This is a genomic window from Pseudomonas sp. H2_A10 (assembly GCF_054680085.1).
The window spans coordinates 1-57,671 of record NZ_CP162821.1; the positions used below are offsets into that span (position 1 = coordinate 1).

Here is a 57,671-nt window from a genome sequence, read left to right on the forward strand (position 1 = left end):
AAACGTTGTTGCTGGTTACTCAAGCCGATCAAACGACGCCCGATCAGGTGCGTCAGCCAACTGCCGACAGCGGCGTAGAGCAACGCGCACCAAAACATATAGCCGGGAATGGTGATGCCGAACACATCAATGCTGCCCGACACGCCCCACAAAATCACCGAAAACGACACCAGGCTGACGACATTGCGCAACAGCCCAAGGCCCAGGCTCAGGGTGTTGGAGGTAAAGCTGTTGAGGTCTTCGGAGATCCGCTGGTCCGGGTTATCGGTGTAGCCGCCCTGCTCCAACTGGTAGTAATTTTTGTCGCCCAGCCAACGTGCAAAGTGCTTGTCGGTAAGCCACGCACGCCAGCGAATAGTCAGCATCTGGGTCAGGTAGAGGCGGTACACCGCGCCCAGAATCGCCACCGTGGCGATACCGCAGAAATAGACGATCTGCTGCCAGAACGCAGCGGTGTCCTTTTTCTCCAGGGCGTTGTAGAAGTCCTTGTACCAATGGTTGAGCCACACCGAAATGGCCACGCTGAACAGCGACAAACCAATCACCACGGCCAGCAGCAGCCAGGCCTTGCCCTTCTCTTCACTGCGCCAGTAAGGCGTGATCATCGCCCAGGTTCGGCGCAAGAATTGCCCACGCACTGCGTCATTGACCGCGGAGTACTCAGCGTTCTGATTCATCGTTCAGGCTCGGTAGGAAAGAAGTGACAGGCGTTTGAACCGATCATAATTGATCGGTTCAGGGCTCCGTGCGGCCTGAAGCGGGTCGTTCAGCCTAGGTTCAGCGTCGTACCGGACGTTTTTGCAACTTGCGTTGCAGGGTGCGGCGGTGCATGCCCAGGGCACGCGCGGTGGCGGAGATATTGCCTTCGTGTTCGGTCAGCACGCGCTGGATGTGTTCCCACTGCAAGCGGTCTACCGACATTGGGTTTTCCGGCACCAGGGTGTCGAGATCGGCGTGCTCGGAAAGCAAGGCGGCCAGTACATCATCGGCATCCGCCGGTTTGCACAGGTAGTTGCAGGCGCCACGCTTGATCGCCTCGACAGCGGTGGCAATGCTGGAGTAACCGGTGAGGATCACCACGCGCATTTCCGGGTCCAGTTCCAACAACTTGGGCAGCAGCACCAGGCCGGAATCGCCGTCCATTTTCAGGTCGAGCGCGGCGTAGTCCGGCAGGTCGGCCTGGGCGATGGTCAGGCCTTCTTCGGCGGAACCGGCGGTGCTTACACGGAAACCGCGACGGCTCATGGCGCGCGCCATCACGCGGGTAAAAGTGGCGTCGTCATCTACCAGCAACAGGTGCGGCAGTTCTTCGCCTTCGACTTGGATCTCGTCACTCATCGATATCTCCTCGTGCGACACGGGGCAGGCGCAGCTCGGTGAGCGTGCCACCTTCCTCATGACTATAGAGCTTCACTGAGCCGCCCGCGCGGGTCACGCTGGCCTTGCTCAAAAACAGGCCGAGGCCGAAGCCTTTGCCTTTGGTGGTAAAGAACGGTTTGCCGATCTGCTCGGCAATGGCCAGCGGCACGCCGGCACCGTGGTCGCGAATGCTGATGGTCACGTTTTCCATATCCCAGTCCAACTGCACGCCCAGGCCTTCGGGGCAAGCGTCGGCGGCATTGTTGAGCAGGTTGAGCAGCGCCTGGGTCAGGTCCGGCGGCGGTGCCATGCGCGGCACGGTACCCTGCCCCAGCAGATGGAAGCGGTAGCTGGCCTCGGGACGCATCAGGTGCCAGCGGTTCAGGGCCTCATCGAGCCAGTGGGTGACGTCCTGCATCTCCACCGCCAGGCGGCGATTGGCTTCGGCGGCACGCACCAGTTGCTGCAAGGTTTGCTTGCATTGCTTGACCTGCTCGCGCAATACGCCGAGATCTTCTTGCAGGACGGGGTCGTGGTGATCCTGCGTCATTTCGTTGAGCAAAACGCTCATGGTGGCCAGCGGCGTGCCCAACTCGTGAGCGGCACCCGCGGCCTGGGTGGCGACGGCCAGCAGTTGCTGGTCACGCAGCCCCTCTTCACGGCGGATAGCGCGCAGTTCTTCCTGGCGGCGCAGCTCTTCGGCCATGCGCGCCGCAAAAAAAGTGATCACGGCGGCGGACAACGCAAAACTCAACCACATCCCATAGATCTGCAGGTTTTCTCGGGCGATGGGAAACGTCTGCAACGGATAGAACTGGGCCAACAACAAGGTATACAAGGTCAGCGCGATGCCCGACAGCACCACCGAATAGCGCCACGGCAACGTCACCGCAGCGATGGTCAGCGGCACCAGGTAATACGAAACGAACGGGTTGGTGGAACCACCGGAGAAATACAGCAACACACTGTGGATAAATAAGTCGCAAGCCAATTGCAGGGCATATTCCAACTCGGTCACCGGCCAGGTGGTGCGCAACCGGATCGCGGTAAACACGCAAAGCACGGTGGAGAACCCGAGGGTCACGCCCAGTGGCAGCCAGGGCAGCGGCAGCAGGTCGAACCAATAGGCAAGCCCAACCGAACCGGCCTGTGCGGCCAGTACCAGGGTACGAATGAACGTCAGGCGCCAGAGGTTCTGGCGGGTGGCGGAAGTCAGTTTTACGGCGGCGAGCATGAGCTCTCCCGGTGGGCGCTGCTAGCAGATCGGCAGGAGTATAAACGAAGCAGGCCTGCCGGCACGGCGTGTGTGGCTCTTTGCCGCAGGCCACCCAAATGACCGCTCGTCGCCGCCCAGACAATTTGTAGCTGATGTGTAAACCCGAAGAACCCGACGTTACCGTCTACAGTCATACCGATACGAACCGCCCAAGGAGCTTCCATGTCACGTTTCACTCGCAATGCAGCCATCATCACCCTCAGCGTCGGCACCCTGGCCAGCGTTCCGGCACAGGCTGGCGATGACCTTCATTACAACCAGATCTCCCTGCGCGCCGAAGCCAGCCAGGAAGTGGCCCGCGACAAGATGATCGTCACCCTCTACACCGAGTCCCAGAACGCCGACCCGGCCAAGCTCGCCGCCGAAATCACCACCACTCTCAACAAGGCCCTGGGCCAGGCCCGCGAAGTCAAGGCCGTGACCCTGCGCCAGGGCAGCCGTAACAGCTACCCGATCTACGACAACAAGAACCAAAAGATCACCGGCTGGCGTGAGCGCGCCGAACTGCGCCTCGAAAGCGCGGATTTCCCGGCGTTGTCCAAACTCACCGGCGAACTGCTTAACACCCTGAAAATGCAAAACATGGATTTCGCCATCGCCGACGCCACGCGCAAAGCCAGCGAAGATGCCCTGCTCAAGGACGCAGTCACTGCATTCAAAGCCCGTGCGCAACTGGCCACCGACGCGCTGGGCGGCAAGGGCTACAAGATCGTCAACTTGAACTTCAATACCAATGGCTACCCACAACCTTACGCCCGTGGCGCGATGATGATGAAAGCGGCGGCCATGGAGGACTCGGCGATCCCTGAGGTCGAGGCCGGTACCAGCCAGGTCACGATGTCTGCCGATGGTGTGATCGAAGTTATTCAGTAGTTTTTTCACGGATAAAAAACGGCGCGACCTCAGGTCTGCGCCGTTTTTTTTCGGCTGTGCAATCGCAACGTTTGGTCATTAATTGCGACGTTTATGCGGGAATCGTGGCGGCGGTTTTCAACACCTACATACAGTCCCGCCTGACAAGGAGCGTGCAGCGGGTATGTATTCAGATCACCGCCGAGGAGCACCCACATGACTATCCGCCCCACACACCGCTTGCGACCCGCCGACTCAAAAAACCATCGTGTTTCAAACGCTCCGACAATAAGGAACCGAGGATGAATATAAATCCGAGTCCTTATGTGGTCGGCGCCCATTCACCCGCGCATAGCCGCCCTCCTCGATCGATTGATGAATCAGCCTCTGCCGATAACCAGCTGCCGGGCCAGGTAAATAGTGCAGAGGACAAAACGATCGGGCTTGGGCAAAAGCCGCCTCCAACGCCTCGGCACACAGCTGAATCGGCCCCCTACAACGCCACGATTTACGGTTCGAACACCGCGATGGCGCTGGATGCGAGCGTGTCCATTCATCAGCGGGAGCAGCGTATCGGTGCTTATGCCGATCGCGTAAAAACGCAGATCCGGAATATAGAAAGCGGCAGCGAAGGCGAAAGAAACGTTAAGTTCCAACGCGCACGCCAGTTCATGGAACCCGCAGGGTACTTCAGCGGGGGGTTATTGGCTGCGGGGGTCGACCCGCACGAAAAGATCACAGTGACATTTACTTCCTATACGGGCGTGGGCAAACCAGAACATCTTACCGACACCGAAAAGCGTACTTATTTTGCTTGGGAAATCGCAGCGGGTGCGTTTGCTCACGACAAAGTAGAACGCGGCGGCCCGCTCAATTTTCATTTTATGGAAATCGACGAAATAGACCGGGGCAAGGTCAACGATCTGGAAACCATCGGTAAGAAACTTCAAGATCATTGGGAAAAAGAGATAGCGACACCAATGCGGAACGCCTCGGGCGTCATTGCGCGACGCTCAGGAAAATCGGATGCCTATGTATTAAAGGGCAGTTTACAAAGCCTCGCTAACAACAAGGACAGCTTTGAAAAGCTCAGTGCGCAAGCCCAAGCGGCAGTCAAGCGAACGCTGGAGCAGAACGGCCAAGTTATCATTCCCAATATTTATGGCTACCCATTGGCGGATTATGCATTTGTTCCTTATACGCCCTATGACGGCAATTACAGGAATAGGCCTAATCAAGGCCTGATGATCGACTTACGACATGGCGCCGCCCATGAAATACATGGCGATAAGGGTTTTGTCGATTGGGCTAAAAACAATCGCAACCACCTGCAACTCAGCTTCAATGCCAGTGACCGGCAAGGAGGCCATGACGCCCATTGGCCAAAGGCTGGCGAGGTTCTTGATAATTTAATCGCCGACAATCACGCCACTTATCCTGGGTATCAAAACTTCCTCAAGGACCAGGCCATACCGATCCGGGAAACCTTTAATTACACCCGCGGGCGACACGCCGACTATCGGTTGAAATACGCCAACGTGGATAAAGTTGCCTCCCAATACCAGGCTCAGAACGCCAAAAACGCGGTATGGAACGACCAGACCGAGGTCTTTGGTTCTTCACAACAAAGCTGGAAGGCCGCAAAGGAATTTTGGGGCAATACCTTCGGCTACCTGCCCGTGGTTGGCAACGCCGGCAACATCGTCTTCGGCGTGCACGATGGCATCTATGGCATGACGGCCGAGGATCGCGTTGGCGGCAATGCCGCAGCCGTCATCTGCAGCCTGCAGCTGGTGCACGAGGTCGCAACCGCAGGTGCAGAGCGTGGCCTGGGCAGTGTCCCGGTGGCCCCCGACAACAGCGACTTCAGATGGCGGCTAAATCCGCAGACGAGCGATTTTGAACTGGTGCGCGTCCCCGAAACGTTGAACAACCGCGATCTGGCCTCAACCACACCCAAGGCAGCGCCTGATGTAGAACCCACCAACGAGCCCGCGCAATCCTTCCCGGGTATGCGGGAAATCGAGTTCAAGGATAAAAAATATTTCGTCGCTGATAAGCCTGATGCCAGCGACGGCGAGCATTACTTATTGCGCGTCAGGGACCCGGCTGACCCGTCGAAACTGGCGCACAGCGCAATTGTCGCCAAGCCTGACGAAGCCGGGGTCTGGCAACGACGAGGAATAGAGGGCGGCGGCATATGGCCTTGGAGTCGCGCACCTTCGAGCCCCCCACAGAGAACGTGAAGATTCAGCCACGGCTTTCCGACGGATTCGATGTACTGGGCGATCCCAAGACCAGCGGTGCCGATCGTTTTGACAAAGTCTTTAACTACAACAGCAATACCGCTTATGAGCAATCGATCAGCAACTTCAACGAAGGGGACGTTCTTAAACGCAAACTCAATGTTTCCTGGAGCGTTGCAGAGGACAACTTCGAGGTTTCTTCCAGCGAAAAAGCGCAGCGCAACGAGCACAGTGAAACGCCCTACTCACAGAACTTTCTCAAGGATTTGAACCGTGACCGTTATACCGTCCAAATAAAGCAACCCGACGGTTACACCACGGTAAAACTGGACGCCTCGGGAAAAGCCGATGGTGAAACACTGGCCCTGCGACTCAAGCAATTTGAAAGTGCCATTCCCGACCCCCTCTTGCGCTCGCGCATCTCCGAAGTCGCGCATCAGGGCAGTGTAGCGCCCACAGCGGTCGAGTTGAAAATCAACCAATTACAGGAACATGTGGGATTTCGGGGCAAGGACACTCACTACATCATTACTTATGACCCACAAACACCTACGGCCCAGGTCAAACTGGAGGCTGACATCAACTTACTCGACCTCGATAACGATGCGGCGCCCATACCCGATATGGAGGTCACCGCGCGTCGAACCTTCGATATCGCAGAAACCAATGAACTGAACGAAGACGCAAACCCTTACGCCATTAATAAAAAGGCACCGTTCACCCTGACGGCGTCGAGCATCGTCGATCTAAAACAGTAACCACGCCTTCCTGATACAACATAACGGCGGTAACCTCGGTGACCGCCGTTTTCGTTTGAGCAGCCTTTATATACCTGCCCTATCAGGAGTCTCCATGGACAGAATCGCGTTGAAACCGCTCCTCCTCGCCGCCGGGCTGCTGGCGTTCATGCCGATGGCCCACGCCGCCAGCACCCTGGTCTATTGCTCTGAAGCCAGCCCCGCCGGTTTCGACCCGAGCCAGTACACCAGCGGCACCGATTTTGATGCGTCGGCCGAAACCGTGTTCAACCGCCTGACCCAGTTCAAGCGCGGCGGCACCGAAGTCGAACCCGGCCTGGCGACACGCTGGGAGGTGTCCCAGGACGGCCTGGCATACACCTTCCACCTACGTGATGGCGTCAAGTTTCATACCACTGACTTCTTCACCCCTACCCGCGATTTCAATGCGGACGATGTGCTGTTCACTTTCAACCGCCTGCTGGATGCCGACAGCCCGTTCCGCAAGACCTACCCGTCCGAATCGCCGTATTTCACCGACATGGGCTTGAACACTACGATCAAGAATGTCGAAAAACTCGACGACCACACCGTGCGTTTCAACCTGAATAACGTCGACGCCGCCTTCGTGCAAAACCTGGCCATGAGCTTCGCCTCGGTGCAATCGGCCGAATACGCCGCGCAATTACTCAAACAGGGCACGGCCTCGGACATCAATCAGAAGCCGGTGGGTACCGGGCCATTTGTGTTCAAGCGTTACCAGAAGGATTCGCAGATTCGTTACTCGGCCAATAAACAGTACTGGAAGCCCGAGGATGTGAAACTCGACAACCTGGTGTTCGCCATCACCCCGGATGCGGCGTCGCGCCTGCAGAAACTCAAGGCCGGCGAATGCCAGGTCAGCGGCTACCCACGCCCCGCCGACATCGAGGTGATGAAACAGGACCCGAACCTGCGCGTGTTGCAGCAGGCCGGGTTCAACCTGGGCTTTTTGGCCTACAACGTCAATCGCCCGCCGCTGGACCAACTCAAGGTGCGCCAGGCACTGGACATGGCCATCGACAAGCCGGCAATCATCAAGGCCGTGTACCAAAGCGCCGGACAATTGGCGCAGAACGCCCTGCCACCGGCGCAGTGGTCTTATGACCCGACCATCAAGGACGCCCCATACGATCCGGCCAAGGCCCGGGCGCTACTAAAAGAAGCAGGGGTTGCACCGGGGACCACCATCAACCTATGGGCAATGACCGTACAACGCGCGTCCAACCCGAATGCGCGCATGTCGGCCCAGATGATCCAGCAGGATTGGGAAAAGATTGGCATCAAGGCCAATATCGTCAGTTATGAGTGGGGCGAATACATCAAGCGCGCCAAAAATGGCGAGCACGACACGATGATTTACGGCTGGACCGGCGATAACGGTGACCCGGATAACTGGCTCGGCGTGCTCTACAGTTGTGCCGCGGTCAAGGGCAGCAATTACGCCAAATGGTGTAACCCGGCGTACGACAAGCTGGTTCAGCAAGCCAAGCTGAGCAGTGACCGCGAGCAACGCATAAAGTGGTATCAACAGGCGCAAAAAATCCTTAAGGAACAGGTACCTATAACGCCTATTGCGAACTCGACGGTTTTCCAGCCCCTGCGCAAAGAAGTGAAAGATTTCAAGATCAGCCCCTTTGGGCTGACGCCGTTCTATGGCGTGAGTCTAGATAAGTAACAAACACGCACCAACCGAGTGCGCCAGACGCCTCGGTTGGGCTGTTTTAGTGCGCTGTTTGCACCTAAAAAACCCTCAAAATGTACGTAATTATGTCGAAACTTTCATAATTGCGACATTCCTGTACGTTCGTCCCACTCTTTGCGCCTTGCACCGGTTCAGCATCTTGCAATGGGTATGGCGCCTGCATAAGTATCCGCAGGCCGACTCACGAGGTCGCCCTCACCACCAAAAATGACAACAAATCATGAGGCCAACATGCTTAAACACGCAGTCCTTCCGTTATTAGTGAGCGCGGGCCTTATGGCCGCAGCCCCTTTTGCCCAAGCGGCAACTAACCTGGTGTTCTGCTCCGAAGGGAGCCCGGCCGGTTTCGATCCAGGCCAGTACACCACCGGAACAGACTTCGATGCCTCGGCCGAAACCATGTTCAACCGTCTGAGCCAGTTCGAACGTGGCGGCACCGCCGTTATTCCGGGCCTGGCCACCAGCTGGGACGTGTCCCCGGATGGCCTGACGTACACCTTCCACCTGCGCGAAGGCGTCAAGTTCCATACCACCCCGTACTTCAAGCCTACTCGTGAATTCTCGGCTGACGACGTACTGTTCACCTTCAACCGGATGATCAATAAAGACGATCCGTTCCGTAAGGCCTACCCCACCGAGTTCCCGTACTTCACGGACATGGGGATGGACACCAACATCAAGAACATCGAGAAAATCGACGAGCACACCGTCAAGTTCACCCTTGGCACCGTGGACGCAGCCTTCATCCAGAACCTGGCAATGAGCTTCGCGTCGATCCAGTCGGCTGAATATGCCGCCCAACTGTTGAAGAACGGCACGCCACAGGACATCAACCAGAAGCCGATCGGCACTGGCCCGTTCGTATTCAAGAGCTACCAGAAAGACTCGAACATTCGCTACACCGGCAACAAGGACTACTGGAACCCTGCCGATGTGAAGATCGACAACCTGATCTTCGCCATCACCACCGACCCGTCGGTGCGTATCCAGAAGCTCAAGAAAAACGAATGTCAGATCACCCTGTTCCCACGCCCGGCCGACCTGAAGGCGCTGGGCGAAGACAAGGACCTGAAACTGCCGCACCAGGCCGGTTTCAACCTCGGTTATGTGGCTTACAACGTGATGGACAAGGTCAAAGGCGACGACAAGCCCAACCCACTGGCTGACCTGCGCGTTCGCCAAGCGTTGGACATGGCGGTGAACAAGCAACAGATCATCGACTCCGTTTACCAAGGTGCGGGCCAGCTGGCGGTCAACGCCATGCCACCGACCCAGTGGTCCTACGACACCACCATCAAGGATGCCAAGTACGACCCGGAGAAAGCCAAGGCGCTGCTCAAGGAAGCCGGCATCAAGGAGGGCACCGAGATCGTGCTCTGGGCCATGCCGGTTCAGCGTCCGTACAACCCGAACGCCAAGCTGATGGCTGAGATGCTGCAGAACGACTGGTCCAAGATCGGCCTGAAGGTCAAGATCACCAGCTATGAGTGGGGCGAGTACATCAAGCGTTCCAAAGGCGGCGAGAACCAGGCCATGATCATTGGCTGGAGCGGCGACAATGGTGACCCGGACAACTGGCTGAACGTGCTGTTCGGCTGCGATTCGCTGAACGGCAACAACTTCTCCAAATGGTGCGACAAAAAATTCGATGGCATCGTGAAAGAAGCCAAGGCTACCTCGGATGTCGCCAAACGCACCGAGCTGTACAAGCAGGCGCAACATATCCTCAAAGATGCAGTCCCGATGACACCTATCGCGCACTCGACGGTGTATCAACCCATGCGCACGACCGTGCAGGACTTCAAGATCAGCCCGTTTGGCTTGAATTCCTTCTACGGCGTGAGCGTAAGCGGCAAGTAAGGACCACTGGCGGCGACGTTTCCTAACGTCGCCGTTATTGCATCCGCCAGGCCCGTATGAAACAGACCACGTTCGCAGTCGCTGCTTCCTACAGAAATGAACTGCGGTACGCGACTCCGTTGCCTACAGGGTCAATCCTATTTGGCGCATTTACTGCGAAGTCCTCGGCCCATAACGTCGTAGGACAGCAGAGGCTTCAATTTGGGAAAGGCACTTGCTGTGCGTGGGATCAGTGATGTCCTCCTGGCCGAAAGCCAGGCTGATTGCTCGCTGATGACAATTACAAACAAGGATCGGGATCGTCATGCGCCATACCACCGCTCTCTCCGCAATCTTTGCCACCAGCCTGCTGGCGGTGACCACCATGGGCCAAGCCGCCGACAAGAAGAGCCTGGTGTTCTGCTCCGAAGGCAGCCCGGCAGGCTTTGATACCGCGCAGTACACCACCGCCACCGACAACGATGCGGCCGAGCCGCTGTATAACCGCCTGGTCGAGTTTGAAAAAGGCGCGACCAACGTGATACCTGGCCTGGCGACCAAGTGGGATATTTCCGAAGACGGCCTGACCTACACCTTCCACCTGCGTGAAGGGGTGAAATTCCACAGCAACAAGGAGTTCAAGCCGACCCGGGACTTCAATGCCGACGACGTGCTGTTCACCTTCAACCGCATGCTGGACCCCGACCACCCGTTTCGTAAGGCCTACCCCACCGAGTTTCCGTACTTCAACGGGATGAGCCTGAACAAGAACATCGCCAAGGTCGAGAAGACCGACGCGCATACCGTGGTGATGACGCTGAACACGGTGGACGCCGCGTTCGTGCAGAACATCGCCATGAGCTTTGCGGCGATTCTTTCCGCCGAGTACGCCGAGCAGTTACTCAAGAGCGGCAAGCCCAGCGACATCAACCAAAAGCCGATCGGCACCGGCCCGTTCGTGTTCCAGCGCTACCAGAAAGACTCGCAGATCCGCTATGCGGGCAACAAACAGTACTGGGACCCGAGCCGGGTCCAACTCGATCAACTGATCTTCGCCATCAACACCGACGCCTCGGTGCGCGTGCAGAAACTCAAGGCCGGCGAATGCCAGGTGACCCTGCATCCGCGCCCGGCTGACGTCGATGCGCTCAAGGCCGACCCCAACCTGCAATTGCTGACCAAGCCGGGCTTTAACCTCGGTTACATCGCCTACAACGTGCGCCACAAGCCGTTCGATCAGCTCGAAGTGCGCCAGGCGCTGGACATGGCGGTGAACAAGCAGAGCATCCTGAACGCCGTGTACCAGGGCGCGGGGCAGTTGGCGGTCAACGCCATGCCGCCGACCCAGTGGTCCTACGACGACACCATCAAGGACGCCGCCTACAACCCGGAAAAAGCCAAGGAACTGCTCAAGGTCGCCGGCGTGAAGGAAGGCACCGAGATCACCCTGTGGGCGATGCCGGTACAACGTCCGTATAACCCCAACGCCAAGCTGATGGCCGAAATGCTGCAGAACGATTGGGCCAAGATCGGCCTGAAAGTGAAGATCGTCAGCTACGAGTGGGGCGAATACATCAAGCGCACCAAAAATGGTGAGCACGATGTCAGCCTGATCGGCTGGACCGGCGACAACGGTGACCCGGACAACTGGCTGGGCACCCTCTACAGCTGCGACGCCATCGGCGGGAACAACTACTCCATGTGGTGTGACCCGGCGTACGACAAGCTGATCAAGCAAGCCAAGGTCGTCACCGACCGTGAACAACGGACTGCTCTGTACAAACAGGCGCAGCAATTGCTCAAGCAGCAAGTGCCGATCACGCCTGTCGCCCACTCGACGGTCAACCAGCCGTTAAGCGCCAAAGTCGAAGGCTTCAAGGTAAGCCCCTTCGGCCGCAACGTGTTCTCGGGCGTCAGTATCACCCCATAAGAAAATAACCGGATGACAGCAGAGCCAAACGGCTCTGCGGCAAACGTGCAGCCTTTTATTGGGATTTTTCCTACAGCAAACGTTTGCAATAGCTTGAACGAGTTACACACCCAATAGCCGGTCCACCTAAAAAGACCGGCATAAAAAAGAGAACCAAAGGAGCTTCAACCCATGAAACTGAGCAGCAAAGCGCTTCTGGCCCTGGCCATCAGCAGCATCACGGCCACCGCCTATGCCGAACCCGCCAGCCAGGACTTCGTGCCTACCACGCTGGCCGGCACCAGCGCGCAAAGCGAGGCCAAGGGCTTTATCGAAGACTTCACCCTGGGCGGCACCACACGTAACTGGTACTCCCACGAAAGCAAATACCGTGGCGGCACCTTCTCGTACACAAAACACGGCAAGACTGAAACCGACCGCAACCGTACCAACTGGGTACAAGGCACGATCCTCAACGCCAGCTCGGGTTTCACCCAAGGCACCGTGGGCGTGAAGACCGAAGTGGCGCTGTACAACGCGCTGGTTCTGGATCGCAGCAAGCGTGATATCAAGGGCGGTTCCAACCGCACCCTGGCCGGCTCGGACGGCGATGCAGTCGATCAGTGGAGCAAACTGGGCCTGGCCAACATGCAGTTCCGCGTGTCCAACACCACCCTGACCGCCGGTCGCCAGAACTTCAGCAGCGGCATCGTCGACACCATCGGCAACCGTGCGCTGCCTTCCAGCTTCCAGGGTGTGAGCTTCAACAGCGAAGAGTTCAGCAACCTGTCGTTCCAGGGCGGCATTTTCGATCGCGTTTCGCCGCGTACCGAACAGAGCCTGTCGAAATTCAGCTCCGAATACGGCAATGGCCAGACAACCGACAAGGTCAAGACCCTGGGCTTCAACTACCAGCCGTTCAAGAGCCTGAAAACCAGCGTGTTCGCGGCCAACGTCGAAGACTTCTGGAACCAGTACTACTTCGGCGCCACCCACGAACTGGGTGATGCACAGACCCTGGCACTGACCACCGGCCTGAACTACTACAAGACCACCGACACCGGCAGCAAGAAGATGGGCGACATCGACAACGATACCTACTCGTTGTCCCTGGGACTGACTCACCAGGCTCACAGCCTGACCTTCGCATACCAGGAAGTGAACGGTGACGAGTACTTCGACTACCTGCACGAAACCAACGGCATCTACCTGGCCAACTCCCTGACGTCCGACTTCAACAGCCCGAACGAGAAGTCGTTCCAGGTGGCCTACGCCATCAACATGGCCGAATACGGCGTGCCTGGCCTGAAGTTCAACGTCTACTCGGCACGCGGCTGGGGCATCGACGGTACTCACTACACCGGCACCGCCTACGGCGAAGCTGGCAAGTCGCGCAGCGACTTGCGTTTGATGGATGGCGAGAAACACCAGGAATACGGTGTAGGCGCGGCGTACGCCGTGCAGAGCGGGCCACTCAAGGCCACCGCGATTCGTGCCACCTACGTCGAACACCGTGGCAGCGCTCAACAGGCTGACGGCAACATCAAAGAGTTCCGTCTGGTCACCACCATCCCATTTAAAATTCTTTAATTAGCGCCAGGTAAACGGCGGGCTCAGGACGAGCCCGCCGTCTACGTTTTACTGGTCCCATCGATTGCAGAGGGTTCCGAATGAAAATGCTCCCGCTACAAGCCGCCATGGCTGCCGCGCTGTTGAGCGTGGCGATTGGCGTTTCGGCCAAACCACTGGTGGTCTGCACCGAAGCCAGCCCGGAAGGTTTTGACCCGGTTCTTTACACCACGGCCGTGACCGCTGACGCCGCCGCCGAAACCATGTTCAACCGCCTGGTGGACTTCAAGCCCGGCACCACCGAAGTGGTCCCCGCGCTGGCCAAAGACCTGCCAGAGATCAGCGCCGATGGGCTGACCTACACCTTCCACCTGCGTGACGACATCAAGTTCCACACCACCGACTACTTCAAACCCACGCGCAACCTGAATGCCGACGACGTGCTTTGGAGCTTCCAGCGCCAGCTGGACCCGAAACATCCGTGGCACAACAAGTCCAACGTGGGCTACCCGTACTTTGAAAGCATGGGCTTCAAGGAACTGCTCAAAAGCGTGGAGAAGACCGACGATCACACCGTCGTCTTTACCCTGACCCGTCCTGAAGCACCGTTTTTGGCCGACTTGGCCATGGCGTTCTCCTCGATCCACTCCGCCGAATACGCCGACCAATTGCTCAAGTCCGGCAAGACCGATGACCTGAACGCCAAGCCGGTCGGCACCGGGCCGTTTATCTTCATCCGCTACGCCAAGGACGCCCAGGTGCGCTTCAAGGCCAACCCGGAGTACTTCCGTGGCAAGCCGCCGGCCGATCCGCTGATCCTGGCGATCACCACCGACAACAACGTGCGCCTGCAGAAGCTCAAGGCCAACGAGTGCCAGGTCGCGCTGTATCCCAAGCCGGATGACATTCCGAGCATCAAGAAAGACCCGAACCTGAAAGTCGATGAACTGGCCGCAATGACCACCGCGTACACCGCGTTGAACACCACCCACAAGTACATGAGCGACGCGCGGGTGCGCCACGCGATCAACATCGCGTTCGATAAAAAGGGCTACAACGAATCGCTGTATGGCAAAGGCAACGCCGTCGACGCCACCGGCCCGTACCCACCGACCCTGCTGGGCTTCAGCGACAAGCTGAAAAACCCCGAGCGCGACCTCGCTAAGGCCCGTGCCCTGCTCAAGGAAGCCGGCGTACCGGAAGGCACCGAGTTCACCCTGTTCACCCGTAACGGCGGTGGGCCGACCAACCCCAACCCGCTGCTCGGCGCCCAGCGCATGCAGGCGGACCTGGCGCAGATCGGCCTGAAAGTGAATATCAAGGTCATGGAATGGGGCGAAATGCTCAAGCGTGCCAAAGCCGGCGAGCACGACATGGTCTCGGCCGGTTGGGCCGGTGATAACGGCGACCCGGACAACTTCCTTACGCCGAACCTGAGTTGCGACGCCGCCAAAAACGGCGAAAACTACGCCCGTTGGTGTAACAAAGAGTTTCAGGCCTTGATCGACAAGGCCCGCGCCGACGCTGAACCCCAGGAACGCGCCGCACTCTATCAACAAGCACTGGACGTTTTCGCCAAGGACCAACCCTGGATCCCCATGGCCTACCCGAAAATGTTTACCGCCATGCGTAAAAACGTCGAGGGGTATACCCAAAGCCCTCTGACCACCAATAACTTCGCCACTACCCAGGTGAAGTAAATAAGAAAAACGCTCGGCACCGCCCACAGGGACGGTGCCGGACCTGCCTAACCGGCTGATTGAGGTACACACCAAGATGTTTAGTTTTATTGCGCGCCGATTGGGGTTATTGATCCCCACGTTTTTCGGCATCACGTTGCTCACGTTTGCGTTGATACGCATGATCCCTGGCGACCCCGTCGAAGTCATGATGGGCGAGCGGCGCGTCGACCCCGAGATGCACGCACAGGCAATGGAACGCCTTGGCCTTAACAAGCCGTTGTATGCGCAGTACCTGGATTACGTCGGCAAGCTCGCCCAGGGCGACCTTGGCGAATCGCTGCGTACCCGCACCAGCGTATGGAGCGAGTTCACCGCCCTCTTCCCCGCGACCCTGGAACTGTCCATGGCCGCCCTGTTGTTCGCCGGCATCCTGGGCCTGTTGGCCGGGGTGATCGCGGCATTGAAACGAGGATCGCTGTTCGACCATGGGGTGATGGGCATCTCCCTGGCGGGCTATTCGATGCCGATCTTCTGGTGGGGCCTGATCCTGATCATGTTCTTCTCGGTGAGCCTGGGCTGGACCCCGGTTTCCGGGCGGATCGACCTGCTCTACGACATCGAGCCGCGCACCGGCTTCATGCTCATCGACACGCTGCTGGCTGACGAGCCGGACGCGTTCTTCGACGCCCTGCATCACTTGATCCTGCCGGCCATCGTGCTCGGCACCATCCCGTTGGCGGTGATCGCGCGGATGACCCGTTCGTCGATGCTCGAAGTGCTGCGCGAAGACTACATCCGCACCGCCAAGGCCAAGGGCCTTTCGCCGGCACGCGTGGTGTTCGTACACGGCCTGCGCAACGCGCTGATCCCGGTGCTCACCGTGGTCGGCCTGCAAGTCGGCACCCTGCTGGCCGGTGCGGTACTGACCGAAACGATCTTCTCGTGGCCCGGCATCGGCAAATGGCTGATCGAAGCCATTGGCGCGCGGGACTACCCGGTGGTGCAAAACGGCATTCTGCTGATCGCCTGCCTGGTGATCCTGGTGAACTTCGTGGTGGATATCCTCTACGGCTTCGCCAACCCACGCATCCGTCATCAGCGCTGAGATCATGACCATGACCACACCTACACAAGCGTCGGCAGTCGATCAAAGCCTGCTGTACCCGTCCCCGTACAAAGAATTCTGGCAAGCCTTCTCCAAGAACAAAGGCGCGGTTGCCGGCCTGCTGTTCATGCTGCTGATCGTGTTCTGCGCGATCTTCGCGCCATGGGTGGCACCGCATAACCCGAGCGAGCAGTACCGCGACTTCCTGCTCACCCCGCCGTCGTGGCTCGAAGGCGGGCAGATCCAGTTCCTGCTCGGCACCGACGAACTGGGCCGCGACCTGCTCTCGCGCCTGATCCAGGGCTCGCGCCTGTCGCTGCTGATCGGTTTGTCATCGGTAGTGATGTCGTTGATCCCGGGCATTCTGTTAGGCCTGTTCGCCGGGTTCTTCCCGCGTCTGCTCGGCCCGACCATCATGCGTCTGATGGACATCATGCTGGCCCTGCCGTCGCTGCTGCTGGCCGTGGCCATCGTCGCGATCCTCGGCCCTGGCCTGATCAACACCGTGATCGCTATCGCGATCGTGTCGTTGCCGTCCTATGTGCGCCTGACCCGCGCGGCCGTGATGGGCGAACTGAACCGCGACTACGTGACCGCCGCGCGCCTCGCCGGTGCCGGCCTGCCGCGCCTGATGTTCATCACCGTGCTGCCCAACTGCATGGCGCCGCTGATCGTACAGGCCACCTTGAGCTTCTCCTCGGCGATCCTCGACGCCGCGGCGCTGGGCTTCCTTGGCCTGGGCGTACAACCGCCAACGCCTGAGTGGGGCACCATGCTGGCCTCGACCCGTGACTACATCGAACGCGCCTGGTGGGTGGTGAGCCTGCCTGGTTTGACTATTTTGCTCAGCGTGCTGGCAATCAACTTGATGGGTGACGGCCTGCGCGATGCGCTGGACCCGAAACTCAAGAACGCCGCCTGAGGAGATTCCCATGTCACTGTTAGAAATCAAGAATCTCAATGTGCGCTTCGGCGACAAGACCGCCGTGCCGGTGGTCGATGGCCTCGACCTGTCGGTCGACAAAGGCGAAGTCCTGGCCATCGTTGGCGAGTCGGGTTCGGGTAAGTCCGTGACCATGATGGCGCTGATGGGCCTGATCGAGCACCCCGGCATCGTCACCGCCGATGCGCTGACCTTCGACGGCAAGGACATGCTCAAGCTGAGCAACCGCCAGCGCCGCCAGATCGTCGGCAAAGACCTGGCGATGGTGTTCCAGGACCCGATGACCGCGCTGAACCCCAGCTACACCGTGGGTTTCCAGATTGAAGAAGTGTTGCGCCTGCACCTGAAGATGTCCGGCAAGCAAGCCCGCAAGCGCGCCATCGAACTGCTGGAAAAAGTCGAAATACCGGGCGCCGCCAGCCGCATGGACGCCTACCCGCACCAACTGTCCGGTGGTATGAGCCAACGCGTGGCCATTGCCATGGCGATTGCCGGCGAGCCGAAGCTATTGATCGCCGACGAACCGACCACAGCGTTGGACGTGACGATTCAAGCGCAGATCATGGACCTGCTGCTGGCCCTGCAAAAAGAGCAGAACATGGGCCTGGTGCTGATCACCCACGACCTTGCGGTCGTCGCGGAAACCGCCCAGCGCGTGTGCGTGATGTACGCCGGCCAAGCGGTGGAAGTCGGCCAGGTACCGCAACTGTTCGACATTCCGGCGCACCCGTACAGCGAAGCGTTGCTCAAGGCGATCCCCGAGCACAGCCTCGGCGCGACACGCCTGGCCACGTTGCCCGGCATCGTGCCCGGCCGTTACGACCGCCCGCAGGGCTGCCTGTTGTCGCCGCGTTGCCCGTATGTGCAGGAAAACTGCCGCACCCAGCGCCCCGGCCTTGATCCGAAAAGCAACAGCCTTGCGCGCTGCTTCTACCCCTTGAACCAGGAGGTGGCGTAATGGCCGTCGTTCTTACCGCCCGCGACCTTACCCGTCACTACGAAGTGTCCCGTGGCCTGTTCAAGGGCCATGCGTTGGTACGCGCGCTTAATGGTGTGTCATTTGAACTCGAAGCCGGCAAGACCCTTGCCGTGGTCGGCGAGTCGGGCTGCGGCAAATCCACCCTGGCCCGTGCGCTGACGCTGATCGAAGAGCCGTCTTCAGGCTCGCTGAAAATCGCCGGCCAGGAAGTCGCCGGCGCCGACAAGGCCCAGCGCAAGCAATTGCGCAAAGACGTGCAGATGGTGTTCCAGAGCCCCTACGCGTCGTTGAACCCGCGCCAGAAGGTCGGCGATCAACTCGGCGAGCCGCTGTTGATCAATACCAACCTGTCCGCCGCCGAACGCCGCGAGAAAGTGCAGGCGATGATGAAGCAGGTGGGCCTGCGCCCCGAGCATTATCAGCGCTACCCGCACATGTTCTCGGGTGGCCAGCGCCAACGCATCGCCCTCGCCCGCGCAATGATGCTGCAACCCAAAGTGCTGGTGGCGGATGAACCGACCTCGGCCCTGGACGTGTCGATCCAGGCCCAGGTGCTCAACCTGTTCATGGACCTGCAACAGGAGTTCAACACCGCCTACGTGTTCATCTCGCACAACCTGGCGGTGGTGCAACACGTGGCCGATGACGTGATGGTGATGTACCTCGGTCGCCCGGTTGAGGTGGGCCCCAAGCAAGATATCTACGCCCGCCCGCTGCACCCCTACACCCAGGCGCTGCTGTCGGCCACACCGACCATCCACCCGGACCCGAACAAGCCGAAGATCAAAATCGTCGGCGAGTTGCCCAACCCACTGAACCCGCCGTCCGGCTGTGCTTTCCACAAGCGCTGCCCGTATGCGACGGCACGCTGCAGCACCGAGGAGCCGCAACTGCGCGCCTTGGACAACCGCCAGGTGGCTTGCCACTACGCGGAGCAGTTTGTGGCCTGACCGCCACAAAAAAGGCTCTGGGTTTTCAATCCAGAGCCTCTCTTGAGTTTTACAGCCCTTCCCATCAGGTTGCGCATCAGCCTGGCGGGAGGGGCTTTCTTTTTGGCGACTTAGCTATCGGATTCCCATGGCTACTGGAGATCAAAAAAAGTGGGAGAGGATCACCCCTCCCACTTTTTTGTTCAGCCGCGCTCAGGAATCAGTGGTGCTCGCGGGTCGCGCGGAATTTCACGTCCGGCCAACGCTCTTCCATCAATGCCAGGTTGACCCGTGTCGGGGCCAGGTAGGTCAGGTGGCCGCCGCCGTCCACCGCGAGGTTTTCCACGGCCTTGTTGGAGAACTCTTCCAGCTTCTTCTTATCGCCGCACTCGATCCAGCGCGCGGAGTACACGGTGATCGGCTCGTAGGAGCACTCGACCTTGTATTCCTCTTTCAGGCGGCTGGCCACCACATCGAACTGCAGCACACCGACGGCGCCGAGGATGATGTCGTTGCTGCGCTCGGGGAAGAACACCTGGGTGGCGCCCTCTTCCGCCAATTGCTGCAGGCCCTGGCGCAGTTGCTTGGATTTGAGCGGATCACGCAGGCGTACGCGGCGGAACAGTTCCGGGGCGAAGTGCGGGATACCGGTGAAGCCCAGCGCTTCGCCTTCGGTGAAGGTGTCGCCGATCTGGATGGTGCCGTGGTTGTGCAGGCCGATGATGTCGCCGGCAAACGCCTCTTCCAGTTGCTCACGCTCGGAGGAGAAAAACGTCAGGGCATCGCCGATGCGCACGTCCTTGCCGGTGCGCACGTGGCGCATCTTCATGCCTTTTTCGTATTTGCCGGAGCAGATGCGCATGAAGGCAATGCGGTCGCGGTGCTTGGGGTCCATGTTCGCCTGGATCTTGAACACGAAGCCGGTGAATTTTTCTTCGACCGGTTCCACCGTGCGCTCATTGGCGACACGGGCCAGGGGTTTCGGCGCCCAGTCCACGACGGCGTCGAGCACATGGTCGACACCGAAGTTGCCCAGGGCCGTCCCGAAGAACACCGGGGTCAACTGGCCGTCGAGGAATTCCTGCTGGTTGAACTCATGGCAGGCGCCCTGCACCAGTTCCAGCTGGTCGACAAAGCGGTCGTACTCGTCACCCAGGTGGGCGCGGGCTTCGTCCGAGTCGAGCTTCTCGATGATCTTGGTTTCGGTGCGTTCGTGACCGTGGCCGGCGGTGTAGACAATGATGTAGTCGTCGGCCAGGTGGTACACACCCTTGAAGTCGCGGTAGCAACCGATCGGCCAGGTGATCGGCGCGGCCTTGATTTTCAGGACCGCTTCGATTTCATCCAACAGCTCGATGGGGTCGCGGATGTCGCGGTCGAGTTTGTTGATGAAGCTGACGATCGGCGTGTCACGCAGACGGCACACGTCCATCAGCGCGATGGTGCGTGGCTCGACGCCCTTACCGCCGTCGAGGACCATCAAGGCCGAGTCCACCGCCGTGAGGGTACGGTAGGTGTCTTCGGAGAAGTCTTCGTGGCCCGGGGTGTCGAGCAGGTTGACCATGTGGTCGCGATACGGGAACTGCATGACCGACGTGGTAATGGAAATACCCCGCTGCTTCTCCATCTCCATCCAGTCGGATGTTGCATGGCGGTCGGATTTGCGCGACTTCACCGTGCCGGCCACAGCGATTGCCTTGCCCATCAGCAACAGCTTCTCGGTGATGGTGGTTTTACCGGCATCGGGGTGGGAAATAATGGCGAAAGTGCGGCGTTTCGCGACTTCGGCGGCCTGGTGGGTCATGGGAAATCGCCTGGCAGGTGAGTCAAAAAAGGGCGGCGAGTATAGCGCAAACGCGAGGGCACGGACCACCGTTGGGCCCATCAGGGGTGGCTAAATGCGCCCAAGTGTGGAACCTTTTAAAAGGTGGAGACGTCCACTCCCCTGCTACCGCACTCGGAACAGGGGCTGAAAAATCAGCAAGTTAGCCTTACGAGGCTGCGCTCATGGCTCGATACATACCGCGTTGCCGGTATCGACGAGCTGCTTTTCGCGACCACACTCAAAGGCAGCCAGCAATGGCATTGCCGCCGGAGAATGTGTTCGCCGACAAAAGAAAAAAGGAGTCCGCCTGTGGCTATTCGCTATGGCAAAGGGCTTATAGGAGGCGCGGTTGTCGTCGCGCTCCTGGCCCTGCTGGTCCACTGGATCGGCATCAACACGATCGAACTGTACCGCGACGATTTGTTGTTTTACCTGCAAGCACATTTGATCCTCGTTCTAGCCTCCATGCTGGCGGCCCTCGTTGTGGGCATCCCCGCCGGTATCCTGCTCAGCCGACCGAACATGGTCGGGCGCGCAGAACGCTTCATGCAGATCTTCAACATCGGTAATACCGTCCCTCCCCTGGCCGTACTGGCCATCGCTCTCGGCGTCCTTGGCATCGGCAGTGGCCCGGCCATCTTCGCGCTGTTCCTTGCCTCCCTGCTGCCCATCGTGCGCAACACCTACGAAGGCCTGAAAAACGTTCAAGGTTCGCTCAAGGAAGCCGCCACCGGCATCGGCATGACGCCGCGCCAGGTGCTGTTTCGCGTGGAGTTGCCCAACGCGGTGCCGATCATCATCGGCGGTGTGCGCGTGGCCCTGGCGATTAACGTCGGCACCGCGCCGCTGGCCTTCCTGATTGGCGCCAACAGCCTGGGCAGCCTGATCTTCCCCGGCATCGCCCTGAACAATCAGCCGCAACTGCTGCTCGGCGCCGCGTGCACCGCATTGCTGGCATTGCTGCTCGACGGTTTGGTGACCATGGCCAGCCGCCTCTGGCTGGAGCGCGGAGTACGCGCGTCTTAAGGCTTGCCCAAGGAAATCACATGAAAAAACTAAGCTTGATATTAGGCTGCGCCCTGCTGCTTGCAGGCATTGCGCAAGCCGCCGAAAAACCCGTGATCCGTATCGGCGCCCGGGTGTTCACCGAACAGACCCTGCTCGCCGAAATCACGTCCCAGTACTTGCGTACCAAGGGCTACGATGCTCGCGTGACCGGCGGCCTGGGCAGCAACCTGGCGCGCAGTGCCCAGGAAAGCGGGCAACTGGATTTGATCTGGGAATACACCGGCGTGTCGTTGGTGGCCTACAACCACATCGATGAAAAACTCGACAGCGAACAGTCTTACGCCCGTGTGAAAGAACTCGACGCGAAAAAAGGCCTGGTCTGGCTGTCGCCGTCGCGTTTCAGCAACACCTACGCCCTGGCGCTGCCGGAGAAAGTCGCCGAGCAACATCCCGAGATCAACAGCATCAGCGACCTCACCAAGGCCATGACGCAAGACACCAAGGAACACCGCCTGGTCGCCCTGGACACTGAGTTCGCCAACCGCTCCGACGGCCTGGCGGGCATGGTCAAGCTGTACGACATGAACCTGACGCGCAAGAACACCCGGCAGATGGACGCTGGCCTGGTCTATACCGCGCTGCGTAACGGCCAGGTGTTCGCCGGTTTGGTCTACACCACCGACGGTCGCTTGAATGCGTTCAAATTGAAGCTGCTCGAAGACGACAAGCACTACTTCCCGGACTACACCGCAGCCCCCGTGATCCGCCAGGAATACCTGGACCAGCATCCGCAGCTGGCCGCCGAACTCAAGCCACTGGCCAACCTGTTCGACGATGAAACCATGCGCCAACTGAACGCTCGGGTCGACGTCGGCCATGAAAGCCCGTCCACCGTTGCCGCCGACTTCCTGCGCCAACACCCCATCAACTAAAGAGGAGAAGACATGGAATTTTTAAACGCCTTTTCCCATCTTGATTGGGCCCAGGTCCTGCACCTGACCTGGCAGCACATCACCCTGGTCGGCATCGCGGTGATCCTCGCGATTTTTATCGGCGTGCCGCTGGGCATCCTGATGACACGTTTCCCGACCCTGGCCGGCCCGTTGCAGGCCAGCGCGACGGTGCTGCTGACCGTGCCGTCCATCGCCCTGTTTGGCCTGCTGCTGCCGTTCTACTCCACGTTCGGTCAGGGCCTGGGGCCGATGCCGGCGATCACCGCCGTGTTCCTCTACTCCCTGCTGCCGATCATGCGTAACACCTACCTGGCCCTGACCGGCGTCGAGCCCGGCATACGCGAAGCCGCCAGAGGCATCGGCATGACCTTCGGCCAGCGCCTGCGCATGGTCGAGCTGCCGATCGCCGTGCCGGTGATCCTCGCCGGTGTGCGCACCGCCGTGGTGATGAATATCGGTGTGATGACCATCGCCGCCACCATCGGCGCCGGTGGCCTGGGTGTACTTATTCTGGCTTCCATCAGCCGCAGCGATATGTCGATGCTGATCGTCGGCGCCGTGCTGGTCAGTCTCCTGGCCATCTTCGCCGACCTGCTTCTGCAGTGGTTGCAACGCTCGCTGACTCCAAAAGGATTACTCAAATGATCGAACTTCAAAACCTGTCCAAGACTTTTCAAAGCAACGGCAAAACCGTGACTGCCGTTAACGACGTAAGCCTGACCGTCAATGAAGGCGAAATTTGCGTGTTCCTCGGTCCCTCGGGCTGCGGCAAAAGCACCACGCTGAAAATGATCAACCGCCTGATCAAGCCCACCTCGGGCAAGATCCTGATCAACGGCGAAGACACCACTGACCTTGACGAAGTGACCCTGCGTCGCAACATCGGCTACGTCATCCAGCAGATCGGCCTGTTCCCCAACATGACCATCGAGGAGAACATCGTGGTCGTGCCCAAGCTGCTCGGCTGGGACAAGCAGAAATGCCACGACCGCGCCCGCGAGTTGATGAGCATGATCAAGCTGGAGCCCAAGCAGTACCTGCACCGCTACCCGCGTGAATTGTCGGGCGGGCAGCAACAGCGCATCGGTGTAATCCGCGCCCTGGCGGCGGATGCGCCCTTGCTGCTGATGGATGAGCCGTTCGGCGCGGTCGACCCGATCAACCGCGAAATGATCCAGAACGAGTTCTTCGAGATGCAACGCGCGCTGAACAAGACCGTGATCATGGTCAGCCACGACATCGATGAAGCGATCAAGCTGGGCGACAAGATTGCGATCTTCCGCGCCGGCAAGCTGTTGCAGATCGACCATCCGGACACCTTGCTGGCCCACCCGGCCGACGAGTTCGTCAGCAACTTCGTGGGCCAGGACAGCACCCTCAAGCGCCTGTTGCTGGTGAAGGCCGAAGACGCAGCCGACAACGCCCCCTCGGTGAGCCCGGAAACGCCGGTGGCCGAAGCGCTGGAGTTGATGGACGAAACGGACCGCCGTTATGTGGTGGTCACCTGCGCCGAGAACAAGGCGCTGGGTTATGTGCGTCGTCGCGACCTGCACCGCCAGGCCGGCACTTGCGGCCAGTACCTGCGCGAGTTCAATGCCACGGCGGCGTATGACGAGCATTTGCGCATCCTGCTGTCGCGCATGTACGAGTTCAACCGTTCGTGGTTGCCGGTGATGGATGCGGAGCGCGTGTTCCTGGGTGAAGTGACCCAGGAGTCGATTGCCGAGTACCTGAGCTCCGGTAAGTCGCGTGGGGGCAAGACCAGTATTGTTTCGCCTGCCGAAACCGCCCTCGCCTGATCTGAACTGACACGACGCCGTTCAAAATGTGGGAGGGGGCATGCCCCTCCCACTTGGGCCTCCCGTGTGTCAGCGAAATACCGTCGATTTGCCTCATCCGGGGAACATCAATCCGTCACACCGGTCGGTTACATAAGTAGCTGCACGCCATCGCGCGACGAACGCGTGCAGAAACGCGACATTTTTAGTTGATCCCACGCCCATCAAGCCCTAAAGTTCGCGCCGAACGTCCATGCTGGAAACGATCCATCCGGCTCAAGTACTGACGACGAGACAGCAAGGCCAAGGGAAGCGGTAACTCCCATGGCCTTTTTGCTTTCGGCGACATGCCTTGGGAAGTAGGCGAACCAAAGTGGGGATACGGAGGACGTTCAGTTGCACCCATTGATTAATACAGTTTGCCCTTAGGAGTTCCCAGCATGTCGATCAACGTCGAAGACTATTTCGCACGCGCCACTTTTGACAAAATGAAGGCGTTTGCCGACAAGCAAGAAACCCCGTTCGTGGTGATCGATACCGCGATGATCAGCCAGGCCTACGACGACCTGCGCGCCGGTTTCGAATTCGCCAAAGTGTATTACGCGGTCAAGGCCAACCCGGCCGTCGAAATCATCGACCTGCTCAAGGACAAAGGCTCGAGCTTCGACATCGCCTCGATCTATGAGCTGGACAAGGTCATGGACCGCGGCGTCAGCGCCGACCGTATCAGCTACGGCAACACCATCAAAAAATCCAAAGACATCCGCTACTTCTATGAGAAGGGCGTGCGCCTGTTCTCCACCGACTCCGAAGCCGACCTGCGCAACATCGCCAAGGCCGCGCCGGGTTCGAAAGTGTATGTGCGTATCCTCACCGAAGGCTCGACCACGGCTGACTGGCCGTTGTCGCGCAAATTCGGCTGCCAGACCGACATGGCCATGGACCTGCTGATCCTGGCCCGTGACCTGGGCCTGGTGCCTTACGGCATCTCCTTCCACGTCGGCTCGCAACAGCGCGACATCAGCGTGTGGGACGCGGCGATCGCCAAGGTCAAAGTGATTTTCGAACGCCTGAAGGAAGAAGACGGCATCCATCTCAAGCTGATCAACATGGGTGGCGGCTTCCCGGCCAACTACATCACCCGCACCAACAGCCTGGAAACCTACGCAGAAGAAATCATCCGCTTCCTCAAGGAAGACTTCGGCGACGACCTGCCGGAAATCATCCTGGAGCCGGGCCGTTCGCTGATCGCCAACGCCGGCATCCTGGTCAGTGAAGTGGTGCTGGTAGCGCGCAAATCGCGTACCGCCGTGGAACGTTGGGTGTACACGGATGTGGGCAAGTTCTCCGGCCTGATCGAAACCATGGACGAAGCCATCAAGTTCCCGATCTGGACCGAGAAGAAAGGCGAGATGGAAGAAGTGGTCATCGCCGGCCCCACCTGCGACAGCGCCGACATCATGTACGAAAACTACAAGTACGGCCTGCCGCTGAACCTGGCGATCGGTGATCGTCTGTACTGGCTGTCGACCGGTGCGTACACCACCAGCTACAGCGCGGTTGAGTTCAATGGCTTTCCACCGTTGAAGTCGTTTTATGTTTAACAGCAGCAGCAAGTTTTAAGCTGCAAGAAAAACCCATGACGTGTCATGGGTTTTTTTATGCCTCGGGAAGGCTGGCGGCGCGTTGTCGGTAGGCCTCGGCCATCGCGCGAATCGGCGGATCGTTGGCCGCCGCCAGCGCCTTGTGGGCCACCCGCAAAAACTTCAGATTGCCGCCGGCAAGCGCTTTGTGCAGCCACTCCAGCGCCGCCTCGACCTGGCCTCTATCCGCCAGCACCGCCGCATAACTGAACTGCCCACGGAAATCCCCGCCTTCGGCTGAGCGGCGATACCAGTCCACGGCGGCCTGCGGGTCCCTCGGGCAATACAGGCCGTCTTCCAGGTAGCGCCCCAGCAGGTTCATCGACTTGGCGTGGCCCTGCTCCGCCGCCAGACGATACAAGCGCAGTGCTTGCGGCTGGTCCTCAGCCACACCGCGACCGGTCGCCAGCAGGTTGGCGTAGTTGTACTGCGCCCAATCCAGCCCCGCCTCGGCGGCCAGACGGTATTGTTGCGCCGCCGCGACCGCATCGGCCGGGCAGCCCCAGCCATGTTCCAGGCAACGCGCGACCATATTGCGCGCCATCAGGTGACCGCCCTGCGCCGCGATGCGAAACCAGCGCAGCGCCAGCGCTTCATCACGGGCAATACCGCGTCCTTGCAGCAGGATTTGCCCGAGCAGGGCCTGGGCATCGACCACGCCCTCCTTCGCCGCGATCAGGATCGCCTGGGCGGCGCGCACCGGCGAGTCGTCAAGCATGCGCTGCAATTGTTCGACGTTGAGCACTTCTGCGCGGCGCAATAAAAACCCCATCTCAGACCTCCACCCAGCGACGCAACAGGTTGTGGTAGGTGCCGGTGAGCTGGATCAACGCCGGGTGGTCGGGTACGTCGGCGGTCAGTTGCCGGATCGCACCGTCCATCTCGAACAACAGGGTGCGCTGGCTGTCTTCGCGCACCAGGCTTTGGGTCCAGAAGAACGAGGCGTAGCGCGCGCCACGGGTTACGGCGTTGACTTTGTGCAGGCTCGAGCCTGGGTACAGCACCATGTCGCCGGCGGGCAACTTGACGCGCTGCAGGCCGAAGGTGTCCTGGATCTCCAATTCGCCGCCGTCGTATTCGTCGGGGTCGCTGAAGAACAGGGTGGATGACAGATCAGTGCGCACACGCTCGTGGCTGCCTTTGGGCTGGCGCACCGCGTTATCGATATGAAAGTCGAAACTGCCGCGGTGTTTCGCACCGAGAAGAAAAACACGCGCATCCTGGTCGACGCGCTCACCTACCAGAATGCCGGTGAATCCCAGGTCGATGGCATCGAGTTGTCCGCCAGCGGCAAGCTCACCGATCACTGGCAAGTGTTCGCCGGCTACAGTTATCTGGACAGCGAGTTGGTCAAGGCCGGTCGTAACGGGCGCAACGGGGTAATCAGCGCCGGTTCCAACGAGGGCAACCAAATGCCCAACACGCCGAAGAACAGCTTCAGCCTGTGGACCACCTACGACGTCACCGCGAAGCTGACCGTCGGCGGCGGCGCGTTCTATGTCGACGACGTTTACGGTGATGTGGGCAACACCGTTTACGTGCCGTCGTACACCCGCTACGACGCCATGGCCAGCTACAAGCTGACCAAGAACGTCGACTTGCAACTGAACGTGCAAAACCTGACCGACAAGGTCTACTACGACAAGGCCTACGGCTCGCACTTCGCCAACCAGGCGGCTGGGCGTACGGCATTGTTGACCACCAGCTTCCACTTCTAAACCGCCGCGACACGCAGCAAACAGCCCCACGCATCGGATGCGCGGGGCTTTTTTATGTAAAACAGAATGTTTCTCGACAAGCCACGGCATAATGCGCGCCGTGCCCTACATACCCAGATAGACGAGGCGGTCAGACGTGTTGAAGAAAACCCTGTTCCAGTTGCACTGGTTCTTCGGCATCACTGCCGGGCTGGTGCTGGCCTTGATGGGGATCACCGGGGCGGCGGTCTCGTTTCAGGATGAACTACTGCGCGCGCTCAACCCCAGCGTACTGAGCGTAGAAAAACGCGAAGCCGGCGTGCTGCCACCCGCCGAACTGGTGCGCAAACTGGAAGCCACCGAAGGCAAAACCGTGGCCATGCTCTGGGTAGAACGCGACAGCGGCCTCGCCGCACGCGTGTCCTTCACCCCGCCGCCGGGCGAGCGCCGGGGCCAGATGCGCTACTTCGACCCCTACACCGGCGACTATCGGGGTGATGTGGTCGGCCAGGACTTCTTCGGCTTTATCCTGCAATTGCACCGTTTCCTCGCCATGGGTGAAACCGGGCGGCAGATCACCGGCGCCTGCACCCTGATCCTGGTGTTCTTCTGCCTCTCCGGCCTGTACCTGCGCTGGCCGCGCCAGGTCGCGAACTGGCGTGCGTGGCTGACCCTGGACTGGCGCAAAAAGGGCCGCAGTTTCAATTGGGACCTGCACTCGGTATTCGGCACCTGGTGCCTGTTGGCCTATCTGCTGGCAGCGTTGACGGGCCTGTCCTGGTCCTACGACTGGTACAGCCAGGGCCTGACCAAGCTGCTGTCCGACGCCCCGCAAAACGAACGGGTGCGCACACGCGGCCCAGCCCCCGCCGGCCCGGCGCCGGTCGCCAATTACGAGGCGATCTGGAGCAGTATCTACAGCAACGCCGGCCCCGGCTTGAGCGCCTACAACATCCGTATGCCGGCAGTCGCCGGGCAGCCCGCCACGGTCTATTACCTACTGCAAAACTCACCCCATGACCGCGCGCTGAACCAGATCAACCTGGACCCGGCCACCGGCGAGGTCAAATCCCACGATCAGTACGCCAACAAAAGCTTCAAGGCGCAGTTGCTGACCAGCCTTTACGCACTGCACACCGGCAGCTATTTCGGCCTGACCGGGCGCATTCTCCTCACCCTCAGCTCGATGCTGATGCCGTTGTTCTTTATCACCGGCTGGCTGCTGTACCTGGACCGTCGTCGCAAAAAGCGCCAGGTGCGCGATGCCCGCCAAGGCCTCGGCGCCAACCACAGCGATGCGCCGGCCTGGCTGATCGGCTTTGCCAGCCAGAGCGGTTTTGCCGAACAGCTGGCCTGGCAGACCGCCGCGCAATTGCAGGCGGCCGGCCTGCCGGTGAAGGTGCAGCCGCTGGGTAGCGTCAGCCAGGATGACCTGTGCCAATCGCACCACGCACTGTTTGTGGTGAGCACCTTCGGCGACGGCGAAGCGCCCGACAGCGCCCGCGGTTTCGAACGCAGCGTGCTTGGGCAAGCCCTCTCCCTCAAGGGCCTGAACTACTCGGTGCTGGCCCTGGGTGATCGCCAGTACGAGCACTTCTGCGGCTTTGCCCGGCGCCTGCATTTCTGGTTGACCAACCAGGGCGGCAACCCGCTGTTCGCCCCGGTGGAAGTGGACAGCGGCGACACCGCCGCGCTGCTGCATTGGCAACAACAACTGGGGCAACTGACCGGCCACGCGCCCGCAACGGCATGGCCCACCGCGCAGTACGAACTCTGGACGCTCAGCCAGCGCCGCCTGCTCAACGCCAACAGCAGCGGCTCGGCGGTATACCTGCTGGGCCTCACCCCGCCCAAGCCGCACACCTGGCAAGCCGGTGACCTGGTGGAAGTGCTGCCGCGCAACTGCCCATCGGCCCTCGAGCACTTCCTTGACGGCCTGGGCCTGGCGGGCAGCGACGATGTACTGATCGACGGGCTGGCGCAGCCTCTCAACCAGGCCCTGGCCAGCCGTCAACTGCCGGACAACCGCACCCATCTGGTCGGCCTGCACGCCCAGGCGCTGGTGGACGCGCTGGTGCCCCTGGGCATGCGTGAATATTCCATCGCCTCGATTGCCAGCGACGGCGTCCTGGAACTGATCGTGCGCCAGGAACGCCACCCCGACGGCAGCCTGGGCCTGGGTTCGGGTTGGCTCACCGAGTACGCGGCGGTCGGCTCGGGCATCAGCCTGCGCCTGCGGCGCAACAGTGGTTTCCATCTGCCGGATGCGCCGGTGCCGCTGATTCTGTTGGGCAACGGCACCGGCCTCGCCGGACTGCGCAGCCTGCTTAAGGCACGCATTGCCGATGGCCAGCAGCGCAACTGGTTGTTGTTCGGCGAACGCAATATCGCCCACGACTATCTGTGCCGGGATGAGCTGCAAAGCTGGCTGGCCAGCGGTGATCTGGCCTTGCTGGACCTGGCGTTCTCGCGGGATCAGGCAGAGAAGATCTACGTACAGGACCGACTGCGCGAATCGGCGGATGTCGTGCGCAAATGGCTGGCCGATGGCGCGGCGATTTATGTGTGCGGCAGTTTGCAGGGGATGGCGGCGGGCGTGGATCAGGCACTGCTGGATATCCTCGGACGTGAGGCGGTGGAACGCTTGATCGAGCAAGGCCGTTACCGTAGAGACGTGTACTGACGCGATCCAATGTGGGAGGGGGCTTGCTCCCTCCCACATTTGGATTGCATTTCAAGTCAGGTTGGTTGCAGCTTCTGTTGGAACACCGAGATCCCATCCAAGTCCCGCAATATCACGGTCAACTCCGCCGTCTGACCATCGATGTTCACCTCGCCAAAAAACTGAAACCCGGCAAATGGGGAGGTGTTTTGCGCCGGCGGTGCCTTCTCGAACACCACCTCCGGGCCAAAGGTTTTATCCAATGGATTGGGCCCGAAGCTCCCCGCATTCAGGGGCCCGGCGACAAACTCCCAGAACGGCTCGAAATCCTGGAACGCTGCGCGGTCCGGGTGATAGTGATGCGCTGCGCAGTAGTGCACATCCGCCGTCAGCCACAGGTGGTTACGCACCTGTTGCGCCCTTAAAAAGCCCAGCAGCTCGGCAATTTCCAGCTCGCGACCTTGCGCCGCGCCAGGGTCACCATTGGCAATGGCTTCCCAGCGTGGCACGCCGGGGCTGACTTCACCGTCGGGTACACCCAGGCCAATCGGCATATCCGCGGCAATTACCTTCCACTGCGCCGTGGAAGCCTTGAGTTCGCGCTTGAGCCAATCGAGTTGCTCGCGGCCCAGGAAGGGTTTGGCGCCGCCCAGGTTGTCATCGTTGCCACCGCGATAGCTGCGCATGTCGAGCACGAACACATCCAGCAACGGGCCGTAGCTGAGCTTGCGATAAATCCGCCCACCGCCGTCGGCGCTCTGCAGGCGCATCGGCGCATATTCGAGCCAGGCCTGACGCGCGCGCCCCACCAAGGTGTTGACGTCCTTGGTCTGGTAACGCTCATCGAGCTGCTTGCTTGGCGACCAGTTATTCACCACCTCGTGGTCGTCCCACTGCCAGATCTGCGGCACCTCGGCATTGAAGCGGCGCACGTTTTCATCCAGCAGGTTGTAGCGGTAATTACCGCGATATTCGTCAAGGGTTTGGGCGACCTTGCTCTTGGCTTCGGTGGTGATGTTGCGCCAGATGCGCCCGTCCTCGGTGGTCAGTTGCGTCGGTACCGGGCCGTCGGCGTAGATGGTGTCGCCGCTGTGGATAAAGAAGTCCGGCAGGCGCAGGCGCATGGCTTCGTAGATGCGCATGCCGCCGATGTCCGGGTTGATGCCGAAGCCCTGGCCGACGGTGTCGCCACTCCACACAAAGCGGATGTCGCGCCGCTGTTGCGGCACGCTGCGCAGGTGGCCAAACCAGGGCTCGCTGGCGATGCCCGTCTGGGCATCTTCGAAGTGCACGCGGTAGAAAATCGCCTGGTCGGCGGGCAGCCCGCTGAGTTCAACGCGGGCGGTAAAGTCGCTGCGGTTATCGGCCAGCGGCGAAACGAATCGACGCGGGTTGCTGAAGACACTGCGGGTGTCCCACTCCACCACCATGCGCGCCGGGCGGTCGCTGCGGCTCCAGATCATGGCGCGGTCGCCAAGCAGGTCGCCGGACTGCACACCGTCAGTGAGTTGCGGCCGGTCCTTGACCGACGCGATCACCGCAGGCGCCAGGCCCGGCAGCAAAAGACCGGCGCCGACGGCTTGCATCACGCGGCGACGGCCCAGATCGAAGTGGCTCATGCGGGTGCCCTCTTGAGAATCAAAAGGGCACTTAAACACGCAGGAATGAAGCGAATGTGACACTCACCCTGCGGTGAGCCGAGATCCAATGTGGGAGCAAGCCCCCACATTATTGAAGGGTGTCAGGCCTTGGCGGTGGTGACTGCCAGCTCCACCGCTTCCGGGCGCTTGATCAACGCGTACACCACGCCGGTCAACAGGCTGCCGGCCATAATCGCCAGTAGGTACAACAGCGCATGGTTGATTGCATTCGGGATCACCAGGACGAACAACCCGCCATGGGGCGCCGCCAGCACACAGCCGAAGTACATCGACAAGGCGCCGGTCAATGCACCGCCGGCGATGCTGGCCGGGATCACGCGCAGCGGGTCTTTGGCGGCAAACGGAATCGCGCCCTCGGAGATAAAGCACAAACCAAGGATCATCGCGGCCTTGCCGGCTTCGCGCTCGGTCTGGGCAAATTTGCGCCGTGCCAGGAACGTGGCGATGCCCATACCGATTGGCGGCACCATGCCGGCGGCCATGGTCGCGGCCATCGGCGCGCCACTGGACGCCGCCAGTAACCCCACCGAAAACGCATACGCGGCCTTGTTGATCGGCCCACCCAGGTCCACACACATCATGCCGCCCAGCAAGATACCCAGCAGCACCGCGTTGGTGGTGCCCATCGTGCTGAGGAAGTCGGTCAGCCCGGTGAGCATGCGCGCCACCGGCGGCCCCACCAGATAGATCATCGCAAGGCCGGTGAACAGGCTCGCCAGCAACGGGATGATCAGGATCGGCTTGAGCGCCTCCATGCTCTGCGGCAAGCGCACGGCACGGCTGATCAGCTTGACGCTGTAGCCCGCCAGGAAACCCGCCAGGATCCCGCCGATAAACCCCGCGCCCAACGTGCCGGCCAACAGGCCGCCGATCATGCCGGGCGCAATGCCAGGACGGTCGGCAATCGAGTACGCGATATAACCCGCCAGCAGTGGCACCATCAACGTAAAGGCGCTGTTGCCGATGGTTTTCAACGCCGCCGCGAGAGTGCCTGGCTGTTCAAACGCGTGAATGCCGAACGCGAACGACAACGCGATCAACAACCCGCCCGCCACCACCATCGGCAACATGAACGACACCCCGGTGAGCAGGTGTTTGTACACGCCGGTTTTTTCCGGCTTGGCCACCGCGCCGCTGGCCGCGCTTTCAACGCTGCCTTCGGCCAGGGCCTTGTTGAGGGTCGCCTCGGATTGCTTGAGGGCAATGCCGGTGCCGCAACGGTAGATTTTCTTGCCGGCGAAGCGCTCGGTGGCGACTTCGATGTCGGCCGCGAGCAACACCACATCGGCATCGGCGATGGCCTGCGGGCTCAACGGCGTACGCGCCCCAACCGAGCCTTGGGTCTCGACCTGCAAGTCGTAACCCAGGCGCCTGGCCGTCTGCTGCAAAGCTTCGGCGGCCATGAAGGTGTGGGCGACGCCGGTCGGGCAGGCCGTGATCGCCACGATCCGCGGGGCACTCTTCGGCGCAACGGGGGCTTGGCTGGCGACAAATACCTGGGCTTCTTCAGCACCGCGACGCAGCACCGCTTCGACATCCGCCAACGCCTGCGCCGGGGTGCTCTGGAATACGCGCTTGCCGACAAACCGCTGCATATCCACTGGTGTGCTGCTGACCAGCAACACCCATTCGGCGCCGTCGATCGTGGCCTGGGACAACGCGCGCTCCGGGTGCTGCGTATCCACCACTTCGACGCTGGTGCTCCAACCCTGGCGTTGCGCGGCGGCGTCCAACAAGCGGGCGCACAGCACACTGGTGACCATGCCGTTGGGGCAGGCAGTAACAATGGCTAACTTCATCACAAACCCTCTTATTGTTCTGTCAGCGGGCGTACAACAACGCCGCTTTCGAGGCGCGCCAAGTGCGCGTCATCGCTGATGCCGAAACCGATCTGCGTCACCGCCATCGCGGCAATCGCGGTGGCACGGCGCAGCGTCTGCTCGGGCGTGTCGCCGCTGAGCAGACCATGCAGCATGCCGGCCAGCAGCGAGTCGCCGGCGCCCACGGTGCTGGCCACCGTCACCCGTGGCGGCGTGGCATGCAGCGTCGCACCCGAGCTGTACCAGGTCACGCCTGCGGCACCGTCGGAAACCACCACGTGCTCCACACCCTGTTGATGCAGTTGGCTGACGGCATCGGTGGCGTTGTCCAGCGCCTCGGCCAGTTCTTCGGTATTGGGCTTGACCATCCAGGGGCCTGCCTTCAAACCGGCGCGCAGCGCTTCGCCGCTGGTGTCCAACACGACTTTCAATCCGAGGTTTTTGAGGTGCTCCAACATGCCCTGAAACCACTGCGGGCTGACGCCGCGCGGCAAGCTGCCGGCCACCACCACCACATCGAAGTCGAGGCCGACGGTTGCGATCCTGTTGAGCAGGTCTTGTTGCGCCTGCTCACTCACCAGCGGCCCCGGCGCATTGATATCGGTAACCCGGCCATCCTGTTCGGCAATCTTGATATTGCTGCGGGTTTCGCCCGGTACACGAATGAACACGTCGCCAAACCCACGGCCGGCGATCAGCGCCTCGAACGCCTGGGGGTTTGCGCTGCCGAGAAACCCGCCGACGCTTACGTGATGCCCCAGGTCGGCCAGCACTTGGGCGACATTCACGCCCTTGCCGGCGGCATGGGTCAGCAGGGTTTCGCTGCGGTTGACTGCACCGGGCGCCAGGCGCGGCAAACGCACCGTCAGGTCCAACGCCGGGTTCAGCGTCAGGGTTAGAATCCTTGCCATTTACACGGCCTCCACTAGGGCACGCACTTCGGCAGGGGAACCCACCGCCAGTGCTTGTTGCGCCAGGCGCTGGGCCTCGCTCAGACTGAATTCACGCACCCGCGCTTTCACTTCGGGAATGCTGCGGGCCGACACGCTCAACTCATCCACGCCCAGGCCGACCAGCACCGGCACCGCCAGCGGGTCCGCCGCCAGCTCGCCGCACACGCCGACCCATTTGCCATGGGCATGGGCCGCGCGCACGGTGATGTCGATCAGTTGCAACACCGCCGGGTGCAGGCCATCGGCCTGGGCCGACAAGGTCGGGTGGCCACGGTCGATGGCCAGGGTGTATTGGGTCAGGTCGTTGGTGCCGACGCTGAAGAAGTCGACCTCCTTGGCCAGCACCGGCGCCAACAACGCGGCGGAGGGCACTTCGATCATGATGCCCAGTTGCAGGTCCGCCACCGGAATCTCCAGGCGCAGGCGTTCGGTCATGTCGCGGGCCGCGCGCCATTCATCCACGCTGCCGACCATGGGGAACATGATGCGCAACGGGCGGCTGTCGGCGGAACGCAGCAATGCGCGCAACTGCGCTTCCATGATCTGCGGGCGCTGCAGGGTCAGGCGAATACCGCGCACACCGAGAAAGGGGTTTTCTTCCTCGGCAATCGGCCAGTAAGGCAACGGCTTGTCACCGCCCACATCGAGGGTACGCACCACCAGCGGGCGCCCGCCGAGGCCATCGAGCACGCGGCGGTATTCGGCTTCCTGGGTGGCTTCGTCCGGGGCTTGGGGGTGCGCCATGAAAATCAGTTCGGTACGCAGCAAACCGATGCCTTCGGCGCCCTGCTCCACCGCGCTGCCCACCCCGGCGCTTTCGCCGATGTTGGCGAACACTTCCACGGCATGACCATCGCGGGTCAGGGCCGGTTCGTGGCGCTGGGCCGCAGCGGCTTGCAGGCGTTGTTCGCGGGTGTCGCGTTCAACGGTGGCGCGTTGCAGGGTCGCGGCGTCGGCGTCCACATGCAGGCGGCCGCGCTGACCATCGAGCAACAGCGGCGTGCCGGCGGCCAACAACAACACGCCGGGGCCGGCGCCCACCAACGCGGGAATGCCGAGGGCGCGCGCGACGATGGCACTGTGCGCCGTGGCGCCGCCACGGGCGGTGAGGATGCCGGCGACGCGAGTCGGGTCCAGGCGCGCAACATCGGAGGGGCCGACTTCGTCCATCACCAGGATGTAAGGCTCACTCGGCTCCTGGGCGCCTTCGACGCCGCACAATTGCGCCAATACACGCCGGCCGATGTCGCGCAGGTCGGCGGCGCGCTCGGCGAGCAAGGCGTCCTGCAATGCCTCCTGCTGCTTGGCGGCGGCTTCGATCACGCTCATCCACGCGGCTTCGGCGCTCTCGCCCTGCTTGAGGCGCGTGTCGACTTCGTCGGTCAGTTCGGGGTCGTCGAGCATTTCCTGGTGAGTGATGAAAATCTCACGGATCGCCTTGGACGGGTTACGTTCGATCAAGCCCTGGATATCCCGGCGCACGTCCGCCAGGGCGGCTTGCAGGCGCTGACGCTCAACGGCCGAGGTTTCGCCGCGCAGCGGGTAGTCGAAGACTTGCTGGACCTGGATATGCGCAGGGCCGATGGCAATGCCCGGCGCGGCGGCAATTGCCTGCACCTGGCTGCCGGCCGGCGGCGCGCTGACTGCCGGCTCGATATCGAGCACTTCGGGCTGGGCGCTCACCGTCGGCAACGCCTCGACCTCTTCGCCGAGGCCCTCTTGCACCGCCGCCAACAGCGCGGGCAGGGCATCACCGGCAATGCTCGGCTCGGCGACAAATTCCAGCACCTGGCCGCGACGCGCGCCGAGGCTGAGCAGCTTGCTCAGGCTTTTCACCGACACGGCGCCTACCGGACCATCGACGATGCGCACACGCAGGTCGCCGTCAAAACTCTTGGCCAGTTGCGCGAGGATCTTCGCCGGGCGTGCATGCAGGCCGTGGGCGTTGGCCAGGGTGATGCGGGCGCTCGGCCAGTCAGGCGGCAGTTCGCCGCCCAATACTTCCAGCACCGCGCGACTGCTGGTAGCGCGCCCCAACTCTTGGCCGCGGCCTTCAATCAACAAGGCGCACAGGCGCTCCAGCAAGGCCTGGTGCGCTTCGCCAAGGCTGGCCAGGCAGAACAGACCGTTGAGCGGCTGGCCGAGGTAACGCATGGGCTTGTCCGGTGTGACAAACGCCAGGCCCGGACGCTTGACCGTCTGTTCACTGTGCAGCCACCACAGGCCATCGCCCAGTGGCAGTGCATCGACCTGCTGCAGCACCGCGGCAAAGCCATTGCTCACGCAATCGGCCTGGCGCAACAGGCGCGCACCTCGCCACACCAGCTCTTCGAAGTCGTCGGCGGACACGCCGAGGCTGATCATCTGCGCATCCAGCGCCAGTTCCTGCGGCGCGCCTTGCAACAGTTTCAGCAAGGCTTCGGCGCTCGCGGCACGGCGCAGCGCCTGGCCCAGGTCGGTTTCGCCGAGGGCACGGGTAAGCAGTTGCAGCAGGCGCAGGTGTTCATCCGATTGGGCGGCAATACCAATCGCCAGGTAGACGATCTGGCCGTCGCCCCAGTCCACCCCTTCGGGGAACTGCAGCAGGCGCACGCCGGTAAGAAAAACCTGGTCGCGGGTTTCGGGAGTGCCGTGGGGGATGGCAATACCTTGGCCGAGAAAAGTCGAGCCTTGGGCTTCACGGGCCTGCAAACCGCTGAGATAACCCTCGGCGACCAGGCCATCGGCCACCAGTTTGTCTGCGAGCAGGTGCAAGGCAGCAGATTTATCCACAGCCACTTGGCCCATGGATATCTGCTCTACAGTGAGCTCAAGCATGCCGTTCTCCTAGTTAGTGCAAAGGGTGCACTAGGTATTGTTTTGAATAAAACAGTGTAAAGGTGTTCAGTGATAGCTGACTGAGTAGTCAATTGGCAGTAGTTACTCAGTAGCGAACGTCTTAAAAATACGCTGGCTGAAACGTTTAATCTAGAATTTATGGCAGATTACGCGTTTATTGCGCATCCTTGAAGAACCACTCGGCGTTTGAGCGCGGACATGGGCGGCAGGCTGGAATCGGTTACGATTGGACAAAATGTCGGGGCAAGCTCCAAAAAACAAGGAAATCCCGGTTTGAAACTCAGTGATATCGCACGCCTGGCCGGTGTCTCCGTGACCACCGCCAGTTACGTGATCAATGGCAAGGCCGCACAGCAACGCATCAGCAACGCTACCGTCGAGCGGGTGCGTGCGGTGGTCGAGGCCCATGGTTTTACCCCCAACCCCCAGGCCGCCGGACTGCGCAGTCGGCACACGCGCACCTTGGGCTTTATCCTGCCCGACCTGGAAAACCCCAGTTACGCACGAATCGCCAAGCTCTTGGAACAAGGCGCGCGCGCGCGCGGCTATCAGCTACTGATCGCCAGTTCCGACGACGACGCAGACAGCGAGCGCCAACTGCTGCAACTGTTCCGCGCACGACGCTGCGATGCGTTGTTCGTGGCCAGTTGCCTGCCCGCCAGCGACGACAGTTACCGCGAGCTGCAAGCCAAGGGCCTGCCGGTGATCGCCATCGACCGGGTGATGGCGCCGGAGCAGTTCTGCTCGGTGGTCAGCGACGACCGCCAGGCCTGCCAGCAACTGACCAGCAGCTTGCTGCAGCCGTTGCCCAAACAGATTGTGCTGATCGGCGCACGGCCCGAGCTGAGCATCAGCCAGGAGCGCGCCGCCGGCTTCCGTGAAGCGCTGCAAGGGTTCGCGGGTGAGGTGATCGTCGAACACGGCGAAGCTTTCAGCCGCGACTGTGGCCGCCAGTTGATGGAGCAACTTCTGCATCAACTGGGGCATCTGCCTGACGCGCTGGTGACCACGTCCTACGTGTTGCTGCAGGGTGTGTTTGACGCGCTGCATGACTTCCCGCTGAAATCACGCCCGTTGCGCCTGGGCACCTTTGGTGACACCCAACTGCTGGACTTCTTGCCGCTGCCCGTGAACGCCATGGCCCAGCAGCATCAGCTTATTGCCGAAACCGCCCTGCGCCTGGCCCTGGCGGTCATTGAAGAAGAACAGTACCAACCGGGCGTACACGCCATCGGCCGGACCTTCAAGCAGCGCATTGTCGAGGCTTGAGCGTGGAGCTGATCGACACCCACACCCACCTGGACTTCGCGGACTTCGACACGGACCGCCGCGAAGTCCTCGCCCATAGCCGTGAAGTGGGCGTGCGGCGCATGGTGCTGCTGGGGGTGTATCAGCAGAATTGGCAGCGCGTGTGGGATTTGGTACAGGCTGATGAAGGTTTGTTCGCCGCCTTTGGCCTGCACCCGGTATACCTCGACGATCACCGCGCCGCCGACCTGACGGCCCTGGGCGACTGGCTGAGCCGCCTGCGCGGCCATCGGCAATTGTGCGCGGTAGGCGAGATCGGCCTGGATTACTTCCTTGAACACCTGGACCGCGAACGCCAGCAAAGCCTGTTCGAAGCCCAACTGCAACTGGCGGCGGACTTCCAGCTTCCGGCGCTGCTGCACGTGCGCCGCAGCCACGCGGTGGTCATTGCCACCCTCAAACGCATCCGCCTGGCACGGGGCGGCATCATCCATGCCTTCGCCGGCAGCCGGGAAGAGGCGCGCGAATACATCAAGCTGGGCTTCAAGCTTGGCCTGGGCGGCGCCGCCACCTGGCCCCAGGCGCTGCGCATGCACAAGGTACTGGCGCAACTGCCGCTGGACGCGGTGGTACTGGAAACCGACTCGCCGGACATGGCCCCCGCCATGTACCCAGGCCAGCGCAATAGCCCCGAGCATCTGCCGGCTATCTGCGCCGCGCTGGCCGAGCGCATGGGCATCAGCCCGTCATTGCTGGCCGAGGCGAGCACACGCAATGCGTGCGAGTTGTTTAATTGGTAGCGCCGGGTTCACGGCTTGCAGGTTCAAGGTCAACCGTTGCTGGTGACGGGCATAGCGCAACACCGCGAAATGCACCAACACCACCAGTAATGAAAGGTTGAACTGCCCAAGCACACTGAGCAGCCCCAGCCACTCGGCCACCAGCGCCACGATCAACACCACGCACGTCAGCGCCACCATGCCCGGGCGTACCAGCGCCCAGTGGTCCAGCGCCTTGAAGTGGCGCAACTGCCGGGGGCAATTGAGCGCCAGGACCCGCTGGCAATAGGGGCAATCGAAAGGTACTTCGATGGCGATGGCATTCAATTGCCAAGCCTTGAGTTCAAACGTGATGTCGCAATGGGCGCAATGCCCTTTGATGCCAATTGCACCGGTCATCGTCGTGCCTACCCTGGACTGTGATTGAGTGAAACAAATTCTCACCCATTCACTCGACGAGAAAACCCGGCCAGGCAAATCCAGACATGCGCCACACCGGCAGCAGCGCCCCTCCTACATCTGCGCCCTACACGCGAAAGGCACCTATCAATTGCTTCAATTCGACCACCTGCATCGATAGCTGTCGGCTCGCCGCTTCGGTCTGATGCGCGCCTTGGGCGGCATGTTCGCCGGCGCGATTGATTTCGACGATGTTCTGATCGATGTCGTGGGCTACCGCCGTCTGTTGTTCCACGGCGGCGGCGATCTGCTGGTTTTGATCAACGATCATGCCGACGGCGCCGAGAATATTCTCCAGGGCCTGCTGGACCTGCTGCGACTGGCCCACCGTGCCGTTAGCCACTTCATGGCTGGTGCCCATGGCCCGCACCGCCGCGTCTACTCCGCTGAGTAAACGGCTGATCATTTGTTCGATTTCTTCGGTGGAATGCTGCGTGCGCCTTGCCAGCGTGCGAACCTCGTCGGCCACCACCGCAAACCCTCGCCCTTGCTCACCTGCCCGCGCCGCCTCGATCGCCGCATTGAGCGCCAGCAGGTTGGTTTGCTCGGCAATGCTTTTGATCACTTCCAGCACGCTGCTGATGGACTGGCTGTCGGTGGCCAATTGGTTGATCACCCGTACCGACTGGTCGATTTCGCCGGCCAACCGCGCAATGCTGGCTTGCTGGGATTGCACCAGGCCGCGGCCGCTGACGGTTTCTGCGTTGACACTATGGGCACTGCTCACCGCAGCAGCCGCATTGCGCGCGACTTCCTGGGCAGTGGAAGACATCTGGTTCATGGCCGTCGCCACCTGTTCGATTTGCGTGCGCTGGCCCGAAACCGCCTGGTTGCTCTGGGCCGAAACCGTTTGCACCTGGCCCGCCTGCACTTCGACCTGGCCGACGGTGTGCCCGACGCGCTCGATTAAATCATGGATTTTCGCCACCGTGCCGTTGAACACCTGGCCGAGGTCACCCAGCTCATCACGGCTGTGGGCGACGAAGGTGACGGTCATGTCGCCGGCCGCCACCTTGTCCATCATCGCGCCCAGGCTGCGCAGCGTCGTGCGGGTGGACGCGTAGAACCCGGCATATAAATAGAAGATCAGCAAAAACACCGCCGTCAGCGCCGAAACCAGTAGCACCATGTGCAGGCGATTCTGCGCCAGGCGCTGCTCCAACTGCTGCCCGAGGAACGTCAGCGTGACTCTCGTCGAGTTGGTAGGTCTGGGCCATCAATTGGCTGACCGCGTCATAGAAACCCTGCCAGGGCGCGTCGAGGGTTTCGGCCATGACCACCTGTTCTTCAAACAACTCGCTGGCGTGTTTGAGGCTGGCATTGCTGGCCTTGGCCAGGCCATCGAGCGCGCCGTGGGCGGCTTTGCTGGAGCCCAGGGCATCCTGCAACTTCAACCCGTATTCGGCCTGCAGCTTTTCCAACTGCTGCAACAGTTCGTCAAACCGCGTGCTGGAGGAAGAATTGAGAAAGCCCTGGCCCAGTGAGTACGCGCCCATTGCCCGCCCTTCTCCCAAGGTCTGGGTGACTTGCGGGGTGACACTGGTGATCAGCTCGCTGAGCTGGCGCAAGTCGCTCTGGGGGTCGCGGCTCAAGCCTGACTGGCTGGCGATGATCTGGCTGAGCATCTGCGCTTGGTTGAGCAATTTGCCGATCAATGCACTTTTGCTCAGCAGCGAGGTTTCCTGTTGCTGAGCCTTGAAGGCGGCGATCAATTCGTCGCGCTTGCCGTCAAAGACTGCAATTTGCTCAGGGTCGGTGGCCATTGCGCTGAAGCCTTGCAGGCGGCTGAGCGCGCCCTGCTCAAGGCTGTTGATCTTGCTTTCAAGGTCACCCGCCTTGCCGGACTGGCCGAGGGTCGCGTTGATTTGCACCTGGTTGTTGAGCGTTTCCAGGTCGCGGCGCAGGGCCAGGCTGCTGCCAAGCAGGTCCAGGCTTTGCAGCTCGACACGGGTGCCCTGGAATTCGCGCCAGGAATCGCGCACCAGATAATAGTTGGTCGCCAGCATCGGTAGCAGGAACAGCACGCTGATCAAGCTGAACTTCATGCCAAAGCTCAAGCGATTCATCAGCGCGACGGCGGGATAGAGCAAGCTCTTCACAGGTGAACTCCCTTTTTATTTTTATTGAGGCGCAGGGCGGCGGCACAAAGCCACTATTTGGCGCTCTGTCTGTATAGCTCAATTCGAAAGGGAGTTTTGTAACTTAAGGTTAACGAGCGAGAATCGGGGCTGCTGTTACGCAGCCCCTTGCGGGCAAGCCCGGCTGACCATTGAGATCAAGGCAACACGGTCCAGATGGCAAACCCCGCGTACCACAACACCGCCGCGCGCAACAGCAACTCCCACAGACGATCCAGACTGTTGATGCCGTCGGCGCCCACTGCCGGCGGTGGGATTTCGGCGGCCACCAGGCCGACTTTTTCGACCAACTGCGCGGCACTGATGTCCCAACTCAGGAGTTCATGCAGCATCACTCGGCTGACCGCAACGAAATTGCCCACCAAGGCAAAACTGGCGGCCAGCAAGCGCACCGGCAACCAGTCAAACGCATGCCGCAGTTGCCCGGCGCGCTCGGCCACCAGAGGGTTGCGGCTGTGTTCACTGGCCAGCGCCAGCAGGCGATAAGCCAGGGCGGCGACCGGGCCCAGCAGGAAGTACCAGAAAATCACCGCAAAAAAGCTCTGATAGGCCTGCCACAACAGATGGCCCTGAACGCGCTCCAGCAGTTGCTCGCCGCTGTCGGCGCCCAGTTTCAGGTCGCGTTCGGCTACATGTTCGGCGGCTTGCAGGTCCCCACGCCGCCAGGCATCGCGAAACGGACCGAGGCCGGCCAATAGATCACCACGCCCCAGGCTGTAGATCACCACCAACAGGTGCACCGGCAGCGCCAACAGGCCATACGCCACGGGCTCCAGCACCAGCAGCAACAGCGCCAGCAACGCCACCGGCAGCAACACCAATACGGTCAGGATCAGCCACGGGCGCTTGCCCATGCGCGGGCTCGCTTCCAACTTGGCCAATTCGCGCAACCAGCCGCCGTCACGCTGCAACCGCTGGCGCAGGGCCGAGAACTTCTCGATCCACACCGCCAGCACCAAAACCAGAAAACTCATCGTGCGTGTCCTCCATCCTGCAGGGCGCTGCGAAAGCGCGTCCAATCAAAAGCGGGGCCGGGGTCGGTCTTGCGTCCCGGAGCAATATCGCTGTGGCCACAAATACGCTGCGCGGTGATGCCTGGGTAGGCCTTGAGCAACTGGCGGCTCAGGTCGATCAATGACGCATATTGAGCGTCGGTGAAGGGCAGATCGTCCGTCCCCTCCAGTTCGATGCCCACGGAAAAGTCATTGCACGTTTCACGCCCTTCGAAACACGAGACTCCAGCATGCCAGGCCCGGTCGTTGCAGGACACAAACTGCGTCACATCGCCGTCGCGCTCAATCAGAAAATGCGCAGACACGCGCAGGTCGGCGATCCCTTCAAAGTAGGGATGTTCCGTGACATCCAGGCGATTCTGGAAAAACTCCTGCACCTTGCCGGTGGCGAACTGTGCCGGAGGCAGGCTGATGTTATGCACCACCAACAGTGAGATTTCGCCTGTGGGGCGCTCGTTGAAGTTGGGCGAAGGGCAATGGGGAATGCCCTGACACCAACCACTGGCGGGGTCCAACTGCATACAGGATCCTTGAATGTGACTAATTATGACCAGTATGCCGCGTTCGACCCTGTGGTTGCGATCACTTGCCGCGATTGAGTTGACGCAATTGACTGATCACAGCCGTCAGCGCGCGTTCGAACAATGCCCCATCGTCCAGGGTATGCAGTGCGCCGCGCTTGAACGCCCGCGCCAGTTGGCCGGCGTTTTTCTCCAGGACCTTGAGCCCCGTGCGGCCGACAAAAATATAGGTATTGGCCGGCGCCATGATCGCCAGCAATTTGCAACGCAGGGCGTCAGCCTGGTCTTGCTGGAACACGACCCAGCTACCGAGCCGTAGTTGGCGCACCTTGAGCAGATCAGGATCATCGTCCGCCAGGCCTTCGGCCGAATCGGGCGGCAGCACACTGAACACAAAAGGCTCGCGCACTTCGAGCAAACCTTCGCCGTCGGGCGGCCGAACATGCAGGGCCTGCAGGCGAACAAAAAAATCACGGCTGCTGAACGGGTCGAACGCGGCGCTGGCCAAGCCGTCGCGCAATGCCTTGAGCAAGCGCGGCAACTGCTCCAGCAAGTGCCGTCCGGCTTCAGTATCTGCCTGCAGGCCGACGCTCCATATCAGCTCATCCATGGTGCGCAGCGCCGCCTGCCATTGCACCGACTGCTCGCCGTGCTTAAGGCAGGTCAAAAGCAGCACCTGGCTCCAGGCCTGCTGTAAAAACTGCACGACCGCGTGCGGCAACACCTTGCCCAGCAGCCGTCGATTCAAGGCGTCGGCTACCCGCTGCCGGGCGGCTTCGGTGAGGACGCGCCCGGCCTCGGTATCGAGGGTGTGCTGTTCAAGCAGCTCGCTGCGGCGCTGCTCTTGGGCGATAAACCCACAGAACTCGGCGAGCAGTTGGGAAAAAATCAGCGGATCTTCGACATATTCATTGAGCAAACGCTGCACCACCTGCTCGATGCGCATGTACAGGCTGTCGCGCGCGTAGTCATCCACAGGGCTCCAGGCCATGGCCGCTGCCGCGAGTTCATTGAGCAGGCGCCGGGCCGGGTGGCCGGCACGGCTGAAGAAGCTCTTGTCCTGCACCGCCACTTTCAACAGCGGGATCTGCAAGCGCGCAATCAGGGCCTTGAAGGCATCCGGCACGGCGCGGTCATTGAGGATAAATTCGAACAGCAACGCGATCAGGTTGATCACGTCTTCATCCACCGCTTCCACCACCCGTGACTTGCCACTTTTGACGCTGACGCGGGTTAGCAACTGCTCGAGTTGGTTGCGCAGGTCAAAATCGTCCTCGGCATCAGGCTCCGGCACGTATTGCTGCAAATGCGATAACAGCCGCACGAGGTCGCGGGTGGCGATGGGCTGGGGTGCGGCGCTGGCTTCCAGGGTGGGCGCGACACTACCGCGTACTGCGGCCAGCAACGTCTGCAAGGCGGCGAATGCCTGTTGGCCATTTTCATCGACGGGCTGATCGGCCGCCGGCATTGCCGCTTCGCGCTGGTGATCACGGGCGGCGCGCCCGCCGGGGCGACGGGACGGTACAGCCTTGAGTTCGGGCAACACCCCGGTAGCCACCAGCAATTGATTGGCTTCGCAGTAGAGCTGGTCGGCGTCACTGAGCACGTATTTCTCAAACAGCTTGAGCATGATCAGTTTGACCCGGATCTCAACGCCCAGGCTGCGCCCCGCCTGCAGAAAAAATTCGCACAGCTGCGCCGGCCCCAAGGGGTTTTCACGATCATCCAGGCGATTGCCCAGCACGGCGCTCAAGCGCGCGGTGAGTTGTGACAGCGCCAGGCCGTCGCGGTGGTGTACCCGGCCAAGCATGGCGTCAAGCGCCACGGCTTTTTCCTGCTCATCCTTGGAGGTGCCCGGCGTCGTGTCATAGGACAAAGCCGGCACCCGTTGAAGCACACCACGCCCCGCCAGGCCCAACTCGGCAAAGGCGTCGAACAGCCTCTGCATGAACACGCGCTCAAAGTTCTTGCGCTTGAGGCGCAGGTCGCGCATGGCTTCGAAAAAAATATGGTGGTCGAGGTTGTTGCCGGCCTTGTCAGCCATTTCGAACAAGGTGTCGTCGGCGTTATCGAACAGCTCTTGCAGGCCCTGCTGCAATTGTTGCGCAGCCTTGTCGCGAACCTGCTGCAACACTATCGGCAGACGGGCCAGCGGCGATGGCATGGCATGCGCCGTGCTGATTGGCACCACCTTTCCGTCATTGTGCATCCTGGCCTCCTGAAACGGCGGTATTGAGTTGGGAAATATCGGGTACAGGCCCGTTGGGGCGCTGCGAATAACCGGTTATCACCAGCACGTCAAAGCTATGACGCCAATTGCAAGGCGCGAGATTATCTTGCAAATGAGAGGGGTTGCGCCAGCAAACTCTGACATTGCGCTGTAAATGAGTGGTGAGCCTGGGTTCGCACGCACGCAGCCCCTATAATCGGGGCACTTTGTTTGTGGAGCCTGTTATGCCGAACCTCCGTCTTGCCGACCTCACCGCCGAAATCGAAGCCAACGTGCGCCGCGCACTGCTGGAAGACATCGGCAGTGGCGATATCACCGCGCAGTTGATCCCGGCCGAACGGCTGGCCACGGCCAACATCATTACCCGTGATGCCGCCGTCATCGCCGGCACGGCCTGGGTGGACGCGGTGTTCCGCCAACTGGACCCACGCGTCGCCGTGCATTGGCACGTGGCCGACGGTGAGCGCGTCAGCCCCAACCAGGCACTATTTCACCTTGAAGGCCCGGCACGTTCATTGCTCAGCGGCGAACGCTCTGCGCTGAATTTCCTGCAATTGCTGTCCGGGGTAGCCACGCGCGCGCAATCCCTGGCGGACTTTGTCGCCAGCACCCAGGTCAAGTTGCTGGACACCCGCAAAACCCTGCCGGGCCTGCGCCTGGCGCAAAAGTATGCTGTGACCTGCGGTGGCTGCCACAACCATCGCATCGGTTTATATGACGCGTTCCTGATCAAGGAAAACCATATCGCAGCCTGCGGCGGCATCGCCCAGGCCATCACCGCCGCCCACAAAATCGCCCCCGGCAAGCCGGTGGAAATCGAAGTGGAAAGCCTGGATGAACTGCGCGAGGCACTGGCGGCGGGCGCCGATATCATCATGCTTGATGAACTGAGCCTGGAGGATATGCGTGAAGCCGTGCGCCTCAACGGCGGCAAGGCAAAGCTGGAAGCCAGCGGCGGGATCAATGAAACCACCCTGCTGCCCATCGCTGAAACCGGGGTGGACTACATCTCCATCGGGGCGATGACCAAGGATGTGAAGGCGGTGGATTTGTCGATGCGGCTGAGCATCTGAGGGCTGATCGTTTTAGTGAGCGGGCTTGCCCGCTCACTACGGCATGTCTGCGTCAGACGACCAGATTATTCATCTCGCAATACTCTTCCCAATCGACACCCAACACCTCGGCCGCCTCTTTGTGCAAGGCCAGCCGTGCCGCTTCGAATTCTTCCGGCGTGGAGGTGTACTTGAGGGTCAGCTCCCAAGGCTGAAGACTCTGGCTCTCGGCCTCGTCCTCGAATGCCCACTGAATCTGGTCGCGCTGGTCATCGGCGCTCAGGTCCTTGATTTCGTCTTTAAGCTGCGGCGTGGCCTCAAGGTATTTCTTGAGTGCTTCTTCGTGCCGAGCTTCCTGGGTCATTTCAGTTGTGGTCATGTCGTTCTCTTAGATCGAGGAATGGGGATGCATCTGGGACATCAAGGTTGCGCAGATACAAAAGAGCAGGCACGAATGCCGACTCGTCTGGCCTTCAGAACCATTCTGGGATCATCTGAAAACATTGCCTTTGAAACACGTCTATTGAAACAGTGATGCTCTTTTGCCCGAGACAGGAGTCGAACCTGCGACCTTCGCGTTACGAGTGCGCTGCTCTACCGACTGAGCTACACGGGCGGTGGGCTAAAGCTAGCACCGCATCCGGCGTCCGGCAACTCGCGCTTTTTTTAGCGGGCAATAACCCCTTGGGCCCAGAAGCGCGGTTGCAGATGACGGCCTTCCCCGCTCAGGTACGCCTGCTGGGCAGGCTTGATGTGCGGCACGTCGCGAAGCGCAACCCCGACCAGCAGACCAACGGCCAGCACGCTCAATCCCCTCCACGCGAACCAGGCCGGCGGCAGCGCGGCGGTGGCGGGCGCCTGCCACACATGCAACGCCATCAGCCAGCCCACCACCAGCGCCAGCCAGACCTGGGAGTTGGGCATCACGATCACCCCATCGACCATGGATTGCACCAACGCCGCGACCAACGCGGCAAACAGGCATAACCGCAGCAGGTCCACGCGCGCGGCGCAAAGCATGCGCCTGCGCAGCAGGCCCCACGTAGCCCATCCGGCTCGCCACGCCAATACCGCCACGCACAGGGCCGAGGGCACGCCCCATTCGCTGGCCCACTGCAGGATTGCTTGATGGGGATGGGCGGCAATCTCGTTGGCGATATCCGCAAAATGCATCGGGCCAAAGCCCAGCCACGGATGCTCGACAAGCATGTGCCACGCCTGCCACCAGATCGCCTCCCGGCCCGACAGTGTCGTAGTGAGACGATCACCAGCGTCCTTGGTTGTCTCGAACCCCAGGTATTGCGCCAGCAGCGTGAATGCCAGCCAATACAACACCAGCCCGCCCAGCACCGCCGCCAGTTGCCACCCCAGCCAACGTCGACCAACCGGCCCCAGCACCGCGAGCACCAGCCCCGCCGCGCTCATGCCGAGCCAGGTGCCGCGCGTGCCACCGCTGATCGCTATCAGCCACCAGACGCACAGCAACGCCAACACGCCCCCTCGCCAAACGCGGGAGACAGTGGGCATCAGCAAGGGCAGCGCCAGCAACGGCAGGGTGAATGTCTGGAACTGGCCGTAGAAGCGCTTGTTGGAAAAGCCGGACAGCAGCAGGTCTGGGTCCAGGGTGCGTTCGCCACTGGTGAACGCCAGGGCACCGGCATACAGGTATTGGATCGATTTGATCAGGCACAGCAGCACCACAATAAGGATCAGCACACGATCCAGCGACTCTCCGCCGTGACGGCGGAGCAAGGCAAATGCCAGCGTGATCGCCGCACAGCTGACAAACAGTGCCACTTCAATCAGTGCCCACACAGGCTGATGGGCCAGCGCCGAAGACACCAGGCCCAACCCGATGATCAGCGTCAGGCCCAGGGCCGTGGGCCGATCCACCAGCGACACGGCAGGGGCGACCGACAACCCGTAAAGCACCGCACAGAGCCCGATGGCGATCTGCATGACACGCTGCAGGTCATGCCCGCTGAACGGCGCGCAAATCCCAACCGCCAGCAGGCACACCACGACCACCAGGAAAATATTGCCTCGCTGCGGTACGGATAACACCATCGGCCACCTCTACGTCCCTGTGGATGGTTGAGCAGTTACGCCCCGTCAGTGCCGCAACCTTTACCGACGTATTTCCCTTCGGCGGTTGTGGTGCACTTCCAGCCGGTGGCGGCGGTGCGCGTCAGGCTGATGGTCTTGCCCAGCACCGGCGCAGGGGCGTCGAGGATTTCGCAGCTGATGCTGCCCGCCCCCGTGGCCACATCACCTACCACGTCGATTTTGCAGTTGGCGGTGGGGCTGGTGCCGCCGATCAACTCCAGTTTCGGCACGGTGCCCTCGTTGATGACGCTTTCGTATCCGGCCTTCAGCGCAGTGATTTCAGCCAGGCCGGCGGTGAACTTGGCCTTGACCTGGTGGGTGGTGTACATGGGCAGGCCGATAGTGGCCAAAATGCCGATGATCGCAACGACGATCAGCAATTCAATCAGGGTAAAGCCTTTCTGACGTATCACATTCACTCTCCAGAATAGAACTCATGACAAGGCGCATCCTGCGCCCCGTGTTGTGCTGCGGCGCCAGTGTACTCACCCGCGAGTGCTCAATCGCCCGCAAGACGCACATTCTGACATTTTATTGGCCAACGCCAGCCAGCCCGAATCCGTCACCTGACTAAGCTATAAATCTTCTACGACCCGTGTGCGGAACCGTTACATGAACAACGCTTCGACGACATATACCTGTGAAGGCATCAACCGCAAAGGGCGCCGGGTGGGCGGACACACCCGCGCGCACAACCCCGCCCTGGTCAAGGCGCAATTGCGCCAACAAGGCATCAGCCCCGGCCGCGTGCGCAAAAAAAACCCGTTACTGCCCAGCCTCTACCCACCGATAAAAACAGCCGACATCACCCTCTTCACTCGCCAACTGGCTACGCTGCTCAAAGCCGGGATCGCCCTGCTGCAGGCCTTCGACATCATCAGCGAAGGCTTCGAAAACCGCCCAGTCCGCGCGCTGGTGCACGGGCTCAAACAGCAAATCGCCGCCGGCACCAGCCTGGCTGAAGCACTGCGCAAACAACCCCGCTATTTCGATGAGCTGTATTGCAACCTGGTGGCTGCCGGCGAACAGGCCGGCGCGCTCGAAACCCTGCTGGAGCGCGTGGCGACCCATCGGGAAAAAAGCGCGCAACTCAAGGCCAGGATCCAAAAGGCCATGACTTACCCTATCGCGGTATTGGTGATTGCCAGCCTCGTGACGGGCGTGCTGCTGATCCACGTGGTGCCACAGTTCCAGGCGCTGTTTGCCGGCGTCAACGGCCAACTGCCAGGGTTTACCTTGCACGTCATCAATCTGTCTGCGTTCATGCAGCAGGCCTGGTGGCTACTGGCGCTGGGCCTGGGCGCGGGCGTCATCGGGCTGCGCCATGCCTATCGAGCCTCGCCGGGTTTTCGCTACTGGCTGGATGCCGGTTTGTTGAAAGCGCCTCTGGCAGGCAAACTGCTCACAAAATCCGCCGTCGCCCGCTTCGCCCGTACCCTTTCCACTACCTTCGCCGCCGGCGTCCCGCTGGTGCAGGCATTGGATTCGGTGGCAGGGGCTGCCGGGAGCGGTCCGTTCAAACAGGCAATCGAACATATGCGTCGCGATGTATCCACCGGCATGCAATTGAATCAATCCATGGCCATCAGCGGCCTGTTCCCAGGCATGGCGATCCAGATGACGGCGATCGGCGAAGAGTCGGGCACACTCGAGCGCATGCTGGAAAAGGTCGCCAGCCACTATGAAGCGGATGTCGACAACCTGGTCGATAACCTCACCAGCCTGATGGAGCCGCTGATTATGCTGGTACTCGGGGGTATTGTCGGAGCGCTGGTCATCGCCATGTACCTGCCGGTCTTTCAACTGGGGAGCGCATTTTGAGCCAGCTGCTAAGCGAGCACCCGTGGGCCTTGATCACGATGGCAGCGGTGCTGGGGCTGATAGTCGGCAGCTTTATCAACGTGCTGGTGTGGCGCCTGCCCAAAATGCTCGACCGCGAATGGCGCGCGCAGGCCCTTGAAGTGCTGGGTCTGCCCGCAGAACCCGCCGAGCCGACCTACAACCTGTTACACCCCAATTCCTGTTGCCCACGCTGCGGGCATGCGATCCGCCCCTGGGAAAATATTCCAGTGCTCAGCTATCTGGCGCTCAGGGGCCGCTGCGCTCACTGCCGGGGGGCAATCAGCGCACGCTACCCTTTCACCGAGCTTGCCTGCGGGTTGACCTCGGCGTTGGTGGCCTGGCATTTCGGCTTCGGCTGGCAGGCTGGCGCGGTGCTGGTGGTGAGCTGGGGGCTGCTGGCAATGAGCCTGATCGATGCCGACCATCAGTTGCTACCGGATGTGCTGGTGCTGCCGCTGCTGTGGCTGGGGCTGATCGTCAATGGCTTTGGGCTGCTGACCACGCTACCCGACGCCCTGTGGGGCGCGGTGCTCGGATACATGAGCCTTTGGAGCGTGTTTTGGCTGTTCAAGCTGGTCACCGGCAAGGACGGCATGGGCCACGGCGACTTCAAGTTATTGGCATTGCTCGGAGCCTGGGGTGGCTGGCAGATGCTGCCGATGACACTGTTGATGTCGTCGCTGGTGGGGGTGTTTATCGGCCTGATCCTGATGCGTGTGCGCAAGGCTCAAGTATCGACACCCATGCCGTTTGGTCCGTATCTGGCAATTGCCGGCTGGATTGCATTGCTCTGGGGTGGTCAAATAACCGACTTCTATTTGCAGTCTGTCGGTTTCAGATGACCACTTCTGTTGCAGCACCTTGGATTCTCGGCCTTACCGGCGGCATCGGCAGCGGTAAAAGCGCGGCGGCCCAACATTTTATCGACCTTGGCATAGACCTGGTGGACGCCGACCATGCCGCCCGCTGGGTGGTCGAACCCGGCCGTCCGGCACTGGCACGCATCGCCGAGCATTTTGGTGACGGCGTGCTGCAGCCTGACGGCCAGTTGGACCGCGCCGCATTGCGCAAGCTGATCTTTGAAGTTCCCGAAGAGCGCCTGTGGCTCGAAGGCTTGCTGCACCCGCTGATCGCCGAAGAGATTCGCAGCCACCTGGCGCGAGCGCGCTCGCCGTACGCGATCCTGGTATCGCCGCTGCTGATCGAATCCGGCCAGTACAGCATGACCCAACGCATCCTGGTGATCGATGTGCCGCAAGCGCTGCAGATACAGCGTACCCTGCAGCGCGACGGCATCAGCGAGCAACAGGTGCAGGCGATCCTCAAGGCGCAATCCAGCCGCGAAGACCGCCTGAACCATGCCGATGACGTGCTGGTCAACGATAAAGACCTCGCCTGGCTACACGCAGAGGTCGAGAGACTGCATCACTTTTACCTTACTTTGCGTGGAGGCCGATCATGAGCCAACCCTTGACCGTCGACTGCCCAACCTGCGGCGCACCCGTGGAATGGAAAGCGACCAACCTCAACCGGCCATTCTGCTCGGACCGTTGCAAACTCATCGACCTGGGTGCCTGGGCCGCTGAAGAACACAAGATCCCAGTGGCACCGGACGCTGAAGACGAGCTGTTTTCCGAGGACCTGCCGCCGCGCCATTAAGGCCGCATAAAAGCATATTCCTGCTGGTCGTCGAGGTTCTCTGCAAGGTATTGCAGCTCGTCGGCCAGATCTTCGAAACTGCGCACACCCTTGCTCTGCTGTACCACGGCGCTGAGCATTGCGCGCAGGGTCAAGCCGGGGTCAAAACCGATTTCCTGTGCCGCATCCTGACTTCTGCGTAGCTCCTGCCGTGCCCACTCGTACACACTCATGACCCGCGCTCCTGAAGAAATTTGGCAGAGCATGGGCCCGCTTGGCCGCCTGGGGCTTGATCTGGATCAACGCTGTGAATCGTCATCCTTCCAGGGCGCCGAGAGGTAGCGCGTACGGTTGAAGGTCTCCAGCCATTCCGGGCAGAACACCACCAGGGCGCTGATCAGCATGCCGTTGATAAAGGCTTCGGGGAAGATGATCAACCACAGGTAGCCGACGAAATCCTCCAGCCATTCGGGCATCGCAAACCGGCCGTCGAACCACAGCACGCCCAACCCCAGCAACAGGCAGAGCAAAGCCGACAGCGCGGCAGCAAAAAAACCGGAACAAAAGATATACACAAAGGGATTGCGCGGTTGCGCTCGTTCCACCAGCAGTGCGCAGCCTTCGGTGACCAGCACCGGCAACGCAATCAATAACAAACCGTTGACGCCCAGAGCGGCGAGGTCCTGACGCCCGAGTAACATCAAACCCAATTGCGCCGCGAAGCCGCCGACGATTGCCAGGGGCCAATCCAGTAACAGGGTTACGGCCGTCATGCCGATAAAGTGGTAGGAAACGCCGGTGTCGAAATCCCGCCGGACCAACCACAACATGAACAACGCGAATACCGTACCGAACAGCAGATGTTGACGTCGGCGATCGGCAAACAACTCAACCCACGGCGAGCGCAGGACCGCCCAGGCCACCACCGGCGCATACAGCAGCCAGCCGATGCTCAGAGTGCTCGGTGCCAGCACTGCTGCACTGATCACAGACGAAATACCGCTGCAAAAAACCTCACCACACACCTCTACATTGGCGTTGAAGTAGAGTCGCCAGTCTACACCGACCTTTTATAGCAGGACTTCCTGCGGTCATCATTTGAGCGCTAAGCTGCAAACATGGATGACTCAGATTACTTGCGCCTGCTCACCGTGGCGGCCGAACAAGCCAATGCGTTCCTGTCCAATGCCCGCAAATGGGAGCGTGAGCGTTGGGTCTGCCAACGCCTGCTGCAAGGCCTGAACGTGCCTTACCGCGCCGAAGAATTCCACGCCGCAGGGCAAGAGCCGCCGGATGTGCTGTTTCGCGACGCCAGTTTCGAGGTGTTTTTTGTGCTCGATGAAGGCCGGCGCCTGAATGACGAATGGCGCGACGAGTTACTGCGCCGTCGCAGCGCCTTCTCCTTGAGCCAACTGGTGCGGCGCGAGGCAAAGCCGCGACGCATCCCTGCCCATGAATTCCTGTTGCGCCTGGCGCCCACATTGCGCAAAAAGGCGCACAACTACAAAGAACGCGGCATGGACCTGGGCGAGTTGGATATCGTCGCCTTCACCAGCCTCAAGCGCGAAGTGCTCGACCTCAACAGTCACTTCCCTCCTCCCACGGAATACCTGCGCCAAGGCTGGCGCTCGCTGTCATTGGTGGGGCCGACGTTTGCGCGGGTGCTGTTCGCCCACCCGGACGCGCCGGATTTCTTGCGCAATAACCTGGGCCGCAGCATAGTGTTCGACGTGGGCATCAGCCTCTGATCCCCCCGGACTGTAACTTGGCGCCCCCTTGCAACGTCTACCTGACGAGGCTCTATATGACCAGCCGCCTGAAACCCGACGACCAACAGCGTGTCGAAGAGTACCTGCAACTCTCCCAGAACAGAGTCGAGCGCAAGCCTTTCCGGCCGTGGCTGCTCTTCTGTGTGGTGCTGGTGGCGGTGATTGGGCTCGGCCTGCTGAGCCGCCTTTTGAGTTACCTGACGCTATGAGCTGCCTGGCGCTCGCGGGGGTAACTGCTCCGATTTCTTTTAGCCTTGCGAGATATCCCCATGACCCATCGTATTATTATCGTCGGCGGCGGCGCCGGCGGCCTGGAGTTGGCTACCCGCCTGGGTAAGACTCTGGGCAAGCGCGGTACCGCCAGCATCACGCTGGTAGATACCAACCTGACCCATATCTGGAAACCCCTTCTGCACGAAGTGGCTGCCGGGTCGCTGAACTCTTCTGAAGACGAACTTAATTATGTCGCCCAGGCCAAATGGAACCACTTCGAGTTCCAACTGGGGCGCATGAGCGGGCTTGACCGTGAACAGAAGAAAATCCAGCTGGCAGCCACCCTCGACGAAGAAGGCCGCGAGCTAGTGCCTGCGCGCGTGCTGGCCTATGACAGCCTGGTGATCGCGGTCGGCAGCACCACCAACGATTTCGGCACCGAAGGCGCGGCGCAACACTGCCTATTCCTCGACACCCGCAAGCAGGCCGAACGCTTCCACCAACAATTGCTCAACCACTATCTGCGCGCTCATGCAGGGCAGAGCGATGTGGTGGAGAAAATCAGCGTCGCGATCGTCGGCGCCGGCGCAACCGGCGTTGAACTGGCCGCCGAGCTGCATAACGCCGCCCATGAACTGGCGGCGTATGGCCTGGACCGCATCAAGCCGGAAAACATGCACATCACCCTGATCGAAGCCGGCCCACGGGTACTGCCTGCCCTGCCGGAGCGCATCGGCGCGCCCGTGCATAAAACCCTGGAGAAGCTCGGCGTGACCGTGCTGACCGACTCGGCGGTCAGTGAGGTGACGGCTGACGCGCTGATCACAAGCAGCGGCCAGGTGATTCCGGCCAGCTTGAAAGTGTGGGCCGCCGGGATTCGCGCGCCGGCGTTCCTCAAGGACATCGATGGGCTGGAAACCAATCGCATCAATCAGCTGCACGTACTGCAGACACTGCAAACCACCCGCGACGAAAATATCTTTGCCTTCGGCGACTGCGCGGCCTGCCCGCAACCGGGCACCGACCGCAACGTGCCGCCCCGTGCGCAAGCCGCTCACCAGCAGGCATCACTGCTGGCCAAGTCGCTGAAACTGCGAATTGAGGGCAAGGAGTTACCGTCGTACAAGTACACCGACTACGGGTCGCTGATTTCGCTGTCTCGCTTCTCGGCGGTGGGCAACCTGATGGGCAACCTGACCGGCAGCGTAATGCTGGAAGGCTGGCTGGCGCGGATGTTCTATGTGTCGCTGTACCGCATGCACCAGATGGCGCTGTATGGGTTCTTCCGTACGGCGATGTTGATGTTGGGCAGCAAGATCGGACGTGGCACGGAGCCGCGCCTCAAACTTCACTAAAAACGCATAAGCCATGTGGGAGCAAGCCCCCTCCCACAGTTACTCTTCAGCGCACTTGGGTTTCGTGCACGCAAAAAAAATCCCCGTATCTTTCGATACGAGGATTTTCAATATGGTCGGGGTAAGGGGATTCGAACTCCTGACATCCTGCTCCCAAAGCAGGCGCGCTACCGGACTGCGCTATACCCCGGTAATAAAAAGGCGACCTTTCAGTCGCCTTCTTCGATCAGCGCTTTTGGCCTCTGATCTTAAGATTCGATTCCAGCCTGAGCTGGTTTCAAAAATGGTGGGTCGTGTGGGATTCGAACCTACGACCAATTGGTTAAAAGCCAACTGCTCTACCAACTGAGCTAACGACCCAAATATGGTCGGGGTAGGGGGATTCGAACTCCCGACATCCTGCTCCCAAAGCAGGCGCGCTACCGGACTGCGCTATACCCCGGTTTGAAATTGGCTCCGTGACCAGGACTCGAACCTGGGACCCAATGATTAACAGTCATTTGCTCTACCGACTGAGCTATCACGGAACTACATATTTCAATTTTACTGCGGTGTAACCTTCCTCTTCGACCCTGTCCGTATCGCTACGTTAGCGTCTCTGAGGCGCGCTATTCTACAATCTTAAAAACCCCTGTCAACCCTTTAAATTGCTTTTAAGACAATGATTTGCGCTTCTTTCTGATTTCTTCTTGGGGAGAAGAAACCCGTGGGCTGACGTTGCTGCGGGGCGCACTTTACAAGCCTTTGCCTTACAGTTCAACGCCCTATCGAAAAAAAAGGCCCCGCAATGCGGAGCCTTCTCTTATCAGCCTTGCAGGATGGGCTTAGTGAAAGACGATTTCGTCGTTTTCCACCGTCGCTTCAACGCTGGTACCCGGCATGAAGCTGCCCGACAGGATCAACTGCGCCAGCGGGTTCTCGATCCAGCGCTGAATGGCACGTTTCAGAGGCCGTGCGCCATACACCGGGTCGTAACCTACCGCGATCAGCTTGTCCAACGCCTCGCGGCTCAGTTCCAGCGACAGCTCGCGCTCTGCCAGGCGAGCGCGTAGACGGCCCAACTGAATCTCAGTGATACCGGCGATCTGATCCCGCGCCAATGGTTCGAAGATCACTACTTCGTCGACCCGGTTGATAAATTCCGGGCGGAAGTGCGAGGTCAGCGCATCCATCACCGCCGCGCGCTGCGCCTCACGATCACCAACCAGCTCCTGGATCTGTGCCGAGCCCAGGTTGGACGTCATCACGATCACCGTGTTGCGAAAGTCCACGGTACGCCCGTGGCTGTCCGTCAACCGACC

At 60.8% G+C, this 57,671-nt stretch carries 48 protein-coding genes, 5 tRNA genes and 3 pseudogenes (1 of these 56 running past the window's edge); 29 read left to right on the top strand and 27 right to left on the bottom strand.

The window, feature by feature from the left end:
• From AB4O23_RS00005 to AB4O23_RS00015, 3 genes and pseudogenes are all read right to left on the bottom strand, one after another.
• Positions 1–677 (bottom strand): annotated as a pseudogene (locus tag AB4O23_RS00005) (SbmA/BacA-like family transporter); the annotation flags it as partial.
• A 100-nt stretch (positions 678–777) separates the two neighbouring features.
• A complete protein-coding gene (locus tag AB4O23_RS00010; RefSeq protein WP_003171731.1) occupies positions 778–1,338 on the bottom strand; it encodes a response regulator transcription factor in 561 nt (186 codons plus the stop codon).
• Entirely contained in the window at positions 1,331–2,593 is a 1,263-nt protein-coding gene (locus AB4O23_RS00015; protein WP_017530125.1) for an ATP-binding protein, read from the bottom strand. Before AB4O23_RS00015 ends, AB4O23_RS00010 begins: the two co-directional genes overlap by 8 nt.
• A gap of 204 nt (positions 2,594–2,797) precedes the next feature.
• On the opposite strand from AB4O23_RS00015, the gene AB4O23_RS00020 reads away from it, so the two are divergent.
• From AB4O23_RS00020 to AB4O23_RS00075, 12 genes are all read left to right on the top strand, one after another.
• Positions 2,798–3,508, top strand: a complete 711-nt coding sequence (locus AB4O23_RS00020; protein ID WP_065877300.1) for an SIMPL domain-containing protein — start codon at positions 2,798–2,800, stop codon at positions 3,506–3,508.
• A 281-nt stretch (positions 3,509–3,789) separates the two neighbouring features.
• A complete protein-coding gene (locus AB4O23_RS00025; protein ID WP_460068840.1) occupies positions 3,790–5,733 on the top strand; it encodes a hypothetical protein in 1,944 nt (647 codons plus the stop codon).
• Positions 5,688–6,491: a hypothetical protein gene (locus AB4O23_RS00030; protein ID WP_460068838.1), complete on the top strand. Its 804-nt coding sequence runs from the start codon at positions 5,688–5,690 to the stop codon at positions 6,489–6,491. Before AB4O23_RS00025 ends, AB4O23_RS00030 begins: the two co-directional genes overlap by 46 nt.
• 94 nt (positions 6,492–6,585) lie before the next feature.
• Positions 6,586–8,187, top strand: coding sequence for an ABC transporter substrate-binding protein (locus tag AB4O23_RS00035; protein ID WP_460150356.1), 1,602 nt, complete (start codon positions 6,586–6,588; stop codon positions 8,185–8,187).
• A 258-nt stretch (positions 8,188–8,445) separates the two neighbouring features.
• Entirely contained in the window at positions 8,446–10,074 is a 1,629-nt protein-coding gene (locus AB4O23_RS00040; protein WP_017530129.1) for an ABC transporter substrate-binding protein, read from the top strand.
• Positions 10,075–10,438: 364 nt separating this feature from the next.
• Positions 10,439–11,983 carry an ABC transporter substrate-binding protein gene (locus AB4O23_RS00045; RefSeq protein ID WP_460106355.1) on the top strand — a complete coding sequence of 515 codons (1,545 nt, stop codon included), beginning with the start codon at positions 10,439–10,441 and terminating at the stop codon, positions 11,981–11,983.
• A 171-nt stretch (positions 11,984–12,154) separates the two neighbouring features.
• Positions 12,155–13,552, top strand: a complete 1,398-nt coding sequence (locus tag AB4O23_RS00050; RefSeq protein WP_017530131.1) for an OprD family outer membrane porin — start codon at positions 12,155–12,157, stop codon at positions 13,550–13,552.
• A gap of 80 nt (positions 13,553–13,632) precedes the next feature.
• Positions 13,633–15,231, top strand: a complete 1,599-nt coding sequence (locus tag AB4O23_RS00055; RefSeq protein WP_017530132.1) for an ABC transporter substrate-binding protein — start codon at positions 13,633–13,635, stop codon at positions 15,229–15,231.
• 76 nt (positions 15,232–15,307) lie between these two features.
• The gene (locus AB4O23_RS00060; protein ID WP_026067443.1) at positions 15,308–16,318 is read left to right on the top strand and encodes an ABC transporter permease subunit; all 1,011 of its coding nucleotides are present in this window, start codon (positions 15,308–15,310) and stop codon (positions 16,316–16,318) included.
• Positions 16,319–16,328: 10 nt separating this feature from the next.
• Positions 16,329–17,240 carry an ABC transporter permease subunit gene (locus AB4O23_RS00065; RefSeq protein ID WP_460150358.1) on the top strand — a complete coding sequence of 304 codons (912 nt, stop codon included), beginning with the start codon at positions 16,329–16,331 and terminating at the stop codon, positions 17,238–17,240.
• A 10-nt stretch (positions 17,241–17,250) separates the two neighbouring features.
• Positions 17,251–18,219: an ABC transporter ATP-binding protein gene (locus AB4O23_RS00070; RefSeq protein ID WP_017530135.1), complete on the top strand. Its 969-nt coding sequence runs from the start codon at positions 17,251–17,253 to the stop codon at positions 18,217–18,219.
• Positions 18,219–19,190, top strand: a complete 972-nt coding sequence (locus AB4O23_RS00075) for a peptide ABC transporter ATP-binding protein (RefSeq protein WP_068938064.1) — start codon at positions 18,219–18,221, stop codon at positions 19,188–19,190. Before AB4O23_RS00070 ends, AB4O23_RS00075 begins: the two co-directional genes overlap by 1 nt.
• 199 nt (positions 19,191–19,389) lie before the next feature.
• Here AB4O23_RS00075 and AB4O23_RS00080 read toward each other — a convergent pair whose 3' ends face one another.
• On the bottom strand, positions 19,390–20,973 hold the full coding sequence (locus AB4O23_RS00080) for a peptide chain release factor 3 (protein WP_017530137.1): 1,584 nt from the start codon (positions 20,971–20,973) through the stop codon (positions 19,390–19,392).
• Positions 20,974–21,267: 294 nt separating this feature from the next.
• Between AB4O23_RS00080 and AB4O23_RS00085 the strand changes: the two genes are divergently transcribed.
• From AB4O23_RS00085 to AB4O23_RS00105, 5 genes are all read left to right on the top strand, one after another.
• The gene (locus AB4O23_RS00085; RefSeq protein WP_263290767.1) at positions 21,268–22,020 is read left to right on the top strand and encodes an ABC transporter permease; all 753 of its coding nucleotides are present in this window, start codon (positions 21,268–21,270) and stop codon (positions 22,018–22,020) included.
• Positions 22,021–22,040: 20 nt separating this feature from the next.
• Complete coding sequence (locus AB4O23_RS00090; RefSeq protein WP_137219978.1) at positions 22,041–22,934, top strand: glycine betaine ABC transporter substrate-binding protein; 894 nt, start codon at positions 22,041–22,043, stop codon at positions 22,932–22,934.
• 12 nt (positions 22,935–22,946) lie between these two features.
• Positions 22,947–23,600, top strand: coding sequence for an ABC transporter permease (locus AB4O23_RS00095; RefSeq protein WP_017530140.1), 654 nt, complete (start codon positions 22,947–22,949; stop codon positions 23,598–23,600).
• Positions 23,597–24,754, top strand: coding sequence for an osmoprotectant ABC transporter ATP-binding protein OsmV (locus tag AB4O23_RS00100; protein ID WP_017530141.1), 1,158 nt, complete (start codon positions 23,597–23,599; stop codon positions 24,752–24,754). The genes AB4O23_RS00095 and AB4O23_RS00100 overlap by 4 nt, the downstream gene beginning before the upstream one ends.
• Positions 24,755–25,173: 419 nt before the next feature.
• Positions 25,174–26,337, top strand: a complete 1,164-nt coding sequence (locus AB4O23_RS00105) for a type III PLP-dependent enzyme (protein ID WP_014716890.1) — start codon at positions 25,174–25,176, stop codon at positions 26,335–26,337.
• 55 nt (positions 26,338–26,392) lie between these two features.
• Here AB4O23_RS00105 and AB4O23_RS00110 read toward each other — a convergent pair whose 3' ends face one another.
• Both AB4O23_RS00110 and AB4O23_RS00115 read right to left on the bottom strand, forming a co-directional pair.
• A complete protein-coding gene (locus AB4O23_RS00110; RefSeq protein ID WP_065877303.1) occupies positions 26,393–27,148 on the bottom strand; it encodes a tetratricopeptide repeat protein in 756 nt (251 codons plus the stop codon).
• 1 nt (position 27,149) lies between these two features.
• Positions 27,150–27,560 (bottom strand): annotated as a pseudogene (locus AB4O23_RS00115) (Fe2+-dependent dioxygenase); the annotation flags it as partial.
• Here AB4O23_RS00115 and AB4O23_RS00120 point away from each other — a divergent pair.
• Positions 27,555–28,094 (top strand): annotated as a pseudogene (locus AB4O23_RS00120) (TonB-dependent receptor); the annotation flags it as partial. The pseudogenes AB4O23_RS00115 and AB4O23_RS00120 sit on opposite strands and share 6 nt — an antisense overlap.
• Positions 28,095–28,230: 136 nt before the next feature.
• Complete coding sequence (locus tag AB4O23_RS00125; protein WP_068938060.1) at positions 28,231–30,756, top strand: PepSY domain-containing protein; 2,526 nt, start codon at positions 28,231–28,233, stop codon at positions 30,754–30,756.
• Positions 30,757–30,812: 56 nt separating this feature from the next.
• Here AB4O23_RS00125 and AB4O23_RS00130 read toward each other — a convergent pair whose 3' ends face one another.
• From AB4O23_RS00130 to ptsP, 4 genes are all read right to left on the bottom strand, one after another.
• Positions 30,813–32,354, bottom strand: a complete 1,542-nt coding sequence (locus tag AB4O23_RS00130; RefSeq protein WP_135196375.1) for an alkaline phosphatase D family protein — start codon at positions 32,352–32,354, stop codon at positions 30,813–30,815.
• A 122-nt stretch (positions 32,355–32,476) separates the two neighbouring features.
• Positions 32,477–34,195 (bottom strand): PTS fructose-like transporter subunit IIB, encoded by a 1,719-nt coding sequence (locus tag AB4O23_RS00135; protein WP_017529848.1) that lies wholly within the window; start codon positions 34,193–34,195, stop codon positions 32,477–32,479.
• Between the two features lie 11 nt (positions 34,196–34,206).
• Positions 34,207–35,127 carry a 1-phosphofructokinase gene (gene pfkB, locus AB4O23_RS00140; protein WP_017529849.1) on the bottom strand — a complete coding sequence of 307 codons (921 nt, stop codon included), beginning with the start codon at positions 35,125–35,127 and terminating at the stop codon, positions 34,207–34,209.
• On the bottom strand, positions 35,128–37,986 hold the full coding sequence (gene ptsP, locus AB4O23_RS00145) for a phosphoenolpyruvate--protein phosphotransferase (RefSeq protein ID WP_068938057.1): 2,859 nt from the start codon (positions 37,984–37,986) through the stop codon (positions 35,128–35,130).
• Positions 37,987–38,280: 294 nt separating this feature from the next.
• Between ptsP and cra the strand changes: the two genes are divergently transcribed.
• A complete protein-coding gene (gene cra, locus AB4O23_RS00150; RefSeq protein ID WP_017529851.1) occupies positions 38,281–39,276 on the top strand; it encodes a catabolite repressor/activator in 996 nt (331 codons plus the stop codon).
• A gap of 2 nt (positions 39,277–39,278) precedes the next feature.
• A complete protein-coding gene (locus tag AB4O23_RS00155) occupies positions 39,279–40,055 on the top strand; it encodes a TatD family hydrolase (protein WP_460061643.1) in 777 nt (258 codons plus the stop codon).
• On the opposite strand, the gene AB4O23_RS00160 is transcribed toward AB4O23_RS00155, so the two are convergent.
• From AB4O23_RS00160 to AB4O23_RS00185, 6 genes are all read right to left on the bottom strand, one after another.
• On the bottom strand, positions 40,002–40,433 hold the full coding sequence (locus tag AB4O23_RS00160; RefSeq protein ID WP_267864336.1) for a hypothetical protein: 432 nt from the start codon (positions 40,431–40,433) through the stop codon (positions 40,002–40,004). The two genes, AB4O23_RS00155 and AB4O23_RS00160, sit on opposite strands and share 54 nt — an antisense overlap.
• A gap of 127 nt (positions 40,434–40,560) precedes the next feature.
• Positions 40,561–41,517, bottom strand: coding sequence for a methyl-accepting chemotaxis protein (locus AB4O23_RS00165; RefSeq protein ID WP_460150538.1), 957 nt, complete (start codon positions 41,515–41,517; stop codon positions 40,561–40,563).
• Complete coding sequence (locus AB4O23_RS00170; RefSeq protein WP_460150360.1) at positions 41,459–42,538, bottom strand: hypothetical protein; 1,080 nt, start codon at positions 42,536–42,538, stop codon at positions 41,459–41,461. The genes AB4O23_RS00165 and AB4O23_RS00170 overlap by 59 nt, the downstream gene beginning before the upstream one ends.
• A gap of 230 nt (positions 42,539–42,768) precedes the next feature.
• A complete protein-coding gene (gene ampE / locus AB4O23_RS00175; RefSeq protein ID WP_017529855.1) occupies positions 42,769–43,605 on the bottom strand; it encodes a regulatory signaling modulator protein AmpE in 837 nt (278 codons plus the stop codon).
• On the bottom strand, positions 43,602–44,165 hold the full coding sequence (gene ampD / locus AB4O23_RS00180) for a 1,6-anhydro-N-acetylmuramyl-L-alanine amidase AmpD (protein ID WP_017529856.1): 564 nt from the start codon (positions 44,163–44,165) through the stop codon (positions 43,602–43,604). The genes ampE and ampD overlap by 4 nt, the downstream gene beginning before the upstream one ends.
• 61 nt (positions 44,166–44,226) lie before the next feature.
• Positions 44,227–46,374 carry a DUF1631 domain-containing protein gene (locus tag AB4O23_RS00185; protein ID WP_135196372.1) on the bottom strand — a complete coding sequence of 716 codons (2,148 nt, stop codon included), beginning with the start codon at positions 46,372–46,374 and terminating at the stop codon, positions 44,227–44,229.
• A 245-nt stretch (positions 46,375–46,619) separates the two neighbouring features.
• Between AB4O23_RS00185 and nadC the strand changes: the two genes are divergently transcribed.
• The gene (gene nadC / locus AB4O23_RS00190; RefSeq protein WP_017529858.1) at positions 46,620–47,468 is read left to right on the top strand and encodes a carboxylating nicotinate-nucleotide diphosphorylase; all 849 of its coding nucleotides are present in this window, start codon (positions 46,620–46,622) and stop codon (positions 47,466–47,468) included.
• A gap of 52 nt (positions 47,469–47,520) precedes the next feature.
• Here nadC and AB4O23_RS00195 read toward each other — a convergent pair whose 3' ends face one another.
• The 4 genes from AB4O23_RS00195 to AB4O23_RS00210 all read right to left on the bottom strand — a co-directional run bounded on the left by AB4O23_RS00195 (position 47,521) and on the right by AB4O23_RS00210 (position 49,963).
• Positions 47,521–47,826: a DUF6388 family protein gene (locus AB4O23_RS00195; RefSeq protein ID WP_017529859.1), complete on the bottom strand. Its 306-nt coding sequence runs from the start codon at positions 47,824–47,826 to the stop codon at positions 47,521–47,523.
• Positions 47,827–47,990: 164 nt separating this feature from the next.
• Positions 47,991–48,063 (bottom strand) — tRNA-Thr (locus AB4O23_RS00200).
• A 50-nt stretch (positions 48,064–48,113) separates the two neighbouring features.
• Complete coding sequence (locus AB4O23_RS00205; protein WP_460061650.1) at positions 48,114–49,514, bottom strand: O-antigen ligase family protein; 1,401 nt, start codon at positions 49,512–49,514, stop codon at positions 48,114–48,116.
• A gap of 35 nt (positions 49,515–49,549) precedes the next feature.
• Positions 49,550–49,963 carry a pilin gene (locus tag AB4O23_RS00210; RefSeq protein WP_460070319.1) on the bottom strand — a complete coding sequence of 138 codons (414 nt, stop codon included), beginning with the start codon at positions 49,961–49,963 and terminating at the stop codon, positions 49,550–49,552.
• A gap of 202 nt (positions 49,964–50,165) precedes the next feature.
• On the opposite strand from AB4O23_RS00210, the gene AB4O23_RS00215 reads away from it, so the two are divergent.
• From AB4O23_RS00215 to yacG, 4 genes are read left to right on the top strand one after another with little or no spacing between them, the layout of a single operon-like run.
• A complete protein-coding gene (locus AB4O23_RS00215; protein WP_460061653.1) occupies positions 50,166–51,374 on the top strand; it encodes a type II secretion system F family protein in 1,209 nt (402 codons plus the stop codon).
• Positions 51,371–52,237 carry a prepilin peptidase gene (locus AB4O23_RS00220; RefSeq protein ID WP_068938053.1) on the top strand — a complete coding sequence of 289 codons (867 nt, stop codon included), beginning with the start codon at positions 51,371–51,373 and terminating at the stop codon, positions 52,235–52,237. Before AB4O23_RS00215 ends, AB4O23_RS00220 begins: the two co-directional genes overlap by 4 nt.
• The gene (gene coaE, locus AB4O23_RS00225) at positions 52,234–52,857 is read left to right on the top strand and encodes a dephospho-CoA kinase (RefSeq protein WP_267864337.1); all 624 of its coding nucleotides are present in this window, start codon (positions 52,234–52,236) and stop codon (positions 52,855–52,857) included. Before AB4O23_RS00220 ends, coaE begins: the two co-directional genes overlap by 4 nt.
• Complete coding sequence (yacG, locus tag AB4O23_RS00230) at positions 52,854–53,054, top strand: DNA gyrase inhibitor YacG (RefSeq protein ID WP_003188437.1); 201 nt, start codon at positions 52,854–52,856, stop codon at positions 53,052–53,054. The genes coaE and yacG overlap by 4 nt, the downstream gene beginning before the upstream one ends.
• Here the strand turns inward: yacG and AB4O23_RS00235 are convergent.
• Positions 53,051–53,266 carry a hypothetical protein gene (locus AB4O23_RS00235; RefSeq protein ID WP_003171680.1) on the bottom strand — a complete coding sequence of 72 codons (216 nt, stop codon included), beginning with the start codon at positions 53,264–53,266 and terminating at the stop codon, positions 53,051–53,053. The genes yacG and AB4O23_RS00235 overlap by 4 nt on opposite strands.
• A gap of 66 nt (positions 53,267–53,332) precedes the next feature.
• A complete protein-coding gene (locus AB4O23_RS00240) occupies positions 53,333–54,022 on the bottom strand; it encodes an energy-coupling factor ABC transporter permease (protein ID WP_017529865.1) in 690 nt (229 codons plus the stop codon).
• A gap of 129 nt (positions 54,023–54,151) precedes the next feature.
• Between AB4O23_RS00240 and AB4O23_RS00245 the strand changes: the two genes are divergently transcribed.
• Genes AB4O23_RS00245 through AB4O23_RS00255 form a run of 3 tightly spaced genes read left to right on the top strand, consistent with a single transcriptional unit; the run spans position 54,152 to position 56,370 of the window.
• Entirely contained in the window at positions 54,152–54,781 is a 630-nt protein-coding gene (locus AB4O23_RS00245; RefSeq protein ID WP_010213242.1) for a DUF1780 domain-containing protein, read from the top strand.
• Positions 54,782–54,837: 56 nt separating this feature from the next.
• Entirely contained in the window at positions 54,838–55,011 is a 174-nt protein-coding gene (locus tag AB4O23_RS00250) for a DUF3094 family protein (protein ID WP_065877314.1), read from the top strand.
• Between the two features lie 60 nt (positions 55,012–55,071).
• Entirely contained in the window at positions 55,072–56,370 is a 1,299-nt protein-coding gene (locus AB4O23_RS00255) for an NAD(P)/FAD-dependent oxidoreductase (protein WP_065877315.1), read from the top strand.
• Positions 56,371–56,483: 113 nt separating this feature from the next.
• On the opposite strand, the gene AB4O23_RS00260 is transcribed toward AB4O23_RS00255, so the two are convergent.
• The 5 genes from AB4O23_RS00260 to clpB form a co-directional block, all read right to left on the bottom strand.
• Positions 56,484–56,560, bottom strand: a tRNA-Pro gene (locus AB4O23_RS00260).
• Between the two features lie 94 nt (positions 56,561–56,654).
• Positions 56,655–56,730 (bottom strand) — tRNA-Lys (locus tag AB4O23_RS00265).
• 5 nt (positions 56,731–56,735) lie between these two features.
• Positions 56,736–56,812: transfer RNA gene (locus AB4O23_RS00270), tRNA-Pro, on the bottom strand.
• Positions 56,813–56,821: 9 nt separating this feature from the next.
• Positions 56,822–56,897: transfer RNA gene (locus tag AB4O23_RS00275), tRNA-Asn, on the bottom strand.
• Between the two features lie 297 nt (positions 56,898–57,194).
• Positions 57,195–57,671 carry the 3' end of an ATP-dependent chaperone ClpB gene (gene clpB / locus AB4O23_RS00280; RefSeq protein ID WP_460085384.1) on the bottom strand. The gene runs 2,088 nt beyond the window's last position, so the window shows 477 of its 2,565 coding nt (coding positions 2,089–2,565); its start codon lies beyond the right edge, outside the window — the gene reads right to left on this strand; its stop codon occupies positions 57,195–57,197.

Coding starts and splice junctions, on each gene's coding strand:
- AB4O23_RS00215 (WP_460061653.1), top strand. CDS start 50,166: ATGAACAACGCTTCGACGACATATACCTGTGAAGGCATCAACCGCAAA.
- AB4O23_RS00090 (WP_137219978.1), top strand. CDS start 22,041: ATGAAAAAACTAAGCTTGATATTAGGCTGCGCCCTGCTGCTTGCAGGC.
- AB4O23_RS00105 (WP_014716890.1), top strand. CDS start 25,174: ATGTCGATCAACGTCGAAGACTATTTCGCACGCGCCACTTTTGACAAA.
- AB4O23_RS00070 (WP_017530135.1), top strand. CDS start 17,251: ATGTCACTGTTAGAAATCAAGAATCTCAATGTGCGCTTCGGCGACAAG.
- AB4O23_RS00065 (WP_460150358.1), top strand. CDS start 16,329: ATGACCACACCTACACAAGCGTCGGCAGTCGATCAAAGCCTGCTGTAC.
- pfkB (WP_017529849.1), bottom strand. CDS start 35,127: ATGGCAAGGATTCTAACCCTGACGCTGAACCCGGCGTTGGACCTGACG.
- AB4O23_RS00030 (WP_460068838.1), top strand. CDS start 5,688: ATGGCCTTGGAGTCGCGCACCTTCGAGCCCCCCACAGAGAACGTGAAG.
- AB4O23_RS00100 (WP_017530141.1), top strand. CDS start 23,597: ATGATCGAACTTCAAAACCTGTCCAAGACTTTTCAAAGCAACGGCAAA.
- AB4O23_RS00055 (WP_017530132.1), top strand. CDS start 13,633: ATGAAAATGCTCCCGCTACAAGCCGCCATGGCTGCCGCGCTGTTGAGC.
- AB4O23_RS00045 (WP_460106355.1), top strand. CDS start 10,439: ATGGGCCAAGCCGCCGACAAGAAGAGCCTGGTGTTCTGCTCCGAAGGC.
- AB4O23_RS00195 (WP_017529859.1), bottom strand. CDS start 47,826: ATGACCACAACTGAAATGACCCAGGAAGCTCGGCACGAAGAAGCACTC.
- ampD (WP_017529856.1), bottom strand. CDS start 44,165: ATGCAGTTGGACCCCGCCAGTGGTTGGTGTCAGGGCATTCCCCATTGC.
- AB4O23_RS00130 (WP_135196375.1), bottom strand. CDS start 32,354: ATGAGCCACTTCGATCTGGGCCGTCGCCGCGTGATGCAAGCCGTCGGC.
- AB4O23_RS00015 (WP_017530125.1), bottom strand. CDS start 2,593: ATGCTCGCCGCCGTAAAACTGACTTCCGCCACCCGCCAGAACCTCTGG.
- yacG (WP_003188437.1), top strand. CDS start 52,854: ATGAGCCAACCCTTGACCGTCGACTGCCCAACCTGCGGCGCACCCGTG.
- AB4O23_RS00205 (WP_460061650.1), bottom strand. CDS start 49,514: ATGGTGTTATCCGTACCGCAGCGAGGCAATATTTTCCTGGTGGTCGTG.
- AB4O23_RS00040 (WP_017530129.1), top strand. CDS start 8,446: ATGCTTAAACACGCAGTCCTTCCGTTATTAGTGAGCGCGGGCCTTATG.
- AB4O23_RS00245 (WP_010213242.1), top strand. CDS start 54,152: ATGGATGACTCAGATTACTTGCGCCTGCTCACCGTGGCGGCCGAACAA.
- AB4O23_RS00255 (WP_065877315.1), top strand. CDS start 55,072: ATGACCCATCGTATTATTATCGTCGGCGGCGGCGCCGGCGGCCTGGAG.
- AB4O23_RS00035 (WP_460150356.1), top strand. CDS start 6,586: ATGGACAGAATCGCGTTGAAACCGCTCCTCCTCGCCGCCGGGCTGCTG.
- AB4O23_RS00135 (WP_017529848.1), bottom strand. CDS start 34,195: ATGAAGTTAGCCATTGTTACTGCCTGCCCCAACGGCATGGTCACCAGT.
- AB4O23_RS00060 (WP_026067443.1), top strand. CDS start 15,308: ATGTTTAGTTTTATTGCGCGCCGATTGGGGTTATTGATCCCCACGTTT.
- AB4O23_RS00080 (WP_017530137.1), bottom strand. CDS start 20,973: ATGACCCACCAGGCCGCCGAAGTCGCGAAACGCCGCACTTTCGCCATT.
- AB4O23_RS00095 (WP_017530140.1), top strand. CDS start 22,947: ATGGAATTTTTAAACGCCTTTTCCCATCTTGATTGGGCCCAGGTCCTG.
- AB4O23_RS00170 (WP_460150360.1), bottom strand. CDS start 42,538: ATGAAGTTCAGCTTGATCAGCGTGCTGTTCCTGCTACCGATGCTGGCG.
- AB4O23_RS00050 (WP_017530131.1), top strand. CDS start 12,155: ATGAAACTGAGCAGCAAAGCGCTTCTGGCCCTGGCCATCAGCAGCATC.
- AB4O23_RS00160 (WP_267864336.1), bottom strand. CDS start 40,433: ATGACCGGTGCAATTGGCATCAAAGGGCATTGCGCCCATTGCGACATC.
- AB4O23_RS00165 (WP_460150538.1), bottom strand. CDS start 41,517: ATGATGGACAAGGTGGCGGCCGGCGACATGACCGTCACCTTCGTCGCC.
- ampE (WP_017529855.1), bottom strand. CDS start 43,605: ATGAGTTTTCTGGTTTTGGTGCTGGCGGTGTGGATCGAGAAGTTCTCG.
- nadC (WP_017529858.1), top strand. CDS start 46,620: ATGCCGAACCTCCGTCTTGCCGACCTCACCGCCGAAATCGAAGCCAAC.
- AB4O23_RS00075 (WP_068938064.1), top strand. CDS start 18,219: ATGGCCGTCGTTCTTACCGCCCGCGACCTTACCCGTCACTACGAAGTG.
- AB4O23_RS00020 (WP_065877300.1), top strand. CDS start 2,798: ATGTCACGTTTCACTCGCAATGCAGCCATCATCACCCTCAGCGTCGGC.
- AB4O23_RS00025 (WP_460068840.1), top strand. CDS start 3,790: ATGAATATAAATCCGAGTCCTTATGTGGTCGGCGCCCATTCACCCGCG.
- ptsP (WP_068938057.1), bottom strand. CDS start 37,986: ATGCTTGAGCTCACTGTAGAGCAGATATCCATGGGCCAAGTGGCTGTG.
- AB4O23_RS00250 (WP_065877314.1), top strand. CDS start 54,838: ATGACCAGCCGCCTGAAACCCGACGACCAACAGCGTGTCGAAGAGTAC.
- AB4O23_RS00185 (WP_135196372.1), bottom strand. CDS start 46,374: ATGCACAATGACGGAAAGGTGGTGCCAATCAGCACGGCGCATGCCATG.
- coaE (WP_267864337.1), top strand. CDS start 52,234: ATGACCACTTCTGTTGCAGCACCTTGGATTCTCGGCCTTACCGGCGGC.
- AB4O23_RS00010 (WP_003171731.1), bottom strand. CDS start 1,338: ATGAGTGACGAGATCCAAGTCGAAGGCGAAGAACTGCCGCACCTGTTG.
- AB4O23_RS00085 (WP_263290767.1), top strand. CDS start 21,268: ATGTGTTCGCCGACAAAAGAAAAAAGGAGTCCGCCTGTGGCTATTCGC.
- AB4O23_RS00235 (WP_003171680.1), bottom strand. CDS start 53,266: ATGAGTGTGTACGAGTGGGCACGGCAGGAGCTACGCAGAAGTCAGGAT.
- AB4O23_RS00110 (WP_065877303.1), bottom strand. CDS start 27,148: ATGGGGTTTTTATTGCGCCGCGCAGAAGTGCTCAACGTCGAACAATTG.